Source organism: Amycolatopsis sp. NPDC024027 (assembly GCF_040638975.1).
Classification (GTDB): Bacteria; Actinomycetota; Actinomycetes; order Mycobacteriales; family Pseudonocardiaceae; genus Amycolatopsis.
This window is the reverse complement of the sequence record NZ_JBEZYY010000029.1, coordinates 55,785-111,608: the sequence shown is the minus strand read 5'-3', so window position 1 is coordinate 111,608 and position 55,824 is coordinate 55,785. Positions and strand designations below refer to the sequence as shown.

Here is a 55,824-nt window from a genome sequence, read left to right as displayed (position 1 = left end):
CCCGGAGACCCCCCGGCAGCTCGCGACGGCGCGCCCGGCGAGCCCCGGCCTGCGCAGCGGCCCCCGCCGCGGCGCCGCCCTGGGGGCGCCGGCCGGCCGGCGGCCCGCCACGACCCGCGCGCGCGTCGGCGGGCGGTGCACCTCGCCGCGGCGACCGCGCAGGACGCGCACGGGACGGAGGGGCGCCGGGACCGGGGTCGCCGGGCGAACGTGTCCGCGTTCGGCCAGAATGGACATCCGAACCTCCTCGAAACCCTGTGTCCGCCCGTTTCCCGGGCCGCAGCGGCCCGTGGATCAAGGTCGAACAGGCGTTCTATCGAACGCCCGTGCGAAGGTCTACCACCTGCCACCGACAAAATCGAGCGGACACGGCGTGTCGATCGAACAGATGTTTGAAATCGCCGTGCCCGGGGGCTAACGTCGGTGACCAGGGCATCTGCCGGGCAGATGCCGCCCGGCGAGGCTGCCCGCACCCCGCGGGCGGCGGCCGGCGCGCAGAAACGTGCAGCGAACGTCTGGGAGGCGACGCAGTGGCGAAGGAGAACAAGGCGGGCAGGACCAGTGGGTCCCCCGGTGGCTCGGGCAAGGTGCACACCATGCCCGAGGTGTACGACGTGGACGACGCCCTCACCGTCCGCCAGCAGCAGGTGCTCGACGTGATCCGCTCGTGGGTGAGCCGGTTCGGCTACCCGCCGAGCGTCCGCGAAATCGGCGAGGCGGTCGGGCTGACCTCGACGTCGTCGGTTTCGCACCAGCTGCGCGCCCTGCAGCGCAAGGGCTACCTGCGCCGGGACGCGAACCGCCCGCGCGCGGTCGGCGTCCTCTCGGCGACCGACGACAACCCCATGGGCATCGAGATGGACCAGCAGCCGGTCATGCCGAAGGCGGCGTACGTGCCGCTGGTCGGCCGGATCGCCGCCGGTGGCCCGGTGCTGGCCGAGCAGGCCATCGAGGACGTTTTCCCGCTGCCGCGGGAGATCGTCGGCGAGGGCGAGCTGTTCCTGCTGAAGGTCACCGGTGACTCGATGATCGACGCGGCCATCACCGACGGCGACTGGGTCGTCGTCCGCCAGCAGCCGGAGGCGGACAACGGCGAGATCGTCGCGGCGATGATCGACGGCGAAGCGACGGTGAAGACGTTCAAGCGCAAGAACGGCCACATCTGGTTGATGCCGCACAACGAGGCGTACGAGCCGATCCCCGGTGACGACGCCACGGTGCTCGGCAAGGTCGTCGCCGTGCTGCGCAGGCTTTAGAAGGGTGCTTCCGGGCTTTCGCACGGCCCGGAAGATTCACCGGATCGGATGATCTTCGGCCGTGGGGAGCCGAAGGTCAGCGGCGGGCCCGGCGGCGCAGCTTGCTGAAGCCGAACCAGCCGAGACCGACCACCGCGACCGTGATCCCGGCGGCAGGCAGGATGGGGAGCCCGGCCCCGTCCTCCGCCGAGCCGGCTGACGCGCCGGCGCCGGTCGAGGTCGTCCCCTCCGCCGGTGCGACGGACTGCGCGGCCGATGCCGCCGCGCCCCGCACCGTGCGGAGGGGCTGGCCCACGCCTTCGCTGCCGGAGATCAACGTTCCGTCCGGGTCGAACGCGATCGCCTCGCCCTGCTTCTCGCCCGGCAGCGGGATCCGCACCGGATTGCGCTGGAGCGCCGCGAGTACATCGCCGTCCGGAGCCGCGTACACGTACGCGTCCGTGTAGGTCCGCAACGCGATGACGCTGCCATCGGCCATCGAAGCGCCGCCCGTCACCAGGACCGAGCCGATCGAGCCCACCGGGCCGCCCTGGGTGTCCGTCGTGGCGATCTTGACCGTGCCGACCTTCTCCAGGTTGGTCGGGCCCGGGCTCGCCAGGGGTCCCGACGGCCGGTAGACGCGGGCCTCGCCGAGGACGTCCTTCGTGATCAGGTACGGCGTGCCCGCCTTGTCCATGATCAGCGCTTCGGTGTCGTGCTGGCCGTCCGGGTAGGTGAGCCGGTGCAGCGTGACCTTGCCCTGCGGGCTCATCTCCAGCAGGGCGACGGTCAGCCGGCCCTTCTGGTTGTCGCCGGTGTCGGACAGCCACAGCGTTCCGTCGGGGGTGCGGGCCAGGTCCTCGACGTCGAACGGGTCGGTCTTGTCCGTGAGGACCTTCTGGACCTTGCAGTCCCGGCCCAGCACGAACACTTGAATCTTGCTGCCGCCGTCGTTGATCGCCCACAACTGCTTGCCGTCGGAGACCAGGCCGGACAGCTCGCCGATCCGGGAATCCTTCATCGTGCACAGCGGCTCCGGAGCCGCCGGGGCCGCCGAAGCCGGGATGGGCCCGCTGAACAGGCCCAAGAACACCGCCGCAAACGCGACCACCCAGCGCACCCAGCCACCTCCGTAGTGTGCGACCCCTGTGGATCGCACACTACGGAGACGTCTCAGGCCCTGGTCGAGTTGGTCTCGAACTCGCGCAAAGCCGCCGCGAGGTCCGGGCGGACCCGCACCAGCAGGCGCGTGCCGTCCTCGGCGTGCTCCTCTTCGAGGACCTCGCCGTCCGCGTGCGCCCGCGCGACCAGCTCACCGCGCGAGTACGGCACCAGGACGTCGACCGTGACCTCCGGCCGCGGCAGGCGGTCGGCGATCACCTCGACGAGCTCCGGGATGCCCGTCCCGGTCCGGGCCGAGACCTGGACCGACCCGGCCAGTGCGTGCCGCAGCCGGGCCAGGCTGACGTCGTCGGACGCGTCGACCTTGTTGATCACCAGCAGCTCCGGCGGGAGCGGCTCCTTGCGCTTGCGCGTGATCTCGCCGAGCACCTCGCGCACCGCGCTGACCTGCTCTTCGGGCGCCGGGTCGGACCCGTCCACCACGTGCACGAGCAGGTCCGCGTCGGCGGCTTCCTCCAGCGTCGAGCGGAACGCGTCCACCAGCTGGTGCGGCAGGTGCCGCACGAACCCGACGGTGTCGGTCAGCGTGTAGCCGCGGCCGTCCGGCGTCTGCGCGCGCCGCGTGGTCGGGTCGAGGGTGGCGAACAGCGCGTCCTCCACCAGCACCCCGGCCCCGGTCAGCGCGTTGAGCAGGCTGGACTTGCCGGCGTTGGTGTAGCCGACGATCGCCACGCTGGGCACCTCGTTGGCCAGCCGCCGCCCGCGCTTGGTCTCGCGGATGGTGTCCATGGCCGCGATCTCCCGGCGCAGCTTCGCCACGCGCTTGTTGATCCGCCGCCGGTCCGTCTCGAGCTTGGTCTCACCGGGACCGCGCAGGCCCACGCCGCCGTTCGCGCCGCCGGCACGGCCACCGGCCTGCCGGGACAGCGACGCACCCCAGCCGCGCAGCCGCGGGATCAGGTACTGCAGCTGGGCCAGCTCGACCTGCGCCTTGCCCTCTTTCGACCGGGCGTGCTGGGCGAAGATGTCGAGGATCAGGGCGGTCCGGTCGATGACCTTGACCTTGACCTTTTCCTCGAGCTGCCGCAGCTGGCCCGGCGAGAGCTCGCCGTCGCAGATCACGGTGTCGGCGCCGGTGGAGCCGACGATGTCCCGCAGCTCCCGCACCTTGCCCGAGCCGATGTAGGTGGCCGGGTCCGGCTTGGTCCGCCGCTGGATGAGGCCTTCGAGGACCTCCGAGCCCGCCGTCTCGGCCAGGCGCGCCAGCTCGGCCAGCGACGCCTCGGACTGCAGGGCCGTGCCCTCGGTCCACACGCCGACCAGCACGACGCGCTCGAGCCGCAGTTGCCGGTACTCGACCTCGGTGACGTCGTCCAGCTCCGTGGACAGTCCCCTGACCCGGCGCAGCGACGCCCGGTCTTCGAGCTCCATTTCGCCTGTCGACGGATCGCCGTCGTACAGGTCGTCGTCGTGGTCTTCGGTGTGTGTCAGTTCTGTCATCGTGCCTCCATGTTCCCACGATTCGCCGCGGGAACCGAACTTTTACGTGCTGGGATAGGTGGCGAGGTAGACCGCGGTGCGCTCGGCGCCGGGACGGCGGGGGCGCGCCCGGAACTCCTCGAGCAGAGCGTTGAGCCGCGTTTGCAGCTCCGCCCGCTCCTCGGGGGCCACCTGGACGACCAGGCGCGACTGGTGCACGCCCTCGAATCCGGTCTCGGCGATCTCGGCCAGATAGGCCTCGAGAACCGCCTGTTCCACGCCCTTGTCACCGCATGAGTCGAGTGTCCACGAAAGCCCCGTCGAAAGATACGGAATTTCCCGGGCGCCCCGGGTCCCGCGGCGCGGCGGCTGCGCGGCGAGGAAGCCCGTCTCGACGAGTTTGCGCACGTGGTGCAGCGTCGTCGCCGGATCACGGCCCAGCCGCTGGGCCAGCTCCTTGTTCGTCAGCGCCTCCGAGAAGGTCAACCGGATGATGCGCAGCCGTATTCCGGAGGCCAGGGCGGCCGCCTCGGCTTCGGTCGCGGCACGTCGTTTCGCAGGGAGCACGGCGTACAGCCTAGAGCGAACAGTGATTGACACTTTCCAATCACTCGCGGCACACTCGTCGCCATGTCCAGGGGGTCACTGTTCTTCCACGCCGACTTCAGGCGGCTTTGGGCCGGCGACACGGCCAGCCAGTTCGGCACCGCCGTCGGGTACACCGCCATCCCGCTGCTCGCCGCGGTGACCCTGGCGGCGACGCCGTTCGAGATGGGCCTGCTGACCGCGGCCCAGACGCTCGCGTTCCTGCTGATCGGGCTGCCCGCGGGCGTGTGGGTGGACCGCATGCGCCGCCGCCGGGTCATGCTCACCGCCGACTTCGTCCGCTTCGCCCTCCTGCTGAGCGTGCCGCTCGCCTGGTGGGCCGGCGTGCTGACGCTCGCCCAGCTGATCGTCGTCGTGCTGTTCGTCGGCGTGGCGACGGTCTTCTTCGACATCGCCTACCAGTCGTACCTGCCTTCGCTCGTCGGGCGGGAGCACCTCCTGGAGGGCAACGCGAAGCTGCAGGCGGTCCAATCGGTCGCCCAGGTCGCCGGGCCGAGCGGCGCGGGCGTGCTGGTCCAGCTGATCAGCGCGGCCAGCACGGTGCTCGTCACCGCCTTCGGCTACCTGACGTCGGCGCTGTGCCTGCTGCGGATCCGCGCGGCCGAGCCGGCGCCGGAACCCACCGGGCACCTGCGCCTGAAGCAGCAGATCGCGGAAGGGCTGCGGTTCGTCTTCTCCGACAAGCCGTTGCGGTCGAGCGTGGCGTGCACGGCGACGGCGAACCTCTTCGGCGGCGCGTTCGTGGCGGTCCAGGTGCTGTTCTTCACGCGCACCGTCGGGCTGTCCCCCGCCCTGGTCGGGGTGATGCTCGCCGTCGGCGGCGCGGGCGGCGTCCTCGGCGCGGTCTTCTCCGGCGCGCTGACCCGCCGGATCGGGCACGCCCGCACGATCTGGCTGGTCCCGCTGCTGTCCTGGCCCGCACACCTGCTGCTCCCCTGGACCGGCGCGGACTGGCGGCTCGTGCTCGCCGCGTCCGGCGAGGTCGTCTACGGGTTCGGGGTGATCGTCTACAACGTCGCGCAGGTTTCCTATCGTCAGGCGATCTGCCCCGACCGGCTGCTGGGCCGGATGAACGCGAGCGTCCGGTTCCTCGTCTGGGGCACGCTGCCGCTCGGCGGCCTGCTGGGCGGTGCGCTCGGCGAAGGTCTCGGGCTGCGCGGGGCGATCTGGGTCGCGGCCGCCGGGGAGGCGGCCGCCGCGCTGTGGGTGGTCTGCTCACCGCTGCGGCACATGCGCGACCTGCCGACCGAGGCGAAAAGCGGTTCCGGCGCCGCCTAGAGTTGGTTCATGAGTACCCCATACGAGCGCCCGAGAGTCCCGGACAAGGTCGGTGTCGACGGTCTGGAGGCCAAGTGGGTACCCGTATGGGAATCCACGGGTGCCTACCGCTTCGACCGGACGAAGACCCGGGACGAGGTCTACTCGATCGACACTCCCCCGCCGACGGTCAGCGGGTCGCTGCACATCGGGCACGTGTTCTCCTTCACCCAGACCGACGTCCTCGCGCGGTTCAAGCGGATGCGCGGGCTCGAGGTCTTCTACCCGATGGGGTGGGACGACAACGGCCTGCCGACCGAACGCCGGGTGCAGAACCACTTCGGCGTCCGCTGCGAGCCGTCGCTGCCGTACGACCCGGAGTTCCGGCCGCCGGAGAAGCCGGGCAAGGACGTCGTGGCGATCTCGCGCCGGAACTTCGTCGAGCTGTGCGAATCCCTGACCGTGACCGACGAGCAGGTCTTCGAGCAGCTGTGGCGGCAGCTCGGGCTCTCGGTCGACTGGACGATGTCCTACCAGACGATCGGGCACGACTCGCGGCTGATTTCGCAGCGCGCGTTCCTGCGCAACCTCGAGCGCGGCGAGGCCTACCAGGCCGAAGCGCCGACGCTCTGGGACGTGTCGTTCCGGACCGCCGTCGCCCAGGCCGAACTGGAGGACCGCGAACGCCCCGGTTCCTTCCACGACCTCGCGTTCACCGGACCGGACGGTGCCGACGTCGTGATCGCGACGACCCGGCCGGAGCTGCTGCCCGCGTGCGTCGCCCTGGTGGCGCACCCCGATGACGAACGGTTCAAGCCGCTCTTCGGGAAGTCCGTGCGGACGCCGGTGTTCGGCGTCGAGGTGCTCGTCGTGGCGCATCACCTCGCGGATCCGGAGAAGGGCCGCGGGATCGCGATGGTGTGCACGTTCGGCGACACCACCGACGTCACGTGGTGGCGCGAGCTGCGGCTGGCCACGCGGGTGGTGCTGGGGCGTGACGGCCGCTTCCTGCCGGACGCGCCGCACGACGTGCCGGGGGACGCCTACGCGCCGCTGGTGGGCAAGACCGTCCACACGGGACGCGAGGTCATGGTCCGCCTGCTGCGCGAGGCCGGGGCCCTGCGCGGGGAACCGCGGCCGATCACGCACTCGGTGAAGTTCTACGAGAAGGGCGACAAGCCCCTGGAGATCGTCGCCAGCCGGCAGTGGTACCTGCGCAACGGCGGGAACGACGCCTCCTTTCGGGAGAAGATGCTCGCCCGCGGCGAAGAGCTGAACTGGGTGCCGAAGCACATGCGCGTCCGGTACTCGTCGTGGGTGGAGAACCTGGCCGGGGACTGGCTGATCAGCCGGCAGCGGTTCTTCGGCGTGCCGATCCCGCTGTGGTACCGGCTCGACGCGAACGGCGAGCCGGACTACGACGCGCGCCTGCTTCCGGACACCCTGCCGGTGGACCCGAGCAGCGACGTCCCGCCGGGGTTCACCGAGGAGCAGCGCGGCGTGCCGGGCGGGTTCGCCGCCGATCCCGACGTGATGGACACCTGGGCGACGTCGTCGCTGACGCCGCAGATCGTCGGCCGGTGGAGCATCGACGACGACCTGTTCTCCCGCGTGTTCCCGATGGACCTGCGGCCGCAGGCGCACGAGATCATCCGCACCTGGCTGTTCTCGACGGCGGTGCGCGCCGAACTGGAGCACGGCGTGCTGCCGTGGCGGGAGACGTCGATCGCGGGCTGGGTGCTCGACCCCGACCGCAAGAAGATGTCGAAGTCCAAGGGCAACGCGACCACCCCGGTGGACCTGCTGGAGCGGTTCGGCTCGGACGCGGTCCGCTACTGGGCGGCGAGCGCGCGCCCGGGCGTCGACACGTCGGTGGACGAAGGCCAGATGAAGGTCGGGCGGCGGCTGGCGACGAAGCTGCTCAACGCGAGCCGGTTCGTGCTGGGTCTCGGTGTGCCGATGCCCGGCGCGGTCGCCACCGAGCCGCTGGACCGGGCGCTGCTGGCCTCGCTGGCCGTCGTCACCGAGCAGGCGACGGCGGCGCTGGAGACGCTGGACTACGCGCGAGCGCTGCAGGTGACCGAGACGTTCTTCTGGACGTTCTGCGACGACTACGTCGAGCTGGTGAAGGGCCGCGCGTACGGGGACCGCGGTCCCGACGCGGCCCAGTCCGCGCGAGCGGCGCTCGTGACGGCGCTCTCGGCCCTGCTGCGGCTGTTCGCGCCGTTCCTGCCGTTCGCGACCGAGGAGGTCTGGTCGTGGTGGCAGGAGGGATCGGTGCACCGGGCCGTGTGGCCTCCGGCGGCGGCGTCCGACGGTGACCCGGAGCTGCTTCCGCTGGCCGGCGCGGTGATCGCGGCGGTCCGCCGGGCGAAGACGGACGCGAAGGTGTCGATGCGGTCCGCCGTCGAGACGCTCACCGTGACCGGACCGGCCGAGGTGCTGGAGCGGTTCACGGCCATCGAGCCGGACATCCGCACCGCGGGCGCGATCTCGTCGGTGGAGACGCGCGAAGGCGGCTTCGCGGTCGAGGCCAAGGTCTGACGGGGGTGGGCCGCCCCGGTCACGAACCGGCGGCGGCCCACCAGGCTTCGTCGAGCTCGCCGCGCGCCACGATCTCGGCGGGCCCGGACAGCGTCGACGCGCCGCGGGACACCGTCACCTCGACGCGGCCACCCGGGATGTCCACTGTGGACGCGCCGGTGTCGGTGCCCGCCAGGTGGAACGCGGCCGCCACCGCGGCGACCGTGCCCGTGCCGCACGCCCGCGTCTCGCCCACCCCGCGCTCGTGCACGCGCATCCGCAGCGCGCCTTCGCCGAGGCAGTTGATGAACTCGAGGTTCACGCCGTGGGGGAACACGTCGTGGTCGAAGTCGGGTTGTTCACGCAGGTCGAGCCCGGCCACGTCGTCGTCGAGCAGCGAGACCAGGTGCGGGTTGCCGACGTCGACCGCCACGCCGGAGAACGGGCGGCCGGCCACCACCGTGACCGACGTCCCGGTGATCGTCGCCGGTCCCATGTGGACGGTCACCGAGCGGTCCGGGTGCACCACCACCGGGCGGTCGCCCGCGCGGGTGCCGACGACGAACTCGCCCTCGGCGGCCAGGCCCGACTCGACCAGGTAGCGGGCGAACACGCGCACGCCGTTGCCGCACATCTCCGCGATCGACCCGTCGGCGTTGCGGTAGTCCATGAACCACTCGCCCGCGGACGGCTCGCCGAGCTCGGCGGCGCGCACGACGCGCAGCACGCCGTCGGCCCCGAGGCCGCGCCGGCGATCGCACAACGCGGCGACCCTGGCCTCGGTCAGCTCGAGGCGGCCCGCCGGGTCGGGGAGCAGCACGAAGTCGTTCTGTGTGCCGTGCCCCTTGAGGAACTCGATACCGCCCATAGGGGCAAGATTACCGGGCCAGGGTATCCAGGACGCGCGCGGCCAGCCCGGGATCGGCGCCGTCGAACCAGTGGATCCGCTGGTCGCGCCGGAACCAGGACCGTTGCTTGCGGACGAAGCGCCGGGTGGCCTGCGCCGTCGCGGCGGCGGCCGCCTCGAAGTCGCCGTCGCCGTCCAGTTCGGCGAGCACCTGCTGGTACCCGAGCGCCCGCGCCGCCGTCTTCCCCTCGCGCAGGCCCTGCTTCTCGAGCTCGCGCACTTCGTCGACCAGCCCGGCGGCGAACATCCGCTCCACGCGCTCGTTGACGCGCTCGTCGAGCTCCTCGGGCGCCCGGTCGACGCCGATGACGACCGTGCCGTAGCGGGCGGGCCCCGGCTTCGGCAGGTTCGCCGAGAAGGGTTCGCCGGTGATCTCGATGACCTCGAGGGCGCGCACGATCCGGCGCGTGTTGGTCGGCAGGATCTTGGCGGCGGCCACCGGATCGCGCTCACCCAGCCGGGTGTACAACGCGGGCGTGCCGAGCTGCTCGGCTTCCGCGTCGAGCCGGGCCCGGACGGCCGGGTCGGTACCCGGGAAGCGCAGGTCGTCGAGCACGGCCTGGACGTAGAGGCCGGACCCGCCGGCCAGCACCGGGACCCGGCCGCCGGCCAGCAGCCGCTCGATCTCCGCCCGCGCGTGCCGCTGGTAGGCCGCGACGGACGCCGTCTCGGTCACGTCCAGGACGTCGAGCAGGTGGTGGGGGACGCCCCGGCGCTCGGCCTCGGTGGCCTTGGCGGTGCCGATGTCCATGCCCCGGTAGAGCTGCATCGCGTCGGCGTTGACGACCTCGCCGCCGAGCGCGCGGGCCAGGTCCACGGCCAGCGCGGTCTTGCCGGTGGCCGTCGGCCCGACCACCGCGACCGGGACGGCGGGGCTGTTCACGGCGGCTGACGATACCTGCGGGCCGACACGGAGCGTCCACCGGAAGTAGGATCACGAGCTTCGAGTGGCCCATCCAGTACCACGGTGCGCGCTGAGCTGCTTGAATGCCGCGTGGGGCCGTAGCATCCGAGCACGGCCCGTGACGACCGCATTACCCGGCCCCGCTTCGCGGCGGGGCGCCCGCAACCGCGGGCGTACAGGCGATAAGGAGCCTGCGATGGCCCAGGAGAACACTTCCACCGGTACCCCGGCCCCGCACCCGGTGCCGCACGCGCTGCACGCCGGGCACGCCGCCCCGCCCGTGCCGCCCGCCGAACCCACCCCGTCGACCTGGGGCCGGATCGACGACGAGGGCACGGTCTACGTCGTCACCGCCGAGGGCGAGCGCGCCGTCGGCGTCTGGCAGGCAGGCACCCCCGACGAGGGCCTGGTGCACTACGCACGCCGCTTCGACGACCTGCGCACCGAGGTCGAGCTGCTGGAGACCCGGCTGATCTCCGGGGCCGGCGACCCGAAGCACGCGCTGTCGAGTGCCACCCAGATCCGGGACGGGCTGCCCGAGGCCGCCGTGGTCGGCGACCTGGCCGCGCTCGCCGCCCGGCTGGAGTACGTCATCGGGCACGCGGAGAAGGCGCTGGCCAGCGCGAAGGCGGAGCGCGAGGAGGCCCGCGCCGCGGCGATCGCCCGCAAGCAGGAGCTGGCCGAGGAGGCCGAGAAGATCGCGGCCGACTCCACCCAGTGGAAGGCGGCGGGCGACCGGCTGCGCACGATCCTGGACGAGTGGAAGACGGTCAAGGGCGTCGACCGCAAGACCGACGACGAGCTGTGGAAGCGGTTCTCGAAGGCCCGCGAAGCGTTCAACCGCCGCCGCGGGTCCCACTTCGCCGAGCTGGACAAGCAGCGCGCGTCGGCCAAGCAGCGCAAGGAAGAGCTGATCGCCGAAGCCGAGGCCATCAGCGAGTCCGAGGACTGGGGCGAGACGGCGGGTCGCTACAAGGACCTGATGACCGAGTGGAAGGCGGCCGGCCGGGCGCCGAAGGACAGCGACGAGGCCCTGTGGCAGCGCTTCCGCGCGGCCCAGGACAAGTTCTTCGCCCGCCGGTCCGCGGTGTTCTCCGAGCGCGACGCGGAGTTCACGCAGAACGCGACACGCAAGGAAGAGCTGCTGGTCGAGGCGGAGAAGATCGACGCGGCGGCCAACCTGGAGGCGGCGAAGAGTGCGCTGCGCCGCATCCAGGAGCAGTGGGACGAGATCGGCAAGGTCCCCCGCGAGCGCATCCGCGAGCTGGACGGCCGGTTGAAGGCGGTCCAGGACGCGGTCAAGTCGGCGGAGGATTCGCGCTGGCGGAAGACGGACCCGGAGGCCCAGGCCCGCGCGGCCCAGTTCCGCGAGCGCGTGGAGCAGTACGAGACCCAGGCGGCGAAGGCCCGGGCGGCCGGGGATGAGCGGCGGGCCAAGAAGGCGGATGAGCAGGCGGCTCAGTGGCGCGAGTGGCTGCAGGCCGCGGAGGCGGCTGTTGCGGACCGGTGAGGTTTGTGGGTGTTGAGGTTTGTGGCGCTGAGGTTTGTGGGCGCTGATCGCTGAGGTTCGCGGTCAGCTGAGGTCGGTTTTTCGCGGAGGCCCTTCTTGCCGGCTGTTGTGGCTGGCGAGGGGGCCTTTGCGGTTTGCCCACAGGGTCATCGTGATGTGGACAAGGTGGCCGCTCAGGCGCGTTTCCGGGCGGTTCTGACGGTGGCCACCGATACGCTGGAAGCGGGGGCAGCCCCCAGGGAGGGCGGGCCGTGCCGCCGGGCCGAGCCGAGCCGAGCGAGCCAAGCAGGGCGGAGCGGAGCCGGGCCGCGCGAGCCAAGCCGCACCGCGCCGCGCGAGCCAAGCCGGGCGGAGCCGAGCCGGGCCATGCCGGGCCGGGCCGGGCCGGGCCAAACAGGGCGGAGCGGAGCCGGGCCGCGCGAGCCAAGCCGAACCGCGCCAAGCAGGGCTGGGCCGGCCTGCGCCGAGCCGGGTCTCGCTAGGCAAGCCCGCAGAGCTGAACAGAGCCACGCCGGGCGAGCCAGGGCAAGCCAAGCCAGGCGGAGCCCATCCGCGCTGCGCAGGGCGAGCCAAGCCGACTGCGCCCAGCCTCGCCAGGCGGAACCGAACCGCGCCTCCCCTGGCCAGGCCGAACCACGCCAGGCCGAGCCTGGCCGCTGAGCCGTGCAGGGCCACCGTTGCGCAAGCCGGCCCACCCGAAGGGGTTCGGTCACCGCCCCGACCGGGGGTTACCGCGCGCTTTCCAGCCGACCCGGTGCTGCACTTCGATCATGACCAGGACATCCCACAACACCGGCCGGATCCTCTCCGCGCTGGTGATCAGCGTCGCCCTCGGCGGGCTCTGCCCCGCGCTCGCCGCCCCGGCCGGGGCCGCTCCGCTCTCCTCCGGGGTCGAAGCCGGCAAGGGGAAGGTGAAGGTCGAGGGGAAGCTCGGCAAGGACCACGTCAAGGTCAACGAGAAGGTCGACCTCAAGGGCAACCTGCAGGTGCTCGACGCGGCCCGCTCCGAACAGACCGTCGAAACCGTCATCGTGCAGCAGCTGCAGGCCGGTGCTTGGGTGAACATCGCCGACACCACCTGCCGGCCGAACGGCGGCTTCTTCTTCAACCTCAGCTTCAGCGTGAGCGCCACCGTCTCGCTGCGGCTCTACCACCCCGAGACGACCCTCTACGCCGCCGCGTACTCGGCGAGCACCCTCACCCTGCGCGTCGGCTGATCCCGGTCCCCGCCGGTTCTCAAGACCGTGAGAACGCCGTGCGCATCCACTGGACCGCGAGGCAGATCATCGCGATCCAGGCGATCACCATGCCGAGCCCCGGGCCGCCGCCCGCGGAGCCCGGGGCGTGGGATGACTGCTGGGACCAGATCGCCAGCAGCCCGTCCACCGAGGCGAACCAGCCGCCCGCCGCGCAGACCCAGGCCAGCCACCAGCGCCGCGTCACCAGGGCCAGTGCCGAGCCCAGGATGCCCACGCCCGTCGACGTCGCCGCGAACAGCTGGGGGATGCCGCCGCCCTCGCCGGCCAGGACCTGCCAGCCCGCGTGGTCGCCCACCCACGGCAGGATCAGGCAGATCAGCAGCACGAACGCGAACACCGCGATGGTGAACCCGCGGCGGCCCAGCTCCACCGTGCGGGACGCGCGCTTGCCCGCCTCGTCGATCTCGGCCGCCAGCTCGGCCAGTTCGCCGTTGCCACGGGACTCGGTCACAGCGCACACCCACTCACCGGTTCGGGCTGGGCGGCCGGGGCACCGAAGCCCGGCAGGCCCAGCGTGACGCCGCTCGTCTTCGGCCGGAGCCCGGCCTCCGCGTTGTCGCCGGCGCGCGTCCGCCGGTGGGACAGCAGGTCGCCGTCGGCCACCAGGTGGTGCGGTGCGCCGTAGGTGACGACCGTCTCGACGACGTCTCCGGGGCGGACAGCGCGGTCGACGTGGGCGCCGGCCGGGGTGAAGTGCACCAGCCGCCCGTCGCGGGCGCGGCCGCTCATCCGGTGCGTCTCGGCGTCCTTGCGGCCCTCGCCCGCGGCGACGAGCAGCTCGACGCGGCGGCCGACGATCTTCTTGTTCTCTTCCCAGGAGATCGCGTTCTGCAGCTCGACCAGGCGTTCGTAGCGCTCCTGCACGACCTCCTTCGGCAGCTGGCCGTCCATCGTCGCGGCCGGCGTGCCCGGGCGCTTCGAGTACTGGAAGGTGAACGCGCTGGAGAAGCGGGCCTGCGCGACGACGTCCAGGGTCGCCTGGAAGTCCTCCTCGGTCTCGCCCGGGAAGCCGACGATGATGTCGGTGGTGATCGCCGCGTCCGGCATGGCCGCGCGGACCTCGTCGAGGATGTTCAAGAAGCGCGCCGAGCGGTAGGACCGCTTCATCTCGCGCAGCACCCGGTCGGACCCGGACTGCAGCGGCATGTGCAGCTGGTGGCAGATGTTCGGGGTCGCGGCCATCGCGTCGATGACGTCGGAGGTGAAGGCGGCCGGGTGCGGCGAGGTGAACCGGACGCGCTCGAGGCCGTCGACGGTGCCGCACGCGCGCAGCAGCTTGCCGAACGCCAGCCTGTCACCGAATTCGACGCCGTAGGAGTTGACGTTCTGGCCGAGCAGGGTGACCTCGAGCACGCCCTCGGCGACGAGCGCCTCGACCTCGGCGAGGATCTCGCCGGGCCGCCGGTCGCGTTCCTTGCCGCGCAGGGCGGGCACGATGCAGAAGGTGCAGGTGTTGTTGCAGCCGACCGAAACGGACACCCAGCTCGCGTAGGACGATTCGCGGCGCGCGGGCAGCGTCGAGGGGAAGGTCTCGAGCGATTCGAGGATCTCGACCTCGGCCTCGGCGTTGTGCCGGGCCCGCTCGAGCAGCGTGGGCAGCGCCCCGATGTTGTGGGTGCCGAACACGACGTCGACCCACGGCGCCCGCTTGACGATCTCCCCGCGGTCCTTCTGCGCGAGGCACCCGCCGACGGCGATCTGCAGGTCGGGGTTCGCGATCTTGTCGGGGCGCAGGTGCCCGAGGGTGCCGTACAGCTTGTTGTCCGCGTTCTCCCGGACGGCACAGGTGTTGAACACGATCAGGTCCGGCTTGGCCCCGGCGGTGGCCGGAACGTAGCCGGCGTCCTCGAGCTGCCCGGCGAGCCGCTCGGAGTCGTGCACGTTCATCTGGCAGCCGAAGGTGCGGATCTGGTACGCCCTGGGTGCCTGGTTCTCGGTCATCGTGGTTCAGGGTAACCCTCGCCTGACCAGCGACAGCTCCCACCCGCCCGACCGTTGCCGGGCACCGCGCCCCGGGCCGACCGCGGGCCGGGGGCTTCACCGCCCGTCCGTCGCGGACGAGGACAGCACGATGGGCCAGCGACGTTTCGGCTTGGTCAGCCAGTGCCACCAAGCCTCGGCCGCCCCGCCGAGCCCGGCCACCTCGATGCGGCCGGCCGCCAGCTCGGGACTCGGCCCGCACGACCGGGCCAAGTCCCGGGCGTCGCGGTCCAGGCGACCGCGCAGGCGGTGGTGGCGGGTGGGGAGCCGTCCGGCGGCGATCATCCGGGCGAGGTGCACGAGCACCCGTGCCGCAGTGGGCCCCGCTCTGAGCTGGCGGTGGGCCGCATCCACGAGCGCGCTTGCGACGAACTCGGGCGGCAGCGTGCGGGCCAGCCGATCCGCCAGCGCCGAGAGCTCGGCTTGCGACGGGGAACCGCCGAGCAGCAGGGTCAGCTGCAGCTCAGCGGACAACCGGGTCGGCGTACCCGGGTGACGGCGGGACAGCACCTCCCCGACCGGCCCGCAGGGGGTCGTCTCCACGAGGTCGCACACCTGCTTCGTGAGGGGGTTGCGGAACCGCGGGGCCGACATCGCTTCGTCGATCACGCCTTCCAGCGCGGCCCGCACGACGTCCGCCCACTTGCGGCTCCGCCGGCCGTCACCCGGCAGGCATCCCGCGAGCAGCGTCAGGCGTTCCCCGTCGGCCAAGCGATCCGCGTAGGAGGCCAAGAACTCGTAGCCGGCATCCGGCTCGAGCTCTCGCAGAACACCGGTGGCGAAAGCCGGCACCGCCTCGACATCGATCGAACCGAGCAGCTCGCGCAGCGGCTCCACCCGGCGCAGGTGCGGTGCCGCCGCCTGTCCGAGCTCGGGCTCGGCGCTCACCAGTGCGCCCAAGTCGATCACCTGGGTGGTCCGGCGCAGCACCTGCGCGAGGATCCGGCCGCGAACGGCGCGGCCGAGACCGGTCCCGGTCAGGCTGAGCTGAGGATCGCGAGCGGCCTCGGCCGCGAGCCCGTTCAGCACTTCGTCGTCGCAGGTGCGGGGATCGCGCAGGCCCTTCAGCACGGCCACCGCGCCGGGCGCGTCCAGCTTCATCGGCGCTTGCCGGACGGCCCATTTGCGGCACAGCGCGACGCAGACAGCGGTCACCAGCGCCGGTGATTCGGTCTCGAGCCGGTGGAGCGTCGACGTGAGAGCCCGAGTGTCCTGGCCGGCGAGGATTTCGGTCGCCACCTCGTCGCCCAGTTTCTCCACGCACCCGCCGGTGCACGCCTGGCCGAGAGCCGGCCAATGCAGCGCCTCCCCGGCGACGATGGCGCGCGCCAAAGCGGTCACACCGCGCTCGACACGGGCCAGCTGGGTGATCCCCGGCGCTGACGCCAACGCCGTACGCAGCTTCGCCCTGTCGATGTCGCCGTCCACCAGCAGGCTGTGGAAGGCGATCACCGAATCGGCGAGCGCGCCGAAATCCATGCCGCGGCCGGCATCCGGCACGACCGACCGTCCGATCGAGGTCGCGGCCCGATCGACCCGCGCCGGCGACACGACGATCCGCGCGGCCTCGGCCGCGTCGGTGTCGCGGTGCGGCGAACCGAAGACGAGTGAGGCGGGCGGCGGCTGGCTGGCCGGGTCCATCCCGACGATCTCGAACCGAGCCGCGGTATCCAATGACTCGTAGCTGGAGAACGAGATGTCGTCGGCGAGCCACGGCACCCGTTCGGCCAGCGCCGCCACGATAGCGACCGCCACGTCCGGCGATTGCCTGATCGCCACCGGCCGCCCCCGGCGCGCCGTGAAAAGCGCGGCTGCCAGGAGTTCGGGCGTTTCCGCGAGGTCGAGGCTTCCCGGCTCGATCTCGGAAAGCGTGACTCTCGGCAGTACCGGGTCCGGTGCCTGAGCTCCGGTCCACCACCAAGGCGAGCGGAAGCGGGTGAGCAGCTCCCGGGCAGGCAGCATCGTCCGGGGCCCGGCGACGACGTGGGCGGCGAAGTTGCCGGGCCTGCCGAAGGCATCGGTACCGGTGTAGGCCTTGTGGAAGACGTACCTCGTGTCGTCACGGTCGGTCCAGCCGAAGGAGACCGGCGCTTCGCCTCGATCGCGGGCGCCGGTGGGGGCTCGATACCGGCAGAGTTCGAGTGCCTCGCTCCGGCGGCGGTTCGTCTTGTCGAGCAGCGCCGGGGTCGCCGCCACCACCTGGAACCCGAGCCTGTTCTCGGTGCCGTGCCGGGCCCAGGTGAACCACAGCTGCTCGAGCTGCGCGTCCGTCATGTGCCGACGATCGGAGAGAGGTGATCGAGGACGTTGACCAGGGGCTCGAGGCACCGGATGGGGTCGGGAGGCCCGTCGAGCGTCCCGTCCGGCCGTGGGGTCCGGCCGAGTGCGCTGACGGCGTTGTAGGACACCTTCGCCATTCGCCTGGTGGCGGAGAGGAGGTCGTGGGCACCGAGCTCGGTCAGCACCTCGCGGACCTGCCGGCCGATCTGGTCCATTTCGGCGTTCCACCCGGCCCAGCCGGCGGCGCGATGCCGGGCGAAGAGCAGGTCTTCGCGCCCGAGTGCGGTCGCCAGGACGTCCGATTTGGACAGTGTCACCGCGATGGGAACTCGCGCCCGTGCCTCTTCGGCGAGGTCGGACACGTACGCCGCGAGCAGGTTCGCCTGGTTCGGCTGCCGTACCGCGGCGTCCGGAAGGTGCTTCATCGCGGTGCGCACGCGCGGGAAGGACATCGGGTCCACGAGGAAGATCACGCCGTCCGCCCGCCGCACGAACGACGCCGCGTGGGCGCGGCTCGCCCGATCCATGAGCACCTCGCCCGAGACGTCGTGGAAGAGCAGCAGGCAGGGCTTCTGCCCCTCGTAGGTGACCTGGAAGACCAACGGGACAGCTTGGCCGTTGAGGGTCGGTTCGAGCACCGCGCTCTCTTCGAACACCGGCGCGAAGTAGTCGGTGTCGAAGCGTTTGGCGGTCGCCTCGTCCGGCAGGAACTCGACGCAGTTGTGGTCGACCAGGCCTTGCGGGGTGTAAGCCTCGTTCATCATGCTGGTCAGGTAGTGCGACTTGCCCGCACTGTGGGTGCCGACGACCGCGATCACGTAGATCTCGCGATCGTCGATCCCCTCCGGCAAGGGGTGGTTGCACCCGAGGCACAGCCGTGCGGGCAGGTCCTCCGGGGCCGCGACTTCGGCGGGGTGCGCGAGGACCCGCGGGTAGAAGTGCTTGCGCATCCAGTTCACCGTGCCCGCCGACGCGGCTCCCGGCGGCGGGGCCAGCACCGGGTACCGCGACCGGTCCGCCTCCAGCCACCCGCGAATCCGCGTTCCCGACGGCATCACGCCGTCTTTGGCTTCGGCGATGGTGTAGGGGTTGGTCCCGACGATCGGCAGCTCGCCCAGCATGGAGACCTTGCCGCAGTACGGGCATTTCCGGCGATCAGACGGACTGGCCACGGCTGTCCCCTTCGGTCCGCCTCGGCCGGGCCCCGGGTGACGACTCGGCCACCTCGACCGGCCGCGCTCGCAGCTTGACGGAAATCATCGCGCCGAGCCTGCCCGGCCGCGGCTGCTTTCCCGGCTCGTACTTCAGCACCACGTAGAGAAGAATGCCGACGACGAAAGATATGTTCGGGATCGCGGACGCGCCGAGTGCGAGCCCGTTCGCCTTCACGGCAACCGCGTAGATCGCCGCGAATTGCGTCGCCGCCAGGGTGCCGACAAATGCCATCACCCGGATCGCCAGATTTTCGCTACGCCGCACCGAATAGCTCAGATACCGGCCGATGACCACCCCGAAGGTGGCGGGGACCGCGGCTCCCGCCACCTTCGACAGCGTGCCGGCAAGATCGGTGTTCGACAGGGCGTTGACGGTGAACTCGGCGAACCCGAGGCCCGCCGCCTGCGCGCCGAGCACCACCATGGCCCCGCAGAACAACGCACTGGCCCGGATCGCGCGCTCCAGCGCGTTGTCCGTCCGAAATGTCACCAGCACACTCGAAGCGATGAAGACCAACATCGAGCCGAGCAGCATCACGTGCAGGAGGATATTCAGGAAAGTGGCCAAGAAGTCTCGCCTCCACTCGTTTTGTCGAGCTAGGGATCGCGACCCCTTGAACCACTGTTACCGCCTTCACTCGATCAGCCTATTTCGCATTCTTGGTGCCGGTGATTTTCGCCCTTGTTCGCGCGACATCGAGACGAACGAGTGACGAGCCCGGTCGAGGGAACCCCGCGCTCTCCCCCATGGAGCCGCAGAGGTGCCGCGGCGCCGGGCAGCGTCACGCTCGGGGTCGACCAGCGGCCGAGCCCGGCCGCGTTGCCGCCGGCGGCGATCGGACCGGCCAAAGCGACCCCTTACCTCCGGGCGCCAGGGCGACTTCTCGACGAAATGCGCGCCCTCCTTACTTCGGCTGAAAGAACTCGAGCAATCGACGGCTCGCGTCCGGGGACATCAGCAACTCCTGCATGCCCGCCGACATCCGGGCCGCCGCCTCCGTGCGCTCGAACATCTCCTTCTCGTACTCCGCCACCGCCGTGCCGAAATCGGCCGGGTGGGCGGCCAGGGCCAGGGCGAGGAGGGCGCCGTCCAGGAGGGCCATGTTTGCTCCCTCTCCCACCGGGGGCATCAAGTGCGCCGCGTCGCCGATCAGGGTGACCGTCGGGGATGATGGCCAGGTCAGACCGGGCGGGAGCGTCGCCAGCGATCGGGGCACGAACGTGTCGTCGGCTGCGGCGATCAGGGCCGTGATGCGGGGGTCCCAGCCGGCCAGGAGCTCGATCAGCCGGGCGCGGGCCGCGGGCGGGTTGTCGAACGGGATGCCGCTCGTGGCGAACCAGTCTTCGCCCGTGTTGTAAAAGCTGATGCCGATGCGGACGCAACCGTCGCCGTTGCGCTGGGCGGCCAGGGACTTGCCGTCGCCGAACACCCAGTAGTTGCCGCGCCCGACCATGGCCGCCAGGTCGGGGTGGGTGCGGTCGATGTCGGAGATCGCCAGCTCGACCGCGTTCTGGCCGAGGTGCTCCGGGCGGGCGTCGGTGAGCAGGCCCCGGACCCGGGAATTCGCGCCGTCGGCTCCGACCAGCAGGTCGTAACGCGCACTGGTGCCGTCGGTGAAATGCAGGACGCCCTCTTCGGCGTGGTCGAACGCGTGCCCCCAGCGGACCGTTCGCTCGGGAAGCGCGTCGAGCAGCAGGTTGCGCAGGTCGGTGCGGTCGATCTCGGGCCGCGCCATCGGGGCGTCTTCGGGCGTGTCCTCCTGGAGCAGCAGGGTGCCGTCCGGCTCCAGGAGCCGCATGTCCTGCCCCTCCCGGCGGGCGACCGCCAAGAACCGGTCGAGCAGACCGGCTTCGCGCAGCGCCCGCTGCCCGGAATGGATGTCGAGCATGCCGCCCTGGCGGCGGGCGCCGCGCGAAGCGTCACGTTCGTACACGACGGCCTCGATGCCGTGCACGTGCAGGACCCGGGCGAGCGCCAGGCCGCCCATGCCGGCCCCCACGATGGCGATGGTCATGATTCCCCCTCTGATACGCCGTACGTCTCGATACAGCGTATCGCAGGAGCCGATGTATTGTCACGCCCATGTTGGTGTGGGAACGACCGGAGCCGGCGAACCGGCCGGCGCCGGCCCCGCTGAGCCGGGACCTGATCGTCCGGACAGCGGTCGAACTGGCCGATGAAGCCGGCCTGGACGCGGTGTCGTTGCGCAAGATCGCCGCCGCGCTGGACGTCGGGCCGATGCGGCTGTACGGCTACATCGACACGAAGGACGAGCTGCTCGACCTGATGGTCGACGCCGTCCACGCCGAGATCCGGCCGGCCGGCGAGGGGTGGCGGGAAGTGCTGACGTCGGTGGCCGAGGCCACCCGGCAAGCGGTGTACCGGCACGAGTGGTTCGCCGACCTGATCGGCGGCCGGCCCCAGCTCGGCCCGAACGCGCTGGCCCGGGGCGAGGCGGTGCTGGCCGCGCTGGACGGTGTCGACGTGGACGTGGTCATGCCGGTGGCCGCCGCCGTCGACGCGTACGTGATCGGCGCGGTCCGCCGGGAAATCGCCGAACGGCGGGCCGAGCGCGCCAGCGGGATGGACCAGCGGCAGTGGCAGCACACCCACGGGCCCTACCTGGTGCGGATGTTCGCCACCGGCCGGTTCCCCGCGCTGGAGACGGTCGTCCGCGACGCCGCCCACCTCGACGCCGACGAGACCTTCCGCCTCGGCCTCGGCTTCCTCCTCGACGGCATCGGGGCGGGCATCGGGGCGAGCATCGGGGCAGACACCGCCGCCGAGTAGCTACTCCCCGGCCCCGGTCAGCATGGCGACCATGCCGTGCGGGGCGTCGTCGCCGAACATGATCGCGTAGACGTCGACGTCCTCCGCTTCCGCCGCGGCACGCGCGAACATCGCCCGCTCGAACCCGGCCAGCGCCGTCTCCACGTCACCGGGGTGGGCAGCCAGGGCCTGGCCGAGTTCGGCACCGTCCAGCATGGCCAGGTTGGCCCCTTCGCCGTTCGGCGGCATCAGGTGGGCCGCGTCGCCGAGCAGGGTCACCCCCGGCACGCGGTCCCAGCGGTGCCCGGCCGGCAGGGTGGCGAGGCGGCGCAGCACCGGCGGGGTGTCGCTTTCGGTGATCAACGCGGTCAGCTCGGGGGCCCAGCCGGCGAACTCCTCGGCGACCCGCGCCGTCACGGTGGCCGCGTCGGCCCCGGCCAGCCAGTCCTCGGGCTTGAACAGCTGCGCGTACGTGTGCAGCGTCCCGCCGCTTTCCCGGTGCGCGACGAACCCCTTGCCGGGTGCCAACGCGTAGAGCGCGCCCGCGCCGACCACCTTCGCGACGGCGGGGTGGCGGACGTCGCCGTCGAAGAGGAACGTCTCGACGACCGACACGCCGACGTACTCCGGGGTGGCCGCGGAGACGAGCGGACGGACTTTCGACCACGCGCCGTCCGCGCCCACCAGCAGGCTCGTGCCGAAGCTGGTGCCGTCGGCCAGGCGCACCTCGTGGCCGCCGTCGCCACGGGCCCGCACCCCGGTGACCTTGTGTCCCCAGTGGACGGTGCCGGGCGGCAGCGAGTCGAGCAGCAGCTGCCGCAGCTCGCCGCGCTGCACTTCGGGACGTTCGCCGGTGCCGTCGTCGGGCTGGTCGAGCAGCACGGTGCCGTGGCGGTCGGCCACGCGCGAAGACTCCCGGCCCGGCAGGACGAGCTTCCGGAACCCGTCGGTCAGGCCGGCCGCCTCGAGCGCCGGCTGGCCGTTCCACGGGTGGATGTCGAGCATGCCGCCCTGGCGGCGGGCGGCCGGGGAGGCGTCGGCCTCGTGCACCTCGACCGGGATGCCGTGCAGGTGCAGGACGCGAGCCAGGACGAGCCCGCCGAGGCCGGCTCCGATGATCGTGACAGTCATGGTTTTCCTCCGATTGGATCGTCATTCCAATCGCTACGCTAGCACGAGTTTGGATCGGCGCTCCAACCGTGCGATGATCGGCACATGGCGAACCGAGCCCAGCGGCGCACGGACGGGCTGTCCAAGGAAGTGATCGTGCAGGCGGCGGCCGCGATCCTGGACGAAGGCGGCGAGGCCGCACTGACGTTCCGCGCGCTCACCGCCCGCCTGTCGACCGGCTACGGCGCGATCTACCACCACGTCGCGAACAAGAGCGACCTCCTCGCGGCGGCGACCGACGCCGTCATCGCCCGCGTCATGGGCGACGCCGTGGCCGGCGACGACCCGCGGGAAGCGCTGCGCACGGTGTCGCTGGGCCTGTTCGACGCGATCGACGCCCACCCTTGGGTCGGCGCCCAGCTGTCCCGGGAGCCGTGGCGGCCCGCGCTCCTGGAGGTCTACGAGCGCATCGGCCGGCTGCTCGAGGCGCTCGAAGTGCCCGAGCAGGCGTTGTTCGACGCCGCGGGCGCGCTGGTCAACTACGTCCTCGGCGTCGCCGGGCAGAACGCCGCCAACGCCCGGCTGCTCGCCGCCGACGAGGGGGACCGCGAGGCCTTCCTGGGCGCGGTCGCCGCCCGGTGGGCGGCACTCGACCCGGAGGAGTACCCGTTCGTGCACCGGGCGGCGACCCAGCTCCGGGAGCACGACGACCGCGAGCAGTTCCTCGCGGGCGTCGACATCTTCCTGGCCGGGATCGCCTCCCTGCGCTAGCGGACCGCTGTGGGCGCCCAGGCCGCGAGTTCCGCCCGGACCGCCGCCAGCTGGGCCGCGGTCGGCGCCGCCGCCGGTTCCGCGATCAGCGCGTAGTGCAGGCCCGGGGTCGCCGGCAGGCGCAGGCGGTCGCCCACCCGGGCCACCGAGGCCAGGTCCGTGACCACCGTCGGGGTCAGCCCGGCCGGGACGTGCAGCTCGGTCGGGGCGCCCGCGTCCGTCCCCTGCCACACGAGGACGCCGTACCGGCCCGCGCCGGTCAGCGCCGCGGTCGCCGGCATCGTCGACGGGATCCGGTTCCACGTCAGCGTTTGGCTGCCGTCGCGCGAACGGTCCTCGTACGTGAACGCCAGCGTGTGTCCCGCGACCGCCGCCGGGTAGAGGCGGTCGAGCAGGCGCGCGTCCTGGCGGAGCTGGACCGTGCCGTCGTCCGCCGTGCGGGCCGAGGAGAAGTCCTCGCCGTTCCAGGCGTCGCCGTCCGTCTTGACCTTGTCCGGGTTGTCGTTCATCAGCTCGTGGTGGCGGCCGCTGTAGATGTCCCACTGCCACTGCGTCGCCGAGAGCACCGGGCCCGACTGCGCCGGCTGGCGCCACCAGTTCGCGCCCGACACCCGCGAGTCCAGGGCCTGGTACATCGCCTTGTCCACGGTCGGGGTCTTGTCGGAGGTGTAGCCGGTCATCGGGTGGCCGAACTCGGTGACGATCGCCGTCGTGCCCAGCGCGGTCGCGCGGTCCCGGACCGTCCCGAAGCTCGCGCTGTACTGGCCGTCGCCCGCCTTGCCCGGCATGAACACGCCGGACTGCGCCAGCTGGTCGTAGAAGTGGGTGTTGAACACGTACCGCGGCCCCATGACGCCGGTGTCCTGGAAGCCGCCGGGGTGGAGCTGGAAGGAGATGTTGGCGTTCCAGAACATGTTCGGCTCGACGAACGCGGGCTTGTCCTGCCAGCCGGCGGAATCCATCGCGTCGCGGAACCGCTTGAAGAACGGCCACAGCACGTTCTGTTCCCACGCCTTGCTGTCCTGGCCCTGGTCGTACCGGCCGGCGAAGGGCTCGTTGTACGGGTCCATGCCCGCCACGCCCGCGAACTGGGCGGCGTTGAGGTTCGTGCGCAGGTAGGACATCGTCTGGACGGCCTGGCCGACGAACTCGTCCTGGACGCCGCGGGCGTTGTGCCAGAAGTCCTTCGTGGCGTCCTGGACCGCGCCGTTCTGGGTGATGTTCTGGCCCCAGTGGGCGCAGATGCCGCAGCTTTCCGCGGGGTAGCCGCCGAGGTCGACGACCCACTTCGGCGCGCCGTCGCCGGTGTACCAGCTGCCGCGGTTGAACAGGTAGCGGGAGAACAGGTCCTGGTGGAAGTCGGGCAGGACGGTGAACCCCTCGTCCAGGAACGCCTTCAGCTGGTCGGTCAGCTTCGCCAGGTACTGCGTGTTCACCGGCCCGCGCACCGGCTGCGTCCCGGCCCACGCGATCGGGAAGCGCACGGCGTTCGCGCCGGCGAGGGCCCGCATCGACTGCGCGGAGCGGCGTGCGTCGGCCGCGGTGGCGAACGGCAGGAAACCGTTTTCCGCCAGCTTCGTCTCCCCCGAGACGTTGAAGCCGCGCAAGACCACTTCGCGGCCGTACTCGTCGACGAAAGCCGAGCCGCGCACGGTCAACCGGTGCTGCGGAACGTCTTCGGCGACGGCGGCGGCGACCACCCCGGAGGTCATCGCCACGGCGGTGAGCAAAGCCACGAGCAGGCGCATGATGGCGGCCCCAAACGTGAAGGAGTTTCGCAAAAAGCTAGCGAGCCCTTCTCCGGTCGTCAAGGGCCGAACGGAGCCCGCTCAGGCCGCTCGCCGCTGCCACTGCTGGTTCGTCACGCCGGTGCACGGGTACTGCTTGACGGCGGCGCCGTCGGCCGTCGACGCGGAGACGACGTCCAGGCACTTGCCGCTGTGCCGGGCCACCCACCGGACGTACCCGCCGTCGGCCGCCTGAGCCTGCCACTGCTGGTTCGTGCCGCCGTTGCACGTCCACTGCACCGCCGCGGCCCCGTCCGCCGTCGAGCCGTCCGAGACGTCGAGGCACTTCCCGCTGTGCCGGGCGATCAGGTTGACGTACCCGTTGCCGAGGTCCAGCTCGCTCCACTGCTGGTTCCCGCCACCGTTGCACGAGTACTGCTTCAGCTGCACGCCGTCGTCGCGCGCCGAACCCGGGATGTCCGCGCACTTGCCGCTGTGGCGCGCTACCAGCGACTCGTACGCACTGCCGGTGCCGGCACCCGCGACCACACCGGTCGCCGCGTCGACACTCACCTTCGGGTACCAGCTCATGGACATCGTGGTGGCGCTGGGGAAACTCAGCGGCAGCCACACGTACCGGGACTCGTTGACCGGGCGGTTCCAGGCACCCGCCCAGCGGTCGCCGAGGTAGAGGTAGGAGGTCGCCTGCGAGCCCTGCACGGGCAGCACGTACGCGGTCTGGCTGCCGAAACCGGTGGAGTCGCCGACGTTCGCCAACCCGCTCCACGTGCCCGTGACGCTGGTGGCCGTCGCGTACTTCTGCTGGTTCGGCTGCCAGCCCGTGGCCGCCGAGGTGAGCATGAAGTAGACGCCGTTGCGCTTGAACATCGCCGGCGCCTCGCGGTACGAGCCGGGCCACAGCGTCCGCACCAGCGCCGCGACGCCGGTGTAGTCGGCGGTGAGCCGGTACACGTTGAGGTCGGCGTTCTCGCGCGCCGCGGACGCCATGTACGCGGTTCCGTCGTCGTCCTTGAACAGCGTGATGTCCCGCGACATGTGGGCACCGAGCGGGCGGAAGCTGCCGCGGTAGGTGTAGCCGCCGTCGACCGTCGAGGAGGTGGCGACGGCGGCGCGCGCTTCGGCGTAGTCGTCCCCGTTTTCCTTGTGCATCCACATCACGTACTGCCCGGTCGAGCTGTTGTAGAGCACCTTCGGCCGTTCGATCTTCGCCCGGCCCAGCTCCGCCGCCGACGACTGCGTCAGCACGTCGCCCCGGAACTCCCAGGTCTTCAGGTCGGTCGAGCGGTAGGCCGAGACGGCCCGGAAGGTGTCGTCGGCGTTGCGGTTCTCGCCGAACCAGTAGTAGTACGCGCCCACCTTGAGCATCCCGCCGCCGTGGGCGTGCACCAGGGCGCCGGAAGTGTCGGTGAACTGGCTCCCGTTGGTCACCGTCACCGTCGCGGCGCCCGCACCGGGTGCGCCGAGCAACAGAGTGACAAGCACGAGCACGAGCGAGGACAAGACCGCGCCACGTCGTCGTAGCATCACGGCTCCTTCTCAAGCGTGTCAGTAGCCGACGCGGAAAGTCGCGTCCTGCTTGTCCACAGTGGACGACGTGCTGCCGAGGGGGTCGATCCGCAGCACGTAGGAGTAGTGCCGGAGGTAGCGGTCCGGATAGTTGTGCGACCGGAACGAAGACCAGCTCGCGTCGGCGAGCCCCGCCGTCTGGTGGAAGGTGGCGTCCGCCTTGAACGTCGCCGAGCCGTCGTCGGCCGCCAGGTGCAGCTCGTAGTTGCTGTGCCGCAGGTACCGGCCCGGGTAGTTGACGGACTCGAACGAGACGCCGGTCGCGTCCGCCAGCCCGGGCACCAGCTTCCAGAGCTGGTCGGAGTAGGGGTCGAACGGATAGGCGTCGATGCGTCCGACGGAGTCCGCGTGCCGGACGTAGCGGTCCGGGAAGTTGTAGGACTTGAGCCGCCGCCATGCCGGGGCGCCCCACTGCGCGACGAGGGCGGACCGCTCCGCGGCCGTGATCGGCGTGATCCCGGGGTGCTTGGAGTTCAGCGGCTGCGTGTAGGCGCGGTCGTTCAGCAACGTCCAGTTCCCGGCGGCCACGTCGGTGGTCTCCCAGCAGAAGAACCGGCCGTTGGGGCTCCACGTGTCACCCCAGAGGTACCAGCGGTTGCCCGACAGCGCGGGCACGATCTGCGGCGCCTCCACCCCCCGCCCGGGTGAGATCCCCGTCTTGTAGGTGGTGAAGCTGCCGGGAGCCAGGGCCCCGGAGCGCTGGCCGACCAGGGTGCTGTTGGTGTTGTTCTTGACGTACAGGTAGTTGACGCCGCCGATGGTGGCCATCGTCCCGTCGATCGTCGCGTGGCCGGGGTCGAAGAACACCTGTGGCGCACTGACCGTCGCGAAATCGGTGGTGTAGTTGACCATGATGACGTCGTGGCCGCCGTAGGCCGCCGAGTAGATGATCGCGTACTGGTTGCGCGAAGGGTCCCAGAACGCTTCCGGCGCCCAGCTGTGCGTCGCCATCGAATGCAGCTTGATCCGGCGGTAGCCGGTGAACCCGCGCAGGTCCGCCGAATCCCAGACGTGGACGTACTGGTTCTGCAGCGACCAGTCGGTGCCCTTGAGATCGGTCGCCAGCACGACGAACCGGCCGTCCTGCTTGCGCAGCACGAACGGGTCGCGCAGCCCGCCGGTGCCGGCCGTCGGCGTCACCACGGGCTTGTTCTGGTTGAGCGGCATCCAGTCGAGGCCGTCCGCGCTGACCGCCAGGTGCAGCCCGTAGTCGGCCCCCGTCATCGACGGCGACTCGGTGAAGTACGCCATGACGTACCCGCCGGAGGCGGCCTGGGCGCGGGCCGCGGCCCTGCTGCCGAGCACGCCGGCGACCGCGGCTGCCGCCGTGCCCGCCATCAGTCCACGTCGACTGATCATCGTCCACCCATCTCGTCGTCGAGTACCGGGCAACAAACAGGATTGTTAGCGCTAACAAGCGGTCGTAGTGTAGGTGACGCGCGCCACAGGGTGTCAAGGGGCCGATCGTCGGACGCGGGACACCACCAGGCAAAACAGCCAATTGACCCCGCGGGGATCGGCAGCTATGTTAGCGCTCACTCCGCGCTCGGCGACCGTTCCCAGGTCCCGGAATCAGCCGCATCACCCTTTTCCCGCGCCGTCGGCGCCCACCTCCTGGAGAACCGGTATGCCCGTTCGACTCTCGGCGACGACGTCGTCGCCGAAGTTCTTCCGGCGGTTCCGCCCGCTGACCGCGGTCCTCGCCACGCTGGCCGTGGCCGCGGCGTCCACCACCGTCTGGGCCACTTCCGGCCATGCGGCAACGCTGGACGACGGCCTGGTCGTGCGCTACGACCTCACCGGCGGCTCCGGCACGACCGTGCCCGACGCTTCCGGCCACGGCCGCAACGCCAGCGTCAGCGGCGACACGACGTGGCAGGGCGACGAAGGCCTGCGCCTGGGCGGCACCAACGGGCATGTCCGGCTGCCGGACAACCTCATGCGAGGTCTCACGGACATCACGGTTTCGGTTCAGGTCAACATCGCCGCCGACCAGGGCACGCCGTATTTCCTGTGGGGCCTCGGCAACACGACGGGCGGCACCGGGAACGGCTACCTGTTCACCACGGGCGACTCCTACCGCGCCTCGATCGCTTCCGGCAACTGGTCCACCGAACAGACCGCCGACGCGGGACGCAACCTCTCACGCGGCAGCTGGCGCACGATCACCTACGCCCTCGGCGGCGGGACCGCGGTCCTGTACGAAGACGGGATCGAGGTCGCCCGCAAGACCGGCATCACGATCACGCCCGGCTCGATCGGCGGCGGCACCACGACCGCCGACTACCTGGGCCGCTCGGTCTACGATGGCGACAAGTACCTCAAGGGCAGCGTCCGCGACTTCCGCGTCTACGACCGCGCGGTGACCGCCGACGAAGCCCGCGCCCTCGGCGAGCGCACCGCCGCCGGGCGCGCGACGGCCGACGCGGCCGCCCTCGACCTCGGCGACACCTCGGCCGTCACCGACAACCTCACCCTGCCCAAAACGGCCGCCGGCGGCTCGGCCATCACCTGGTCGTCGAGCAACCCGGCGGTCGTGTCGGCGACGGGTGTGGTGACACGGCCCGCCCCCGGCGCCGGCAACGCGAAGGTGACCCTGACGGCGGCCGTCTCCTACGCCGGCCAGACCGCGAACCGCTCCTTCACCGTCACGGTGCCGCAGGACATCACCGACCGGCAGAAGGTCGACAACGCGCTCGCGGACATCGTCCTCCCCGACCAGGACGCGATCCGCGGCAACATCACCCTGCCGGTCAAGGGCGCCCGCGACGTCACGCTGACCTGGTGCAGCCAGGACCCCCGCGTCGTCACCGCCACCGGCGAGGTGACCCGGCCCGCGGCCGGATCGCGGCCGGCGAAGGCGCGTCTCACGGTTCGCGCGACGAAGGGTCACGCGACGGCGGAACGCTCCTTCACCCTCACCGTCCTGCCGCTGCCGAAGAAGGAGGCGCTCGAGGGGTACATGTTCGCCTACTTCACCGGGGAGGCGACCCAGGACACCGAGCAGATCCACTTCGCGGCCAGCCGCGGGAACGACCCGCTGCACTGGGACGAGCTCAACGGCGGCCGGCCCGTCCTGCGCTCGAACTACGGCGAGACCGGCGTGCGCGACCCGTTCATCGTCCGCAGCCCGGAGGGCGACCGGTTCTACATCGTCGCCACCGACCTGCAGATCAACGACGGCCGCGGCTGGGACCAGGCGCAGCGCCACGGCAGCCAGTACCTGGAGATCTGGGAGTCGGCCGACCTGGTGACCTGGTCGAACCAGCGCCACGTCCGCGTCTCCGACGACACGGCCGGCATGACCTGGGCGCCCGAGGCGACCTACGACCCCACGATCGGCGCGTACGTCGTCTACTGGGCCACCAGCCCCTACGCCCCCACGGACGTCAACCACACCGGCGCGACCTACCCGCGGATGATGTACGCGACCACCCGCGACTTCCGGACGTTCAGCAAGCCCCAGGTGTGGAACGACCCCGGCGAAGGCGTCATCGACTCCACCGTCATCAAGGACGGCGACTACTACTACCGGCTCACCACCGACGGCAAGGTCATCGGGTCCTGCGAGCGCGACATCGTGCTCGAGCGGTCGAAGAACCTGCGCGCGGTGGACCTGCCGACGACCAAGCCGCGCAACTGGCAGCTCGTCGACGACTGCATCCGCACGAAGCTCGGCACCGACTGGGTGGAAGGCCCGACGGCGTTCAAGTCCAACGACGGCAGCAAGTTCTACGCCTTCATGGACGAGACACCCCGGCGCGGTTACGTCCCGTTCGTCACCGACTCCCTCGCCAAGCCGAACTGGACGATCCCGGCCGAGTACCAGCTCCCGAAGAGCCCGCGCCACGGCACGGTGCTCCCCGTGACGAAGGCCGAGCTCGCCCGGCTGCGGCAGGGACCGCCGCCGATGACGGCCGACAAGAAGGGGGTCGTCGCCGACTACGACCTCACGGCGGCGGGCCGGGGCGACACCGTCACCGACGTCTCCGGGAACGGCCGGGACGCCTCGATGCACGGCGGCGTCACGCGCTCGGCGGACGGACTCGCCTTCGCGGGCAAGGACGGCTACGTCGCCCTGCCGAACAACCTCATGAGCGGCCTGAGCGGGATCACGGTGTCGGCGCAGGTGTGGGTCGACCCCGCCCAGCAGACGCCGTACTTCCTCTGGAACCTCGGCAACAGCACCGACAACACCGGCGACGGCTACCTCTTCGCGACCGGGGACACCTACCGGGCCGCGATCGCGGCCGGCAACTGGTCGACCGAGCAGAACACCGACAGCAAGCGGGCACTGTCCCGAGGCGCTTGGCACACCCTGACGTACACGTTGTCGAACGGGACGGCACGGCTCTACGACAACGGCGTCGAAGTGGCGCACAGGGACGGTGTCACGGCGAAACCCGGCGACCTCGGCGCGGGTATCACGACGTCGAACTACCTCGGGCGGTCGGCTTACGGTGCCGACAAGTACTTCCAGGGCAAGATGCGCCGGTTCACCGTGTGGAACCGCGGCCTGACGGCCCAGGAGGTGCTCGGTGCGCCGGGCAACGAGACGGCCGTCGGCTCGGTCACCCTCGATTCCCTCAAGGTGCCCGCGATCATCGACAGCGCGAAGGGCACGATCGTCCTGCCGGTGAAGCCGGGCACGGACGTGCGCCGCCTCGCGCCGGTGCTGCAGGTGGCCGACGGCACGCAGGTGTTCCCCCACAACGGTTCGCGGCAGGACTTCACCGGCCCGGTGGGCTATTCGGTCGTCGGCGCCGGCTGGCAGAGGCGGACGTGGACGGTCAGCGCGGTGGTGATGAACAGCCCGGTCCTGCCCGGCTTCAACGCGGACCCGAACATCGTCCGCTTCGGCGACACCTACTACATCTACGCCACGACCGACGGCTTCCCCGGCTGGTCGGGCACGACGTTCGACGCGTGGTCGAGCAAGGACCTCGTCACCTGGACGCGGCACCCGAAGATCCTCGACCTCGGGCCGGACGTCTCCTGGGCGGACAGCCGCGCGTGGGCGCCGACCATCACGCGGAAGAACGGGAAGTACTACTTCTACTTCTGTGCGGACGCCAAGATCGGCGTCGCCGTGTCGGACTCCCCCACCGGCCCGTTCACCGATGCGCTGGGCAAGCCGCTGATCGCGGCGAACCCGGCCGGCGGCCAGGCGATCGACCCGGCGGTGTTCACCGACGACGACGGGCAGACCTACCTGTACTGGGGCAACGGCGACGCCTACGTCGTGCCGCTGAACGCCGACCTGGTGTCCTACGACCCGGCGAAGATCACCCGCTTGACCGGCCTCGACGGCTTCCGCGAGGGGCTGTTCATGACCAAGCGCGCCGGCACGTACCACCTGACGTGGTCCATCGACGACACGGGCAGCGAGAACTACCGCGTCGGTTACGCGACGGCGACGAGCCCGCTGGGTGCCGGGCTGGTGAACCGGGGCGTGATCCTGGAGAAGGACCCGTCGCTCGGCATCCTCGGCACCGGTCACCACAGCATCGTCCAGGGGCCGGGCACGGACGAGTGGTACATCGCCTACCACCGGTTCGCGATCCCGGGTGGGGACGGCACGCATCGGGAAGTGACCATCGACCGGCTGCGGTTCGGTGCGGACGGGACGATCGCCAAAGTGCTGCCGACGCTGGGGAGTGTCCGGCCGCTGAGGTGACCGCCCACCCTGCCGGGGGAAATCGTGTCGATCAAGCGAACCGGATTCGCTTTCCGGCCGTATCCCCCAGTAGGACGGTGGACGACGGAGGGACGGCGACGTGGCGCGCGAAGGGACACTGATCGGTGATCGGTACCGCCTGCTCGGCCCGGCCGGGCCGAGCACGGTGGTCTGGCACGCCCAGGACGAACGGCTGGACCGGATCGTCGCCGTCAAGCCGCTGTTCGACGAGCCGCCCGCGGCGCCCGCCATCCCCGCGCCGCGGGCGGCCATCTGTGACGTCGTCGACGAGGACAGCACCACCTACCTGGTGCTCGAGTACCCGGGGGCGCGGACGCTGACCGAGCTGCTCGACGAGCACGGCACGCTGGCCCCCGGTCTCGTCGCCCGGTTCGGCGCCCAGCTGGCCGCGGTGCTGGCGGCCGCGCACGACGAAGGCGTCCTGCACGCCGCCGTCGACCCGGACCACATCGTCATCTCCGCCGACGGACACGCCGGGATCGTGGCCGGGGCGACCGGCTCGCGCGCCTACCACGCCCCCGAGGTGCTCGACGGGGGCTTCCCCGACTTCCCGGCGGAGGTGTACTCCCTCGGCGCGACCCTCTACGCCGCGCTGCAGGGACGACCCGGCGCCGAGCACACGCCGGCGCACCACCCGGTCGCCGAGGCCGTGCTCCGGCTGTTGCACCCCAACCCGGCGGCCCGGCCCACGATGGCGGAGGCCGAAGAACTGTTCGACAGCTCCTTGCCCCGCCGTCCGGGCTCGCGGGACGACGGGGCGAGGCGGACGCTCGCGGGCGACTACCGCTGCGTGTAGACGAACCCCACCTTGTCGACCTCGTCGCCGGTGCGGCCGTGGAAGCCGGCGATCTGCCAGCCGTCCGGGGCCGTGCGGGTGACGCAGTCGCCGGTCGTCGAGCCGCCGGCGAGGACGCGGCCGAGGTTGGTGGTGAACCGGGCCGAGAAGATCCGGGTCGTGTTGCTGTACTTGCCCTGGCACAGGCTCGCCGTCGTGACGTACTCGCCGGTGCCGAGCGTGAGCGACGCCGCCGTCCCGCCCGTGCCGCCGTGGGTCAGGGTGGTGCCGTTCTCCAGGGTCACCCCGAGCTGGTCGACGCGGGAGCCGCTGCGCAGCGAGAGCGTGCGCACCCGGGCGCCCGCGGGCACCGCGGGGACGTCGGTGAAGTAGTCGCCGTGCGGCCCGCCGTACTGCTCCGACAGCCGCAGCGCCGGGTTGCGCGTCCAGTCGAACCGCACGGTGATCGGGTCGTGGTCGGACAGCATCTTGCCGTCGCCGTCGAGGAACTTCGCGTGCTCGTTGTTGTAGAAGGTCGCGTCGAGCGACACGAGCTTGCTGCTGCGGTAGAGCACCTTGTCGACGACCTCGCAGTCGTTGGTGACCACCGGTTCGCACAGCAGCGCCGGGCTGCCGGGCGCGGGGGCGACCCCGCCGCGCACGAGCTTCACCCACGCGTCGGTGAGGCCGTTGTCCGCCCCGAACTGGGCGATCGTGTCGGCCGCGCGGGTGTAGCGCGTGTTGGTGTCACCCATGACGACCACCGCGTTGCCCGCCGAGTGCGACCGGATGAACGCGGTCAGCTGCGCCAGGTTCGACGCGCGCGAAGCCTCGTCGCCGTCGTTCGTCCCGGCGTTGGTGTGCGCGTTGTAGAAGTCGACGTACACGCCCTCGGCCAGCCGCACCCGCATGAAGGTGAAGCCCTTCGGGGTCAGGCAGTCCCCGGAGTCGAGCTGGCAGGACGTCCAGCGGACGCGCTCGAAGTCATCGGTGTCGTAGGGCAGCGAAGACAGCGTGTTGAGCCCGCTGCCGATGCCCGCGCCGCCGCTGGTGGGCGTGCGGTACGGGTGGTTGTCCGCGGCGTAGAGCTTGGCGTGGTAGTTGAAGTCCTCCTCGACGTGCACGATGTCGTAGGGAGCGATCCGCTGCCCGATCGCCGTCGTCGCGGGGTCACGCGGCGTCGGTGCGCTCGAGATGCTCTCGGGCAGGCCGGCGACGTTGTAGCTCAGGACCGAGAAGCTGCCGCTGCCGTCGGCGGCGTGCGCGGCCGCCGGACTGACCACTGTGGACACCGCGGCGGCGAGCGCCAGCACGGCCAGGTGTTTCTTCACGAGAACTCCCGCAGGATTCGGACGGACAAACCGGTGGACGTGTACCGCGGAACCACCCGGTACCCCGGGCGGTCGGCTCGGATGGCGGAGAACCGGCCGCGCAGCCGCCCGGCGCACAGCACGTCGACCTCGTGCCACGGGCAGGAGCCGTCGATCCGGAGTTCCAGGACGCCGCGCTCCAGCGTGGCCTCGCCGCGCACGAGCACCGCCGGTCCGGCGGTGACGGACAGCGTGCCGCCGCTCTGGTGGTAGCCGCCGGCCCGGAGGCCGGACCCGCGCAGCGCACCACCGGCGAGTTCGACGTCGCCGGTGCCCAGCGCGCCCGGCGTCGCCGCGACCAGCGTGCCCGCTTCGACGCGGGTGCCACCGCGGTAGCTGTTGGCCCCGGCGAGCGTCAGCGTGCCGGTGCCCGCCTTGACGAGCCCACCGTCGCCGCCGATGTCGTTGCGCCAGCTGTCATCGGCGCTGAACCCGCCGCGCGTGGCGTCCATCGTGACGCGGACGCCGGCGTCGAACGCGCCGTAGCCGTCGGCCGCGGCGAAGAGGTTCAGCCGTCCCCAGAGCTCGGGCCCGTCGAGCAGCGGGTGCCCGGCCGGGAACGCCGTCGTGCGCAGGACTTCCCGCCGCTGCGCCGCGTCGAGGTACGGCAACCGCGTCTCGAGGAGCACCTCGGCGCCCTTCGGCACCCGCATCGCGGCGCGCGTGGGCCGGTCCGGCAGCCCGTAGGTCGCCCGCCGCGCGACCATCGCGGCGTTCGCGCGGCGGTCGCCGTATTCGTCGGCGCCGGTGTGCGCCCGGGCGAACAGCGTGTCCGCGGTCGTGCCGGTCTTCGCGGTGAAGTACTTCAGCGCCTGCTCGCGCGCCGCCGCCTTGAGCGCCGCGTTCTCCGGGTCGGCCAGCGTCGCCGCGGTGAGCGCGGTGGCCAGGGTCCGGCCGCCGATCACGTCGACCGGCGAGTGCATCCCGGCGACGATCCGCGTGTCGGCCAGGTCGTAGGCGCGCGCCACCAGCTCCTGGAACCGCTCCGGGACCGCGTAGGCCAGTGCGAGGCAGGCCAGGTGGAACGCGTTGGTGTGGCCGCTGGGGAAGCCGCCGTCGTCAGCCGGGTTCGTGCTGCGCTGCCGCAGCAGCTGCGGTGCGACGACCACGTCGGACCGGTAGACCGGGAACCCGAGCGCGTCGGTCCGGCCGGTGTCCTCGACCCGGCTGTCCGCGGTCAGCCGCCACGGCCGCGGGTACTGGTAGGCGGCCTTGCTCGGGTTGCCCGAGGCGAAGGTCCCGCGGACGGTGTCGACGAGCGTGGCGACCAGGCCGAGTTCCGAGTCGTGCGCACCGGCGCCGAGGGCCGAGCCCGCCGGGGCGTTCGCCGGGACGGCGTCGTCGATCTTGGCCGGCGGCGTGCCGTCGGGCGCGGCGGTGATGCTCGTGACGGCCTTGGCGCCGCTGCGGTAGAGGTCGGCAAGGGGGCCGAGGCCGCCGATGGCGGCGTAGGACTGGTGCTGGCGGTCGTAGACGAAGGCGCGCTTGGCTTCGGCGTCGGTCCGGTAGCGGGTGACGGCGACGCAGTGCCGGACGTTCGCGCGCAGCACCGCCGCGTCGAGCACGACGCCACTGTCCCAAGTGGATCCGGCACGCCAGATCCGCTGCATCCCGCTCAGGATCCGGACCGCGGCGTTGGTCTCCGGGGTGTGGTTCGCCGGGACGTTCGTGCGGTAGGTGTCGACGAAGGCCGTCGTCTCCTCCGCCCACGCGGGCACGCCCAGCACGGCGGGCATGGCGGCGACGGCGGGCACGAGCGCGGACCAACGCAAGAAGGTCCGCCGGTCCAAGGGCGCGAGGCTCAACTGGTTCTCCTGGGAAGGCCCGCGTGGCCGGAAAAGCGCGCGGGGAATCGATGCGGGAATGATCAGCGCCGGGCGGCCCCCCGGTCAAGGAGCGTCCGGAGTAATTCGCCGGGCAGTAACCTGATCTTTTTCGGGGGTATCACGAATTCGACGAATTCACTCGATCCGGACTTCGACGGCGGGGCTGTACACGAGCCGCCCGTGGGCGGTCACGCGGACGAGCACCCACCAGTGCGCCCCGCGCCGGGCCGGGTGCCCCGCGCGAACGGTGATCGCCGTGGTGATGCTCGCGCCGGCCTCGAGCCGGAACGGCTGCGCCCGCGGGCCGATCGCCAGCTCACCCGCCCAGGTGCCGAACGGGCTGATCACCGCGATCCCGCCCCGGATTTCGCTCTGGGCCAGGTTCGTCAACGACACCGGCAATTCGGCGCCGCCGCCCGGCCCGACGGTGATCGGTCCGGGCCCGAGTTCGACCTCGACCAGGTCGTCGCGCGACGGCGGCGTCCCGATCAGGATTTCCGCCGTGTCTTCGAGGATTTGCCCGTGGTCGCCGGTGATCCGGGCGGCGAGCAGGTAACGGCCGGGCGTGTCGGGACCCCGTACCTCGACCGTGGTTCTCGCGTGCTCCCCCGGCTCGAGGTCATAGCCCAGGTCCGGAACCGGCTCGGTCCGCCAGCCCGGGGGCAGCTCGAGTTCGACACGGCCGCGAGCCGGACGGCCGCTGCAGCTCACCGTGACGTCCAACCGGGCCGGCCCGTCGTCGAGCGTCAGCCGGGTCGGCGTCACGTGCACGCTCACCGGCAGGTTGCCGACCGGTGCCGGCCCTTCGTTGTGCAGCCAGTACCGGGTGTGCACCGGCTGCACGGGTTCGGTGGCGACGGCCCGGCCGGTTCCCATGCGGGTGGCGGGTTCCAGTCGGAGGGTCGCCACGTCCGCGGCACCGAGTTCGACGCGGGCGCGTCCCTCGTCGACGTCGACCGGTTCGCCGTTCTCCTCGAGGAGATCGGTGCGCCAGGCCGCACGAATCCCGCCGTGCAGCGCGATCGACGCCGTGGCCGGGGACCCGGTCGATTCGTACACGCGCAAGGTGATCGCGTCCGACGGACCGATCACCGAGCCCGAGGCGAGCGGGTTGCCCGCGGGTTTTGCCGCCGTCAGCACGACTTCGGCGGGTTCGACCGAGATCAGGCTCAGCGTGGGCGGCAGCGCGCCTTCGGTGGCGGAAACCTGACGGGTCTGAAGCGGGTGCGCGGTTTCTTGCGCGCCACGGGGAAAACCGGCGGCCCGCCAGTCCCCCTCCCCGGCGACGATCGAGAAATCGAACGTGTGGGTCCAGTGCTGCCAGGCGAAACTCGAGCCGTCCGGCGCGGTCCGGCGTTCGCCGTCGATCCACACCCCGCTGGGCCAGCCGCTGCACGAGCGCATCAGCGACAGGTGCAGCGTGCCTTCCGGGTCCACGACGAACCCGGGCGTGCCGTGGTTGACGACCGCGACGGAGTAGTCGTCGGCGGGCTCGGCGGTGCCGGCCAGCCCGCCGGGGACCCGCACGTCGAGGGTGGCCTCGGCGCGCAGCTCGGCGACGGCGGCCTTGACGTCGTCGATGATCACCACCGGCAGGTCCCGCGGGCCTCGGAGATCGGCGTCGGGGACCCAGGCTTCAAGCCGGGTCCGGGTCGCCGGGACGAACACCCGGCCGTGGCGTTCCAGGGCGGCCCGGTACCCGGGCTCGGCGGAGGCGAGGACTTCGGCGGCGAACGGGTTGTCCGCGCCCACGACGATCCGGACGTCGGGCAGGTTCGAGTCGGCGTCGAGGGCGCCGTAGCGCGGGCCGCCGGGGCGGGTGCAGGTCGCCGTGACGCCTTTCGCGGCCAGCGCCGCGACCAACGCCCGGACCTCGAGCCCGGGAGCGAGGGGCTCGACCACTTCGGCGACGCCGATGGCGTGCGTGGCCCGGGCGCCGTCGTCGCGGACGAGCGCGATGCGGGCGGTCGCCGAGAGCCCGGCCCAGGTGTGGGCCGGGGTGTCCAGCGTCCAGAGGTGCTCGGCCGCGTCGACGTCGGGAAAGCCGGCCGAGCGGCCGATCGCGCCGAACCCGACCTCGGCGACCGGGAGCGCGCCGGGGACGTCGAAGTCGAACCGGGCCCGCAGGAGCCGGTCCTGCCCCAGCGAGCCGTCGACCTCGGTGCGAACGTCCACTCGGGACACTCCGCGCCACAACGTCGTACGTTGGGTGATCCGCAGGTCGTCCAGCGTCGTGGTCGCGACGAGCCGTTCCCCCAGCGGGCTGGTCTCGACGACGACTTCCGCCGCGCCGGGGCCGTGACCAGGTCCCTTGGGCAGCAGGTGCCACGGCCCTTCGCCCCACACCGGGTGCTCGGCGTGCTCGTCCTGGACCACCAGCCCGGCGGCGAGCCCGCCGTCCCGCAGCAGTTCGCGGCCGGTCCGCCGGTCGTGGACGCGCTTGAGCGCACCCCCGCGCGCCGGATCGGCTTCGACGGCGAAGACGTCGTTCTCGATCGTGAGCGGACCCGGCCGGACCGTCCAGCCGGGCGGGACGGTGGCCGCGTCGACGACCCGGTAAACCCGGTAGCCGAGTGCGGGCACCGCGGAAGCGAGGAAGGTCAGCGTGATTTCTTCCAGGGAGCCGTCGGGGTGCCGCACGACCGCGTCGGTGACGGCGGGGACCGGGCGGCCGTCCGGATCGACCACCCGCGCCCCCGTGGTTTCCGGAGTCACGGTCACCGACGTCACCGCGTCCCGGGCCCAGGACAGCGTGTTGAGCACGAAGACGGCCACGCCGTCGCCGGTCGTGTCGGCGTGGCGGGCCACTTCGGCGATCGCGCCTTCGAGGACCTCGCCGCCGCGTTCGGCCGCTTCGCGCCAGCCGGTGAGCAGATCGAGGTAGACCTGGTCGGACTCGGTGCCGGTGATCGCGTCGTGGTGGGCGCCGTAGACCAGCTGCCGCCAGGCTTTGTCGAGGGCTTCGTGGGGGTAGGGCGCGCCGAGCAGGGCGGCGAGGGTGGCCGCCCGCTCGCCGTCGAGCACCGCCACCTCGGCCGCGCGCTGGGCCTGCTTGGTGTCGATGTAGGAGACGTCCTTGCCGGTGTAGACCGGGTTCATGTCCCGGGTCTGCACGCTGATCGGCGTGCCGCGCGCCGCCGCGTCCGCGCGGACCGCGGCGAAGAAGTCCCGGGGCAGGCCGACGACGAACCGCGGCCAGACGTACCGGGCGTTCCAGGTGCGGTGGATCTCGGTGCAGAACCGCGAGGGGATGTTGTGGTCGTGCCCGACCGGCAGCAGCACGTTGCGCGTGGCGGCCACCTGCCGCAGCGTGCTGAACTGCCGGTAGGCCTCCTCCATCGCCTCTTCGAGGGTGTCCTGGCGCTCGATGCCCCAGCCCGCGACGTAGTGGTCGGCCATGTAGGCGGTCAGCAGGCCCCGCCCGCTCGGCGAGATCCATTCGAACTCCGACGGGAACTGCATCCGGCCGATGTCGCCGGTGTGCCGCTTTGCCCCGACGTGGTGCCACGGCCCGCGCGCCCAGGCACTGGACTCCAGGCCGGCGTCGGCCATCAGCCCCGGGTAGGCCGGGTCGTGGCCGAACACGTCGAGCATCCACGCCGAGCGCGGGTCGCCGCCGAGGACGTCCCGCTGGTAGCCGACGCCGTAGACGGCGTTGCGGATCGTCGATTCCGGGTGGGTCAGGTTCGTGTTGGCCTCGTTGTAGTTGCCGCCCACCAGCTCGATCCGGCCGTCGCGGAGGAACCGCCGCAGGTCCTGGCGGTCGCTGGGGAAGGTGTCCCAGTGCGGTTTGAGGTAGTCGACCTCGGCCAGCACGAACCGGTAGTCCTCGTCGTCGCGCGCGGCTTCCAGGTGCGCGCGGACGAGGTCGAACGCCGAGCGCTGGAAGTTCATCCGCTTCTCCTGCGCCAGCGGCAGGTCGAGCCAGGTGTCGGTGAAGCCGGCCTGGGTGTTCCACCACACCGGGTCGTAGTGGAAGTGCGACACCATCCACATCGTCCAGCCGGTCTCCGCGACGACGAGGTCCGCCTCCGCCGTGACGCGCTGCCCGGCCGACTCCGCGACCACGGTGACCCGGTGCTCGGAGCCTTCCGGCGCCTGGAAGACGACGCCGACTTCCACGGTGACGCCGTCCGGGTGGACGTCGGCGGTGACCGGGTCCGGCGTGGACACCCGCTTGCCCTCGACCCGCACCCGCACCGGCGCCCGCGGCCCGGCGAGGGTCACCCGGACCACCTGCCGGGCCGCGGCCGCGGAGCCGACGAACAGATCGGTGCCCCGCACGGCGGTGATGCGCACGCTTCCCCTACTTCGCGTTGGCGAGCGCCGCCTTGGCGTCGCTGAAGAACTGCGTCACACCGGCCGCGATCGACATCTTGCCGAACGCGACCTGCTTGGCCGCCGAGTCGAGCGCGGTCTTGACGTCGCCGTAGCCCGGCGGCGCGGTGGGCGCGGTCGGCAGGCCGTCCTTGGCGACCTGCGCGGCCACGTACTCGCCGAACTCCATGTCCGCCTTTTCGGGAGCCGTGGCGGTCGGCGCGAGGAGGTTCTTCGCCTTGTCCGACGGCGGCAGCCCACGCTGCAGCTTCATCGTCTTGATCGCGTCGTCGTCGTTGAGGAAGAAGTTGATCAGCTTCGCCGCGCCGTCGGCGTTCTTGCTCTTCACCGGGATGCACAGCAGGACGCCGCCGGACAAGGCCTGGCCCGTCTTGCCGTTCTCGCGGGGCACGACGACGAGCTTCAGCTCGTGCTGGGTCAGCGGCTGCATCTGGGCGAGCCCCCAGCCGGTGGTCATCGCGATCTGCCCGGTGATGAACGGGTGGGTGCCGGTCGCCGCGTCGGTGTTGCTCAGCAACGTCGGCGGGCAGACCGCGCCGGCCTTGCGCAGGCCGTCCCAGAAGGTGAACCACTCGGTCAGGTCCTCGGGACCGAACCCGAGGGTCTGGTCGGCGGTGTAGAGGTCCTTGCCGCGCTGGCGCAGCCACGGCTGCAGCGCACCCGAGTCGTCCTTCGACGCGTCCAGCGCGCCGTACTTGTCCGGGCCCCACGCCTTCGAGATCTCGGTGGCGATGGTGCCGAAGTCCTGCCACGTCCAGTCGCTGGTCGGAGCGGTGATCTTGAGCTGGTCGAAGACCGTCTTGTCGTAGAGCACCGGGGCGTTGCCGGAGCCGGAAGCGACGCCGTAGGTCTTGCCCTTGACGGTGCCCGCCGTGCGCAACGGCGCGTAGAGGGTGTCCAGCCCGATCGTGGCGGGGACGTAGGTGCCCAGATCGGTGAGCACGTTCCGGCCGGCGTAGGTGCTGACGAGCGCGGTGTCCATCTGGAAGATGTCGGGCGGGTTGCCGCCGGCGAACTCGGTGTTGAGCTTGTCGAAGTACCCGTCGTAGCCGGAGTACTGGGTGGTGACGGCGATCCCGGTCTTGTCGGTGAAGAGCTTCACCGCCTTCTGGTAGGCGTCGTTGCGGGCGTTGCCGCCCCACCAGCGGAAGGTCAGGGCGTTGTTCCCGGCGCCCGAGCCGCTGCTCGGCGGCGCGAAACCGCAGCCGGCGAGCGCGGCCGAGGCCACCCCCGCCCCGGCGATCCCGAGAAATCCCCTCCTGGACAGGTGCTGTGCCATGGCGGTCTCACTTTCTGCTGTGGGGGTTCAGCCTTTGATGCCGGAGTTGGCGACGCCGTCGACCAGGCGCTTCTGGCAGATCAGGAACACCGCGACCGTCGGCACCAGGGTGACGACCGACATCGCGAGCATCCCGCCGTAGCTGGAGCCGCTCGCCCGGTCGATGAAGGAGTTGAGACCCAGCGGGACCGTGTACCGGGATTTGTCGGACAGGTAGACCAGCTGGCGGAGGAAGTCGTTGAACGTCCAGATGAACGTCAGGACGCCGGTGGTCAGCAGGGCCGGGCGCAGGAGCGGGAGGATCACCGAGAAGAAGACGCGGGCGTGCCCGGCGCCGTCGATGGCGGCTGCTTCGTCCAGTTCGCGGGGAATGCCCCGGATGAACTGCACCATGAGGAAGATGAAGAACGCGTCGCACGCGAGCAGCTGCGGGACCACCAGCGGCAGGAACGTGTTGATCCAGTTGAGTTTGTAGAAGATCGTGTACTGCGGGATCATCGTGGCCTGGAACGGCAGCATCAGCGTGCCGAGCATCAGCCCGAACCAGATCTTGCGGAACGCGAAGTCGAGCCGGGCGAACGCGTAGGCGGCGAGCGAGCAGGACGCGATGTTGCCGATCACCACGCAGAGCGCGATGGTCGCGGAGTTCGCGAGGTAGACGGTGAACGACGTGCCCGTCGCCGTCCAGCCGCCGAGGTAGTTCCCGAGGGTGAAGTGCCACGGGATGGGGTCGAGCGTGCTGAAGATCTGGTTCTCCGGCTTGAACGAAGCCCCGACCAGCCATACCAGCGGGTAGATCATCACGACGACCCCGGCGAGCAGCACCCCGTGCGCGCGCCAGTGGGTCTTCGCCGGTGCCTGCCTGATCTCGGCGGTCATTTCGGTCCTTTCTGCCCGGTCGGGGTTCAGTCCGCGTACGTGACCCAGCGCCGTGAAGACGCGAAGTAGAGCGCGGTGAAGAGGCCGATCACCACGAACAGGACCCACGCCATCGCCGACGCGTAGCCCATCTGCAGGCTCGAGAACCCCTTGCGGTAGAGGTAAAGCGTGTAGAGCATGGTCGAGTCGATCGGCCCGCCCAGCCCGCCGCTGACGACGTAGGCCGGGGTGAAGGTCTGGAACGCGTTGATCGTCTCCAGGACCAGGTTGAAGAAGATCACCGGGGAGAGCATCGGCACGGTGATCCGGAAGAACATCCGGATCCGGCCGGCACCGTCCAGCTCCGCGGCTTCGTACAGGTCCTTCGGGATCTGCTTGAGCCCGGCGAGGAAGATCAGCATCGGAGTGCCGAACTGCCAGCCCGACAGCAGGACCAGGGTCCACAGCGCGAACCGCGGGTCCCCGATCCAGTCCGCACCGCGGATGCCGAAGATCGCGAGGATCTGGTTCAGCAGGCCCTGCTGCGAAAAGATCTGGCGCCACATCACCGACACCGCGACGCTCGCGCCGAGCAGCGACGGCAGGTAGAAGACCGAGCGGTAGAACCCCAACGCGCGCAGGCCCCGGTTCAGCACCGCGGCGACGACGAGCGCGACCGCGAGCTTCAGCGGCACCGAAGCGACGACGTAGGTGAGCGTCACCTTGACCGAGTGCAGGAACTTCTCGTCCTGCCACATCGCCAGGTAGTTGTCGAAGCCCACCCACTGCGGCGAGCTCAGCAGGTCGAACTTCGTCAGCGACAGGTACAGCGAGTACGCCATCGGCAGCAGGACGAACCCGAAGATCCCGAGGAACCACGGCGACAGGAACAGGTACGCCGCCAGGTTGTCCTTGTGCCGCTTCCGGCGGCGCCGGACGGGCGCGGGTTTCGCCGCCGGTGGGCTCCCGGCTTCGACAGGGTGCGTTGCGGCTTCGGCTGACATCGGCTGCTCCCGGGACTCCAGCGTGGACCGGCAGCGCTCCTGAACCGGGCGGCTGCCGTGGCACTTCTTCCGACGCACGCGGTTCCAGTGGTTCCGTCCCAGGGAGCTGGAAGCGCTTTCTCGGCACTCTAGGCAGGGCGCTCCGCCGCTGTCAACGGCGGGCCGCTCACCCCTCCTCGAGCACCGCACGGATGCCCTTCTCCCTGGCCAGGTGCGCGGCCCCGAGCACGGTCGCGCGGGCACCCAGCTCGCTCACCACGACTTCGGCCGGCCAGCTCAGCCGCTCGACGGTGGCCACGACACCCGGCCGGAGCAGCTTGTTGCGCCCCACCCCGCCGCCCAGCACGACCAGGCCGGGATCGACGACCGCGCAGATCGACGCGGCCAGGTTCCCGACGGCTTCGGCGTGTTCCGCGACGATTCCGAGTGCGACCGGGTCACCCTTCTCCGCCAGCGCGAACAGCGCGGCGGCCGTCTTCGGCGCCGGGTCCGGGCGGCGTTCCCGGGCACGGCGCAGCAGTTCCCGCGAACCGAGCCGCGCTTCGAGCGCGTCCCGCACCGGCGGCCGGTCGTCCGCCCACGGGTAGGCCAGCCGGGCGACCTCCCCCGCCGCGCCGCTGGCCCCGCGCACGAGCCGCCGCCCGAGCACCACACCCGCTCCGATCGCCACGCCGACCTGCAGGAACACGAAGCTGTCGTGGTCCTCGCCCGCCCCTTCGGCCAGTTCGGCGATGGCCGCGCAGTTGACGTTGTTCTCGGTGTGCACGGCCGCGCCGCCGGGCAGCCCGAGCGCGGCCACGGCGCCGGAGATCCGCGCCATGGTCGCCGGATCGCCGCGGCCGGGCGGGGAGACCACTTCGGACACGGCGACCACCACGGCACGAAGCGGACCGCGCCCGCTTCCGCGGCGGAGCACCTCTTTCACCATGTCCGCCGCCGAGGCGGGCCTCGACGTCTGGTCCTCGTCGAGGAGCTCCCCGCCAAGGGTGGTCGCCCGCAGCGCGACCTGCGTCGATCCGCGGTCCACCGCCAGCACGTACCCGGCCCGCGGGCCCAGCCGGTAGACCGCTGCGGTCCGCCCGGTGGCGCCGGACGAGCTGCCGCTGCGCTCGGCGAGGCCCGCGGATTCAAGCTCCGCCATCACCAGGGAAACCGTCGGTTTCGACAGCCCGCACGCCACCGCGAGCTGTGGCCGGGTGGCCTGGCCGGCGGCCGCCAGCGCGGCGAAGACTTCGCCGGCCCGGTCACCGATGCCCGATTTCGCCATCTGCACCTGCTTTCGCCGAGGTGAAACTGTCGAACGCCCGCCGTCCGCGCTCCGTGCCGTTGACAACGTACGGGTTCGTTTGTTTACTACTTAACCAAGTGCGGGTCCCAGCCGCATCATCGTTTTTCCGGCCCACCAAGGGCAAGGCTCGGGAAAGCGCTTTCCCGACCACGTCGACCGGTCCGGCGCCCAGGACGGCAGGGAGGCTGCGAAGCGGATGGATCCGATCCTGCTGCCGAGCCAGCACGCGAGCTCGCACGACCTGCCCGACGATCCCGCCCACCTCGACGCCGTCCTGGCCGCCGCGGCGGCCGACGCGCTGGCCGCGCAGCAGCCGGACGGCAACTTCGAGGACCCCGCGGCCGACGACGACGTCGGGGACATGGGCCTCGGCGTGATCTCCTTGCTCTGCCTCGCCCGGCAGCGCGGGATGCCCGGCGATCCGGCGGTCACCGACGCGGTGCGCCGGGGCCTGGACTTCTTCCTCGCGCACCGGGTGTTCCGGCGCGACGACCCCGGCGAGCCGTTCCTGCGCGTCCGCCACAGCGGCCTGCCGTACGCCCGGTACATGCCCGGAGACGGCGAGCACCCCTTCGGTGACTGGCCGAGCACGGTGTGGGCGATGCTGCACGCGGTCAACGTCCTGGAGCTCGGCGAGGGCCTGCTCACCGGCGACCAGTACGCCGAGGCGACCGAGCTGGCGCTCGGGTACTGGCGGTGGCTGACCGAAGCGAGCATGTTCAACCCCCAGCAGACGGGCAACCAGGCCCTCGGCGCGATCGTCGCGGGCCTGATGCTCGGCCGCCACCTCGACGCGGTTTCCCGGGACCGCGAGGGCAAGCGCGTCACGACGGCGGCCATGCGGCTCTACACCGACGTGATCCGGCCGTCGCGCGTGACCGACCGCGGCTTCGCGCTGCCGGCGGAGCACGGCGCCGGCCACGACCAGAACTACCTGCCGATCTCGCTGTCCTTCCTGGCCCAGGCCCACCGGGTCACGGCCGACCGGCTGTTCCTCGACGACGGCGCGGAGATCGCCCGTCACCTCGACTGCCGCCTTTCGGCGCGCGGCTTCGACTACGGCGGTCCGCGCTACAGCGAGCAGCACTGCGGCGCCGAAGGCCTGCTCGGCCTCCGCTACTTCGGCGCGCACCTGGCCACCGACCTCGGCCGTTACCTGGGCGACCGGCGCGTCGCCTACTACCCGGCGGCGCGGACCGGCGCGCCGAGCGGGCACTTCGCGTTCACGACGGTGTGGCTGTACCAGGACGACAGCAAGTGGCACCGGACGCCGTCGTTCCCGGCCGTGACACCGTATTCGCTGCGCCACCGCGCCGCGTCCGTGTCACTGACGGGCAGCCACACGCCGTACCTGATCGACGCGGGCCGGGCCGTGGTGATCGAGCCGGTCTTGGCCGGCCAGCACGGCATCGGCCCGGTCCTGGAGCGCACGCTGCTCACCCGCCCGCTCGGCCCGTTGCGCATCCGCGACGCCCGCGACGGCGATGTCGTGGCCCAGCTGGTGACCAAGGCGGTGGTGACGCGGGAGCAGGTGCTGTTGAGCGTCCAGCAGCTCTTCGTGGCCGAGGAGCGGCGGGTGACGCTGTTCGCGGTGGTCCCGGCGGCCGGGTGCGAGTTCCTGGCCGGGCTGCCTTATGCAGAGGAAACCGAAGCGGGCCAACGCAAGATCGTCACGGTGACTTCGCCGGGCGGAGAGCCGTTCGACCTGAGCGAGCCCGGCGCGGTGCTGCACACCGGCGGCACGCTGCACGCGGGCAGCCTGGCCATCACGTCGGGGGCGTCGCTGCGGGTGGTCAATCCCCCGGCGGGCCGGACGAGCTTCAACAGCCCGGAAACGATCGGCCTGACCCAGGAGCAGCTGGCGTTCTCCCTGGCCGACGATCCCCGCGGCTACGGAAACCCGGACGCGGGCTGGCACCGGGTGACCGACACGAACCACGTCCTCGCGGGCCCGCTGCCGGATTCCCCGGCGGGATCAGCGGTCTTCGCGGTGCGGTACGGCCCGCACGGTGATGTCCCCTTCACTGTCGGGGTGCGGGAATCGGTGGACGGCCTGGTGATCGACGCGCCGGGCTTCTCGGTCGTCGTCGGCGATCCCGCGGGCGACGCGGACGGGGAACCGATCCTCCGGGTGACGGCGCGGCCATGACGGCACCGAGCCGCTCACCCGGCCGGTGCGGTCGTGCGTTCGCCGACGTGCCGGCGTAGTGCCGGTGCGATCTCCTCGCCCAGCCGGTGCAGCGAGCCGGCCACCGCCTCGGCCGGCAACCCGCCCCAGTCGGCCAGCGCCTGCACCCGGTCGAACCGCAGCACGTCGTGCAGCTCCGCGAGCTTGGCCGAGACGTGCTCGGTGGTCCCGATCATCAGGTGCCCTCCGGCCCGCATCCCCAGCTCGAACTGCTCGGACGTGACCGGGAAGCCACCGCCACCCGGGTGCTTGGGGCGCAGGAAGTCCCGGTAGTAGGGATAGGTCGACATCGCCTCCGGCGTGCTCGGCGCGCCGAAGTAGTGCAGCGCGACGCCCAGCCGCAGGTCGTCCGCGTGCCCGGCACGGTCGCCGGCCTCGCGGTAGACGTCCGCCAGCCGGCGCAGGTGCGCCGGTGTCCCGCCGATGTATCCCAGGATCATCGGCAGTCCCAGTCTTCCGGCGCGGGCCGCGCTGGCCGGGGTGCCCCCGACGCCCAGCCACACCGGCAAGGGCTCCTGCACGGCCCTCGGCAGGATCGCCGCGTCATCGAGCGGAGCACGGAACCGGCCCTCCCAGGTGACGGCCGGTCGTGCCCGGATCTTCAGCAGCAGCCCGAGTTTCTCCTCGAACGCGTCGTCGTAGTCGCGGAGGGGCACGCCGAAGAGCCGGAACGGTTCGGGATAGGCGCTGCGGCCCGCGGTGATCTCGGCGCGGCCCGCGCTCAGCACGTCGAGCGTGGCGAAGTCCTGGTAGACCCGGACCGGATCGAGGGCGCTCAGGGTGGTGACGGAACTGGTCAGCCGCACCCGGGTCGTCCTCGACGCGATCGCGGCCAGCACGACCGCCGGGGAGGACACCGCGAAGCCGGGGTTGTGGTGCTCGCCCAGCCCGAAGTGATCCAGCCCGAGCTCGTCGGCCAGCACGGCGAGCGACACGATCTGCTCGACGCGGCCCGGGTGCGTGCGGCGGGTCCCGTCGACGGTGACCGGCTGGACGTCGGCCAGCGACGCGATCCCGATGTCGACCGGCCGGCTCACACTCGGACCGCTTCCTCTTCGTCGACCGGGAGCCAGCCCTCGCCGAGGTGGACTTCGCCCACGTGGTGGTACGCGTCGGGGCCCCGGCGCGTGAACGTGTCGCGCAGGGGCACGGTGGCGCCGTTCACGGTGATGGTTCCCAGGAACCGCAACCGGTCGCCCACCCAGCCCGCGGAGCGCTGGACAGCGCGTCCGCCGTTGCTGTCGTACCAGTCGGCGACGAATTCACCGGCGGCCGGGTCGTAGCCCCACACGTAGCGGGCACTCAGCGGGGCCGGGTTCTCCGGGGTCGGCAGTTCGGCCGTGCCGAGCGTGATCCAGAAGCCGCGCTGTTCCCGGACGCCGTCGATCCGCATCCGGATCGGCTTGCGCGGGCCGAACGGGGTTTCGTGGAAGACGCCGGGCGCGTCCCAGCCGCCCACGAAGAAGTCCAGCTCGCGCAGGCGCTCGTGCGGGACCGGGGCGCCGGTTCCGGTCGGATCGGATGTCATGGGGTTCCTCCCTGGTAGCTTCAAATTTCAAAGTACACTACGGAAAAGATAGTAGGCAACGAAAGTCAGAGCGGGCTACGGTGGTCGGCGACATGGAGGCGAAACCCGAAGAGCCGGGGCCCGCGAACGAGCGCCCCGACTTCCACACGGCCATCGAGCTGATCGGCCGCCGGTGGACCGGCGTGATCTTGGACCAGCTGCGCTCGGGCGCGTTGCGGTTCACCGAGCTGCGCGAACGCATCCCCCGGATCACCGACGCGATGCTTTCCCAGCGGCTCAAGGAACTCGAGCTGGCCGGCGTCGTGGAGCGGGTGGTGACGGTCGCCCGGCCGGTCGAGGTCCGGTACGCGCTCACGGGCATCGGCTCGCGGCTGGGGCCGGTGCTGGACGCGGTCAAGGCGTGGAGCGCCGACTGGGCGGCGCACCAGGCGGGAGAACTCGGTTGAGCATCGGCGGCTGAGCTGACCGGAAGCCGCCGAGTCTGGCACGATCGGGCCATGGCCACGGTCCGGCGGAGGAGCGCACTGGCGGCGGCCGCCGCCCTGCTGCTGGCGCCCGCTGCTTGCAGCGGCGGCTTCGGGAACCTCCGGCTGCGGATCGCCGCGGGCAACCCCGGCGGTGTCTACGACAAGCTCGCCCAGACCCTCGCCAACGCCTGGCAGGCCGGCCTGGGCATCGAGCGGCCGCAGGTGTTGCAGACCGACGGCTCGCCCGACAACGTCAACAAGGTGCTGGCCGGCCAGGCCGACGTCGCCTTCGTCGCCGCCGACGTGGCCGAGGAGCAGCACAGGACCCACCGAGAACTGGCCGCGCTCGCCCGGATCCACGACGACTACCTGCACGTCGTGGTCCGCGCCGACTCCGACATCCGGTCGGTGGACCAGCTGCGCGGCCACCGCATCGCGATCGGCTCGCCGGCGTCCGGCGTCGAGTTCATCGCGTACAAGCTGCTCGCCGCGGCCAACCTGACCGGCTCGGTCAGCACGAGCCTCCACGGCCTCGACGACTCCATCGCCGCGCTGCTGCGCGGCGACGTCGACGCGTTCTTCTGGTCCGGCGGGCTGCCGACGCCGAGAATCGTGACGTACCAGAACCAGCTGCGGCTGGTCGACATCGGCGACCAGATGCCGAAAATGCGGACGCTCAGCGAGGTCTACGGCACCGCGACCATCCCCGCGAGCACCTACAACCAGTTCCTGCCGGTGACAACGCTGATCGTGCCGAACTTCCTGGTGGTGCGGCAGTCGATGAACGCCGACGTCGCCGAGGCGCTGGTCCGCGGCCTGTTCGACGCCCGGCACCAGCTCGCGCAGGCCAGCCCGGCGGCGCTGTCGATCGACGTGCACCCCGGCATCGAGACCCAGCCGCTTCCCCTCCACCCCGGCGCACTCCGCTACTTCCGGACGGAAAAGACCTACCTACCCGGCTAGCCGGCCGGGAACGTCATCGTGATCCGGAGACCGCCGCCTTCGGGCAGGTCCAATTCGAGTTCACCGTCGGCATGCGCGACGAGTTCGCTGACGATCGCCAGGCCCAGCCCCGAGCCGGGCACGTTCTGGTGGGCGGGGCTGCGCCAGAACCGGTCCCGCGCGCGGTCGAGCTCCTCGGGCCGCAGGCCCGGCCCGTGATCGCGCACCGACAGGCGCACCCGGTCGCCGTCGCGCTCGACGGCGACCCGGATCTCGGTGCCGGCCGCGGTGAACTTCAGCGCGTTGTCGAGCAGTGCGTCCAGGATCGTCTCGGCACCCCGCGGCGGCAGGCACACCCGCGTGCCGCTGCCGGCGGTTTCGACGACCAGCCGGACGTCCCGCGCCTGGCCGACCACCGTCCAGTCGGCGACCCGCTCGGCGACGACGTCATCGAGCACCACCGGATCCAGCTCCCCGCCGGACGCCTCGGCGCGGGCCATCGAAAGCAGCCCGTCCAGGATCTGGTGCAGCCGCCCCGCATCGACCCGCGCGGCGTCCAGGTCGGCGGACGCCGGCTCGTCGTCGACGTGCCCTTCGAGGTTGCCCAGCCGGATCTTCAGCGCCGTCAGCGGGTTGCGCAGCTGGTGGGAGGCGTCGGCGACGAACGCGCGCTGCGCGGCCAGCGCGCCGGACACGCTCTCGGCCATCCGGTCGAAGGACCGGCCGAGCTGCCGCAGCTCCGGCGGCCCGCCGCTCTCCCCCACCGGCTCGGCCTCCCGCCCGCTGACCACGGACGCCACCAGCGCGCCGGTGGCGTCGTCGAGCCGCTGCACCGGCCGCAGGATCCACCGGACCACCGGGATCGCCACGGCCAGCGCGAGCGTGAACGCGAGGATCCCGCCCGTGGCGAGCAGCAGCCACCACCACAGCACCTCGGCCCGCTCGGCCCCGGTGTCGGACACGGTCACCACCGCGCCGTGCACCTCGCCGTCGGCGAGCACCGGTTCGGCGAGCACCAGCGGCGTGGCGTCCCACGGCATCAGCACGCCGCCGGACTGGGAGCGGCGCCCGGCCAGCGCCTCGTGGGCCGGCCCGCTGATCTGCTCGGCGTGGCTGTCGAGCCGCGCGGCATTCGGCCCCAGCGAGCTGGCCACCTGCCTGCCGTCCTGGTCGAAGACCAGCACCTGGACGCTGTACACCTCGGTGTAGCGGCGCAGGGCGGAGTCGACCAGGTCCGGCTTGTTGTCCAGCAGCGGGCGCTGGGCCAGCGACGCGAACCGGGCCGTGTCGGTCAGCCGGTCGAGGAACAAGTCCTGCTGCACGCCGGCCGCGATGCTCCTGGCCAGCGGAATGCCCAGGCCGAACACCAGCAACGCCACCAGCGTCAGCACGATGCCCTGCAGCCGGACGCGCACGCCTCAGCTCCGGGCGACCTGGCCGCCGAGCCGGTACCCGACCCCGCGGACCGTCTCGATGAGCGCCGGGCGGCCCAGCTTCGTCCGCAGCGTCGCGACGTGGACGTCCAGCGAACGGCTCTCCGCGGGACCGCGGTGGCCCCACACCTCGGTGAGCACGTGCTCACGCGAGCAGACCGCGCCGCGCGCGCCCGCCACCAGCGCGAGCACCTGGAACTCCTTGCGGGACAGCGCGACCGCCTTGCCGTCGACCAGCACCTCGTGCCGGGAGACGTCGACGGTGACGTCCCCGACCCGGATCACCACCGGCTCGGCGGCGCCGTGCTCCCCGCGGCGGCGGCGCACGGCCTCGACCCGGGCGAGCAGCTCCTCGACGTCGTAGGGCTTGACCAGGTAGTCGTCGGCGCCCGCGCGCAGGCCCTGGATCCGGTCGTCGACCTCGCCGCGCGCCGAGACGACGATGATCGCGACGTCGCTGACCGCGCGGATCTGGCGGCACAGCGTCACGCCGTCGATGTCCGGCAGGCCGAGGTCGAGCAGGATGACGTCGACCTCGTGCACCCGATCGAGCACTCCGGCGCCGGTGGCCAGCCGGGCGATCGCCAGGCCGCGGCGGGTCAGCGCCGGGATGAGCGCACCCGCGACCCGGTCGTCGTCCTCCACCAGCAGCACCCGCACCCGTCCGCCTCCCATGGTGACCTGCTCCACCGGCCGGTAGGGCGAACTCTAGGACGTCCGGTCGGGTCCCGCACCGGCCACCCGGACGGTCACTCCCCGTGACCTCCGGTGGACACCCGCCAAAATGGACATCGATACTCACTTGAAACCCTAAGTATTGCTCAAGCGGCCTTGCCAGCCGGTGCAGCAACGGTAGGTTCTCGCCATCGCGTGGTGACCCATGCCCGATTTGCACGAACGACCCGGGAGGCCAGATGACCGCGGAGGTGGCGGCGCCGATGATCAAGGCGTCCGCCGTGAACAAGTACTTCGGCGACCTGCACGTGCTCAGGGAAATCACGCTCGAGGTACCTCGCGGCCAGGTCGTCGTGGTGCTCGGCCCGTCGGGCTCGGGCAAGTCGACCCTGTGCCGGGCGATCAACCGGCTCGAGCCGATCAACTCGGGCGAGATCGCCGTCGACGGTGTTCCGCTGCCCGCCGAGGGCAAGGCCCTGGCCGCGCTGCGGGCCGACGTCGGCATGGTGTTCCAGTCGTTCAACCTGTTCGCGCACAAGACCATCGTCGAGAACGTCATGCTCGCGCCGGTCAAGGTCCGCAAGACCTCGCAGGCCGACGCGCGCAAGACGGCGATGGAGCTGCTGGAGCGGGTCGGCATCGCCAACCAGGCCGACAAGTACCCGGCGCAGCTTTCGGGTGGCCAGCAGCAGCGCGTCGCCATCGCGCGGGCGCTGGCGATGCGGCCCAAGGTCATGCTGTTCGACGAGCCGACCTCGGCGCTGGACCCGGAGATGGTCCAGGAGGTCCTCGACGTCATGACGGGGTTGGCCAAGGACGGCATGACGATGCTCGTCGTCACCCACGAGATGGGCTTCGCCCGGCGGGCAGCCGATCGGGTGATTTTCATGGCCGACGGCGAGATCGTCGAGGACACGACGCCGGAATCGTTCTTCACCGCGCCCAAGAGCGAGCGCGCGAAGGACTTCCTCGGCAAGATCCTTACCCACTGAGCACGGTCCGCGGCGCCGTCGGCGCCCGGGTGATCGACACACAGGAGAGATTCACATGAGGATCCGCACCCTCGCGGTGGGACTGCTCGCCGGTGGGCTGGCGCTGACCACGCTGACCGCCTGCGGCAAGGAAGGCACGCCGACGTCGCCGGGTTCGGGCGACCAGAGCGGCACGAACGCCCCCGCCGCGCTGACCTACCCGGTCGCGACCGGCGTCGACCTGGCCGGCTCCCCGGTGTTCGCCAAGATGAAGTCGGCCGGCGCGCTGACCGTCGGCGCCAAGGACGACCAGCCGGGCCTCGGCATGAAGGACCCGACGACCGGCAAGTTCGGCGGCTTCGACATCGAGATCGCGAAGCTCGTCTCGGCCGGCCTCGGCTTCGACCCGGAGAAGATCACCTTCCGCACGGTCGACTCGGGCGCGCGTGAGCAGACGATCGCGAACGGCGACGTGAACTACTACGTCGGCACGTACTCGATCACCGACAAGCGCAAGGCGCTCGTCTCCTTCGCCGGCCCGTACTTCCTCGCCGGCCAGGACCTGCTGGTGCGCAAGGACGACAGCTCGATCACCGGCAAGGACACCCTCAAGGGCAAGAAGGTCTGCTCGGTCACCGGCTCGACCCCGATCCAGAAGATCCGCTCGGAGAACCTGACCGAGCCGGCCAACATCGTCGAGTTCCAGAAGTACTCGCAGTGCGTCGAGAAGCTGCAGTCGAAGGACGTCGACGCGGTCACCACCGACGACGCGATCCTCAAGGGCTACGCGGCCCAGGAGCCGGACACCCTGAAGGTCGTCGGCCAGACGTTCTCCACGGAGAAGTACGGCATCGGCCTGAACAAGGACGACAAGGTCCTGCGCGACAAGGTCAACGACATCCTGCAGAAGGCGCTGGACGACGGCACCTGGCAGAAGATCTACGACGCGACCCTCGGCAAGTCGGGCTCGGCCGCCAAGAAGCCGACCCTCGACAAGTACTGACGCACGCGTGACGGCCGGTGGATCGGGCTTCCCGGTCCACCGGCCTTCTCCATCCACCCCTTGACCACGGACGCGGGGAAGGCTCCATGGACGTCCTGCTCAACAACCTGGACCTGTTCGGTCCGTTCTTCCTCACCACGATCGAGCTGTTCCTGCTCTCGGCCGTGGGCAGCCTGATCTGGGGCACGATCCTGGCGATGCTGCGGGTGAGCCCGGTCCCCGTCTTCCGCGCCGTCGGCACGGCGTACGTGACGATCGCCCGGAACACGCCGCTCACCCTGGTGTTCGCGTTCTTCGTGTTCGCGTACCCGCTGCTCGACATCGTCAAGCTCGACTACTTCCCGGCCGCGGTGGTCGCCCTGACCGTGTACACCTCGGCGTTCATCTGCGAGGTCGTGCGCTCGGGCATCAACACCGTGCCGGTCGGCCAGGCCGAGGCGGGCCGCGCGCTGGGGCTGACGTTCGCCCAGATCCTCGGCCAGGTCGTGCTGCCGCAGGCGCTGCGGTCGGTCGTCCCGCCGCTGATCAGCACCCTGATCGCGCTGCTGAAGAACACCACCATCGCCGCCGGTTTCTCCGTCGCCGAGGCCGGCGCGATCCGCGCGTACCTGTCCGAACGCGGTGAGAGCCAGCTGGTCGGCCTCCTGTGGGTGGCCCTCGGCTTCATCATCCTGGTCGCCGTGCTGTCGTTCGTCCAACGCAGCCTGGAGAAGCGCTGGAGCGTGGCCCGATGACCAACGTCCTGTTCGACGTCCCGGGCCCGAAGGCCCGGCTGCGCTACCGCACCTACGCGGTGGTCGGCACGCTCGTGGTGCTCGCGTTCCTCGGCTACATCGGGTGGCGCTTCTACGACAGCGGCCAGTTCACCGCCCGCAAGTGGGAGTGGCTGCAGTACGCGCAGGTGCAGCGCGACCTGGGCAACGCGGTGCTGTCGACGCTCCAGGCGTTCGCCGCCGCGGCCGTGCTGGCGCTGATCTTCGGTGCGATCTTCGCGGCCGGCCGGCTGTCCGACCACGCGTGGATCCGCGGGATCGCCGGGTTCGTCGTGGAGTTCTTCCGCGCCATCCCCGCGCTGATCCTGATGTTCGTGTTCTACTTCGGCCTGCCGACCGTCGGCGTGCCGACGAGCCCGTTCCTCGGTGTGGTCCTCGGCCTGACGCTGTACAACGGCTCGGTGCTCGCGGAGGTCTTCCGCGCGGGCATCCAGTCGCTGCCGAAGGGCCAGAGCGAAGCCGCGTACGCGCTGGGTATGCGCAAGACCCAGGTGATGTTCCTGGTCCTGCTGCCGCAGGCGGTCCGGGCGATGCTGCCGACGATCATCAGCCAGCTCGTCGTGCTGCTGAAGGACACCGCGCTCGGCTTCATCATCACCTACCAGGAGCTGCTGTACTACGCCCGCTACATCGGTTCGCAGGGGACGTTCGGGCGGCCGATCGTGCCGTCGACGATCGTGGCGACCGCCATCTACGTGGTGATGTGCCTGCTGCTGACGGCGCTGGCGACGTACCTGGAGCGGCGCAACCGCCGCAACAAGAAGGTCGTGGCGGCCCCGCCCGCGGCGACCGAGAACCTCGTGGCCGCCTCGGCCTGAGTCACCCGTTCGAGGCCCCCGGGACACGTCCCGGGGGCCTTGTCGTGTCCCGGGGTGTCCCCTAGCGTCGGCGGCATGGGTGTCGCACTGGTGACCGGCAGTTCCCGGGGTCTCGGCCGGGTGATCGCGCGCCGGCTGGCCCGCGACGGGTTCGCCGTCGCGGTCAACGGCCGGCACGACAACGCCGACCTCAAGACCGCCGCGGAGGCCATCCTCGCCGAAGGCGGCCGCGCGGCGGCGTTCGCCGCGGACGTGACCGACCGCCGCCAGGCCGGCGACCTGGTCGACGCCGTCACGACGTTGCTGGGCCCGATCGCGGTGCTGGTGCTCAACGCGACCGGCCCGCAGC

Annotated in this window: 43 protein-coding genes and 1 pseudogene (1 of these 44 cut by a window edge); 17 read left to right on the top strand and 27 right to left on the bottom strand. The window is 71.4% G+C overall.

Annotation, left to right across the window (positions count from 1 at the left end; all coding sequences use genetic code 11):
* A pseudogene (locus tag AB0F52_RS44795) lies at positions 1-237 on the bottom strand (hypothetical protein); the annotation flags it as partial.
* A gap of 359 nt (positions 238-596) precedes the next feature.
* Between AB0F52_RS44795 and lexA the strand changes: the two are divergent.
* The gene (gene lexA / locus AB0F52_RS44790) at positions 597-1,256 is read left to right on the top strand and encodes a transcriptional repressor LexA (RefSeq protein WP_360184468.1); all 660 of its coding nucleotides are present in this window, start codon (positions 597-599) and stop codon (positions 1,254-1,256) included.
* Positions 1,257-1,332: 76 nt separating this feature from the next.
* Here the strand turns inward: lexA and AB0F52_RS44785 are convergent, their stop codons facing one another.
* Genes AB0F52_RS44785 through AB0F52_RS44775 form a run of 3 tightly spaced genes read right to left on the bottom strand, consistent with a single transcriptional unit; the run spans position 1,333 to position 4,403 of the window.
* Positions 1,333-2,355, bottom strand: a complete 1,023-nt coding sequence (locus tag AB0F52_RS44785; RefSeq protein ID WP_360184466.1) for an esterase-like activity of phytase family protein — start codon at positions 2,353-2,355, stop codon at positions 1,333-1,335.
* A 53-nt stretch (positions 2,356-2,408) separates the two neighbouring features.
* Entirely contained in the window at positions 2,409-3,857 is a 1,449-nt protein-coding gene (hflX, locus tag AB0F52_RS44780) for a GTPase HflX (RefSeq protein ID WP_360184463.1), read from the bottom strand.
* A gap of 42 nt (positions 3,858-3,899) precedes the next feature.
* Complete coding sequence (locus tag AB0F52_RS44775; protein ID WP_360184461.1) at positions 3,900-4,403, bottom strand: winged helix-turn-helix domain-containing protein; 504 nt, start codon at positions 4,401-4,403, stop codon at positions 3,900-3,902.
* 63 nt (positions 4,404-4,466) lie between these two features.
* On the opposite strand from AB0F52_RS44775, the gene AB0F52_RS44770 reads away from it, so the two are divergent.
* Positions 4,467-5,720, top strand: a complete 1,254-nt coding sequence (locus AB0F52_RS44770) for an MFS transporter (RefSeq protein ID WP_360184458.1) — start codon at positions 4,467-4,469, stop codon at positions 5,718-5,720.
* 9 nt (positions 5,721-5,729) lie between these two features.
* The gene (valS, locus tag AB0F52_RS44765) at positions 5,730-8,243 is read left to right on the top strand and encodes a valine--tRNA ligase (protein ID WP_360184455.1); all 2,514 of its coding nucleotides are present in this window, start codon (positions 5,730-5,732) and stop codon (positions 8,241-8,243) included.
* A gap of 19 nt (positions 8,244-8,262) precedes the next feature.
* Here valS and dapF read toward each other — a convergent pair whose 3' ends face one another.
* Positions 8,263-9,090, bottom strand: a complete 828-nt coding sequence (dapF, locus tag AB0F52_RS44760; RefSeq protein ID WP_360184453.1) for a diaminopimelate epimerase — start codon at positions 9,088-9,090, stop codon at positions 8,263-8,265.
* 10 nt (positions 9,091-9,100) lie between these two features.
* The gene (gene miaA / locus AB0F52_RS44755) at positions 9,101-10,012 is read right to left on the bottom strand and encodes a tRNA (adenosine(37)-N6)-dimethylallyltransferase MiaA (RefSeq protein WP_360184450.1); all 912 of its coding nucleotides are present in this window, start codon (positions 10,010-10,012) and stop codon (positions 9,101-9,103) included.
* Positions 10,013-10,229: 217 nt separating this feature from the next.
* Here miaA and AB0F52_RS44750 point away from each other — a divergent pair, with 217 nt between their 5' ends.
* Both AB0F52_RS44750 and AB0F52_RS44745 read left to right on the top strand, forming a co-directional pair.
* Positions 10,230-11,543 carry a DUF349 domain-containing protein gene (locus AB0F52_RS44750; protein ID WP_360184447.1) on the top strand — a complete coding sequence of 438 codons (1,314 nt, stop codon included), beginning with the start codon at positions 10,230-10,232 and terminating at the stop codon, positions 11,541-11,543.
* A 770-nt stretch (positions 11,544-12,313) separates the two neighbouring features.
* Positions 12,314-12,760 carry a hypothetical protein gene (locus tag AB0F52_RS44745; protein WP_360184445.1) on the top strand — a complete coding sequence of 149 codons (447 nt, stop codon included), beginning with the start codon at positions 12,314-12,316 and terminating at the stop codon, positions 12,758-12,760.
* Positions 12,761-12,779: 19 nt separating this feature from the next.
* Here the strand turns inward: AB0F52_RS44745 and AB0F52_RS44740 are convergent, their stop codons facing one another.
* The 6 genes from AB0F52_RS44740 to AB0F52_RS44715 all read right to left on the bottom strand — a co-directional run bounded on the left by AB0F52_RS44740 (position 12,780) and on the right by AB0F52_RS44715 (position 20,291).
* Entirely contained in the window at positions 12,780-13,253 is a 474-nt protein-coding gene (locus AB0F52_RS44740; RefSeq protein ID WP_103342810.1) for a hypothetical protein, read from the bottom strand.
* Positions 13,250-14,743 carry a tRNA (N6-isopentenyl adenosine(37)-C2)-methylthiotransferase MiaB gene (miaB, locus tag AB0F52_RS44735; RefSeq protein WP_360184442.1) on the bottom strand — a complete coding sequence of 498 codons (1,494 nt, stop codon included), beginning with the start codon at positions 14,741-14,743 and terminating at the stop codon, positions 13,250-13,252. Before miaB ends, AB0F52_RS44740 begins: the two co-directional genes overlap by 4 nt.
* Before the next feature lie 96 nt (positions 14,744-14,839).
* On the bottom strand, positions 14,840-17,056 hold the full coding sequence (locus tag AB0F52_RS44730; RefSeq protein ID WP_360184440.1) for a hypothetical protein: 2,217 nt from the start codon (positions 17,054-17,056) through the stop codon (positions 14,840-14,842).
* Complete coding sequence (locus tag AB0F52_RS44725; RefSeq protein ID WP_360184437.1) at positions 17,053-18,234, bottom strand: hypothetical protein; 1,182 nt, start codon at positions 18,232-18,234, stop codon at positions 17,053-17,055. Before AB0F52_RS44725 ends, AB0F52_RS44730 begins: the two co-directional genes overlap by 4 nt.
* On the bottom strand, positions 18,218-18,844 hold the full coding sequence (locus AB0F52_RS44720; RefSeq protein WP_360184434.1) for a hypothetical protein: 627 nt from the start codon (positions 18,842-18,844) through the stop codon (positions 18,218-18,220). Before AB0F52_RS44720 ends, AB0F52_RS44725 begins: the two co-directional genes overlap by 17 nt.
* A gap of 337 nt (positions 18,845-19,181) precedes the next feature.
* Positions 19,182-20,291, bottom strand: coding sequence for an NAD(P)/FAD-dependent oxidoreductase (locus AB0F52_RS44715; protein WP_360184431.1), 1,110 nt, complete (start codon positions 20,289-20,291; stop codon positions 19,182-19,184).
* A 68-nt stretch (positions 20,292-20,359) separates the two neighbouring features.
* Here AB0F52_RS44715 and AB0F52_RS44710 point away from each other — a divergent pair, with 68 nt between their 5' ends.
* On the top strand, positions 20,360-21,067 hold the full coding sequence (locus tag AB0F52_RS44710; RefSeq protein WP_360184429.1) for a TetR/AcrR family transcriptional regulator C-terminal domain-containing protein: 708 nt from the start codon (positions 20,360-20,362) through the stop codon (positions 21,065-21,067).
* Here the strand turns inward: AB0F52_RS44710 and AB0F52_RS44705 are convergent, their stop codons facing one another.
* Positions 21,068-22,177, bottom strand: coding sequence for an NAD(P)/FAD-dependent oxidoreductase (locus AB0F52_RS44705; protein ID WP_360184427.1), 1,110 nt, complete (start codon positions 22,175-22,177; stop codon positions 21,068-21,070).
* An 84-nt stretch (positions 22,178-22,261) separates the two neighbouring features.
* Here AB0F52_RS44705 and AB0F52_RS44700 point away from each other — a divergent pair, with 84 nt between their 5' ends.
* The gene (locus tag AB0F52_RS44700) at positions 22,262-22,927 is read left to right on the top strand and encodes a helix-turn-helix domain-containing protein (RefSeq protein WP_360184425.1); all 666 of its coding nucleotides are present in this window, start codon (positions 22,262-22,264) and stop codon (positions 22,925-22,927) included.
* On the opposite strand, the gene AB0F52_RS44695 is transcribed toward AB0F52_RS44700, so the two are convergent.
* From AB0F52_RS44695 to AB0F52_RS44685, 3 genes are all read right to left on the bottom strand, one after another.
* Entirely contained in the window at positions 22,924-24,675 is a 1,752-nt protein-coding gene (locus AB0F52_RS44695; RefSeq protein ID WP_360184422.1) for a cellulase family glycosylhydrolase, read from the bottom strand. The genes AB0F52_RS44700 and AB0F52_RS44695 overlap by 4 nt on opposite strands.
* A gap of 81 nt (positions 24,676-24,756) precedes the next feature.
* Positions 24,757-26,199: an RICIN domain-containing protein gene (locus AB0F52_RS44690; RefSeq protein WP_360184420.1), complete on the bottom strand. Its 1,443-nt coding sequence runs from the start codon at positions 26,197-26,199 to the stop codon at positions 24,757-24,759.
* A gap of 21 nt (positions 26,200-26,220) precedes the next feature.
* Positions 26,221-27,600, bottom strand: coding sequence for a glycoside hydrolase family 43 protein (locus AB0F52_RS44685; RefSeq protein WP_360184417.1), 1,380 nt, complete (start codon positions 27,598-27,600; stop codon positions 26,221-26,223).
* Between the two features lie 268 nt (positions 27,601-27,868).
* On the opposite strand from AB0F52_RS44685, the gene AB0F52_RS44680 reads away from it, so the two are divergent.
* Together AB0F52_RS44680 and AB0F52_RS44675 are read left to right on the top strand one after the other, a co-directional pair.
* Positions 27,869-31,918, top strand: coding sequence for a family 43 glycosylhydrolase (locus tag AB0F52_RS44680; protein ID WP_360184415.1), 4,050 nt, complete (start codon positions 27,869-27,871; stop codon positions 31,916-31,918).
* A 100-nt stretch (positions 31,919-32,018) separates the two neighbouring features.
* On the top strand, positions 32,019-32,735 hold the full coding sequence (locus AB0F52_RS44675) for a serine/threonine protein kinase (RefSeq protein ID WP_360184413.1): 717 nt from the start codon (positions 32,019-32,021) through the stop codon (positions 32,733-32,735).
* Here AB0F52_RS44675 and AB0F52_RS44670 read toward each other — a convergent pair.
* From AB0F52_RS44670 to AB0F52_RS44640, 7 genes are all read right to left on the bottom strand, one after another.
* Positions 32,720-34,045, bottom strand: coding sequence for a jacalin-like lectin (locus tag AB0F52_RS44670; RefSeq protein ID WP_360184411.1), 1,326 nt, complete (start codon positions 34,043-34,045; stop codon positions 32,720-32,722). The two genes, AB0F52_RS44675 and AB0F52_RS44670, sit on opposite strands and share 16 nt — an antisense overlap.
* Positions 34,042-35,889: a phosphatase PAP2 family protein gene (locus tag AB0F52_RS44665; RefSeq protein WP_360184408.1), complete on the bottom strand. Its 1,848-nt coding sequence runs from the start codon at positions 35,887-35,889 to the stop codon at positions 34,042-34,044. The genes AB0F52_RS44670 and AB0F52_RS44665 overlap by 4 nt, the downstream gene beginning before the upstream one ends.
* Positions 35,890-36,045: 156 nt before the next feature.
* Positions 36,046-40,209, bottom strand: a complete 4,164-nt coding sequence (locus tag AB0F52_RS44660; RefSeq protein ID WP_360184406.1) for a glycoside hydrolase family 38 C-terminal domain-containing protein — start codon at positions 40,207-40,209, stop codon at positions 36,046-36,048.
* 7 nt (positions 40,210-40,216) lie between these two features.
* Positions 40,217-41,527 (bottom strand): extracellular solute-binding protein, encoded by a 1,311-nt coding sequence (locus AB0F52_RS44655; RefSeq protein WP_360184404.1) that lies wholly within the window; start codon positions 41,525-41,527, stop codon positions 40,217-40,219.
* A gap of 27 nt (positions 41,528-41,554) precedes the next feature.
* The gene (locus tag AB0F52_RS44650; RefSeq protein WP_360184401.1) at positions 41,555-42,406 is read right to left on the bottom strand and encodes a carbohydrate ABC transporter permease; all 852 of its coding nucleotides are present in this window, start codon (positions 42,404-42,406) and stop codon (positions 41,555-41,557) included.
* Between the two features lie 26 nt (positions 42,407-42,432).
* Positions 42,433-43,389: a sugar ABC transporter permease gene (locus AB0F52_RS44645; protein WP_360184398.1), complete on the bottom strand. Its 957-nt coding sequence runs from the start codon at positions 43,387-43,389 to the stop codon at positions 42,433-42,435.
* A gap of 166 nt (positions 43,390-43,555) precedes the next feature.
* Complete coding sequence (locus AB0F52_RS44640) at positions 43,556-44,656, bottom strand: ROK family protein (RefSeq protein WP_360184395.1); 1,101 nt, start codon at positions 44,654-44,656, stop codon at positions 43,556-43,558.
* A gap of 217 nt (positions 44,657-44,873) precedes the next feature.
* Here AB0F52_RS44640 and AB0F52_RS44635 point away from each other — a divergent pair, with 217 nt between their 5' ends.
* Entirely contained in the window at positions 44,874-46,826 is a 1,953-nt protein-coding gene (locus AB0F52_RS44635; protein WP_360184392.1) for a hypothetical protein, read from the top strand.
* A gap of 14 nt (positions 46,827-46,840) precedes the next feature.
* On the opposite strand, the gene AB0F52_RS44630 is transcribed toward AB0F52_RS44635, so the two are convergent.
* Both AB0F52_RS44630 and AB0F52_RS44625 read right to left on the bottom strand, forming a co-directional pair.
* Complete coding sequence (locus tag AB0F52_RS44630; RefSeq protein WP_360184389.1) at positions 46,841-47,902, bottom strand: LLM class flavin-dependent oxidoreductase; 1,062 nt, start codon at positions 47,900-47,902, stop codon at positions 46,841-46,843.
* Complete coding sequence (locus AB0F52_RS44625) at positions 47,899-48,393, bottom strand: hypothetical protein (protein ID WP_360184386.1); 495 nt, start codon at positions 48,391-48,393, stop codon at positions 47,899-47,901. The genes AB0F52_RS44630 and AB0F52_RS44625 overlap by 4 nt, the downstream gene beginning before the upstream one ends.
* A 92-nt stretch (positions 48,394-48,485) precedes the next feature.
* On the opposite strand from AB0F52_RS44625, the gene AB0F52_RS44620 reads away from it, so the two are divergent.
* Both AB0F52_RS44620 and AB0F52_RS44615 read left to right on the top strand, forming a co-directional pair.
* A complete protein-coding gene (locus tag AB0F52_RS44620; RefSeq protein ID WP_360184384.1) occupies positions 48,486-48,839 on the top strand; it encodes a helix-turn-helix domain-containing protein in 354 nt (117 codons plus the stop codon).
* 51 nt (positions 48,840-48,890) lie between these two features.
* Positions 48,891-49,823: a TAXI family TRAP transporter solute-binding subunit gene (locus tag AB0F52_RS44615; RefSeq protein ID WP_360184381.1), complete on the top strand. Its 933-nt coding sequence runs from the start codon at positions 48,891-48,893 to the stop codon at positions 49,821-49,823.
* On the opposite strand, the gene AB0F52_RS44610 is transcribed toward AB0F52_RS44615, so the two are convergent.
* Together AB0F52_RS44610 and AB0F52_RS44605 are read right to left on the bottom strand one after the other, a co-directional pair.
* Entirely contained in the window at positions 49,820-51,217 is a 1,398-nt protein-coding gene (locus AB0F52_RS44610) for a HAMP domain-containing sensor histidine kinase (RefSeq protein WP_360184378.1), read from the bottom strand. The genes AB0F52_RS44615 and AB0F52_RS44610 overlap by 4 nt on opposite strands.
* A gap of 3 nt (positions 51,218-51,220) precedes the next feature.
* Positions 51,221-51,895 carry a response regulator transcription factor gene (locus AB0F52_RS44605; RefSeq protein ID WP_360184479.1) on the bottom strand — a complete coding sequence of 225 codons (675 nt, stop codon included), beginning with the start codon at positions 51,893-51,895 and terminating at the stop codon, positions 51,221-51,223.
* Positions 51,896-52,173: 278 nt separating this feature from the next.
* Here AB0F52_RS44605 and AB0F52_RS44600 point away from each other — a divergent pair, with 278 nt between their 5' ends.
* The 5 genes from AB0F52_RS44600 to AB0F52_RS44580 form a co-directional block, all read left to right on the top strand.
* On the top strand, positions 52,174-52,902 hold the full coding sequence (locus tag AB0F52_RS44600) for an amino acid ABC transporter ATP-binding protein (protein WP_360184476.1): 729 nt from the start codon (positions 52,174-52,176) through the stop codon (positions 52,900-52,902).
* Positions 52,903-52,957: 55 nt separating this feature from the next.
* Positions 52,958-53,884 carry a glutamate ABC transporter substrate-binding protein gene (locus tag AB0F52_RS44595; protein ID WP_360184376.1) on the top strand — a complete coding sequence of 309 codons (927 nt, stop codon included), beginning with the start codon at positions 52,958-52,960 and terminating at the stop codon, positions 53,882-53,884.
* An 86-nt stretch (positions 53,885-53,970) separates the two neighbouring features.
* The gene (locus AB0F52_RS44590; RefSeq protein ID WP_360184373.1) at positions 53,971-54,618 is read left to right on the top strand and encodes an amino acid ABC transporter permease; all 648 of its coding nucleotides are present in this window, start codon (positions 53,971-53,973) and stop codon (positions 54,616-54,618) included.
* Complete coding sequence (locus AB0F52_RS44585) at positions 54,615-55,475, top strand: amino acid ABC transporter permease (protein ID WP_360184370.1); 861 nt, start codon at positions 54,615-54,617, stop codon at positions 55,473-55,475. Before AB0F52_RS44590 ends, AB0F52_RS44585 begins: the two co-directional genes overlap by 4 nt.
* A gap of 75 nt (positions 55,476-55,550) precedes the next feature.
* On the top strand, positions 55,551-55,824 hold the beginning of the coding sequence (locus AB0F52_RS44580) for an SDR family oxidoreductase (RefSeq protein WP_360184368.1). Its footprint extends 464 nt past the window's final position; only the first 274 of its 738 coding nucleotides appear in the window; the start codon lies at positions 55,551-55,553; its stop codon lies beyond the right edge, outside the window.

Excerpts from the sequence above, each read along its gene's own strand:
- AB0F52_RS44585 (WP_360184370.1), top strand. The coding sequence starts at position 54,615 with ATGACCAACGTCCTGTTCGACGTCCCGGGCCCGAAGGCCCGGCTGCGC.
- AB0F52_RS44685 (WP_360184417.1), bottom strand. The coding sequence starts at position 27,600 with ATGATCAGTCGACGTGGACTGATGGCGGGCACGGCGGCAGCCGCGGTC.
- AB0F52_RS44705 (WP_360184427.1), bottom strand. The coding sequence starts at position 22,177 with ATGACTGTCACGATCATCGGAGCCGGCCTCGGCGGGCTCGTCCTGGCT.
- AB0F52_RS44645 (WP_360184398.1), bottom strand. The coding sequence starts at position 43,389 with ATGTCAGCCGAAGCCGCAACGCACCCTGTCGAAGCCGGGAGCCCACCG.
- lexA (WP_360184468.1), top strand. The coding sequence starts at position 597 with ATGCCCGAGGTGTACGACGTGGACGACGCCCTCACCGTCCGCCAGCAG.
- AB0F52_RS44745 (WP_360184445.1), top strand. The coding sequence starts at position 12,314 with ATGACCAGGACATCCCACAACACCGGCCGGATCCTCTCCGCGCTGGTG.
- AB0F52_RS44615 (WP_360184381.1), top strand. The coding sequence starts at position 48,891 with ATGGCCACGGTCCGGCGGAGGAGCGCACTGGCGGCGGCCGCCGCCCTG.
- AB0F52_RS44620 (WP_360184384.1), top strand. The coding sequence starts at position 48,486 with ATGGAGGCGAAACCCGAAGAGCCGGGGCCCGCGAACGAGCGCCCCGAC.
- miaB (WP_360184442.1), bottom strand. The coding sequence starts at position 14,743 with ATGACCGAGAACCAGGCACCCAGGGCGTACCAGATCCGCACCTTCGGC.
- AB0F52_RS44700 (WP_360184425.1), top strand. The coding sequence starts at position 22,262 with ATGGCGAACCGAGCCCAGCGGCGCACGGACGGGCTGTCCAAGGAAGTG.
- AB0F52_RS44695 (WP_360184422.1), bottom strand. The coding sequence starts at position 24,675 with ATGCGCCTGCTCGTGGCTTTGCTCACCGCCGTGGCGATGACCTCCGGG.
- AB0F52_RS44770 (WP_360184458.1), top strand. The coding sequence starts at position 4,467 with ATGTCCAGGGGGTCACTGTTCTTCCACGCCGACTTCAGGCGGCTTTGG.
- AB0F52_RS44655 (WP_360184404.1), bottom strand. The coding sequence starts at position 41,527 with ATGGCACAGCACCTGTCCAGGAGGGGATTTCTCGGGATCGCCGGGGCG.
- AB0F52_RS44590 (WP_360184373.1), top strand. The coding sequence starts at position 53,971 with ATGGACGTCCTGCTCAACAACCTGGACCTGTTCGGTCCGTTCTTCCTC.
- hflX (WP_360184463.1), bottom strand. The coding sequence starts at position 3,857 with ATGACAGAACTGACACACACCGAAGACCACGACGACGACCTGTACGAC.
- AB0F52_RS44750 (WP_360184447.1), top strand. The coding sequence starts at position 10,230 with ATGGCCCAGGAGAACACTTCCACCGGTACCCCGGCCCCGCACCCGGTG.
- AB0F52_RS44730 (WP_360184440.1), bottom strand. The coding sequence starts at position 17,056 with ATGACGGACGCGCAGCTCGAGCAGCTGTGGTTCACCTGGGCCCGGCAC.
- AB0F52_RS44680 (WP_360184415.1), top strand. The coding sequence starts at position 27,869 with ATGCCCGTTCGACTCTCGGCGACGACGTCGTCGCCGAAGTTCTTCCGG.
- AB0F52_RS44715 (WP_360184431.1), bottom strand. The coding sequence starts at position 20,291 with ATGACCATCGCCATCGTGGGGGCCGGCATGGGCGGCCTGGCGCTCGCC.
- AB0F52_RS44635 (WP_360184392.1), top strand. The coding sequence starts at position 44,874 with ATGGATCCGATCCTGCTGCCGAGCCAGCACGCGAGCTCGCACGACCTG.
- AB0F52_RS44710 (WP_360184429.1), top strand. The coding sequence starts at position 20,360 with ATGTTGGTGTGGGAACGACCGGAGCCGGCGAACCGGCCGGCGCCGGCC.
- AB0F52_RS44600 (WP_360184476.1), top strand. The coding sequence starts at position 52,174 with ATGATCAAGGCGTCCGCCGTGAACAAGTACTTCGGCGACCTGCACGTG.
- AB0F52_RS44690 (WP_360184420.1), bottom strand. The coding sequence starts at position 26,199 with ATGCTACGACGACGTGGCGCGGTCTTGTCCTCGCTCGTGCTCGTGCTT.
- AB0F52_RS44625 (WP_360184386.1), bottom strand. The coding sequence starts at position 48,393 with ATGACATCCGATCCGACCGGAACCGGCGCCCCGGTCCCGCACGAGCGC.
- AB0F52_RS44595 (WP_360184376.1), top strand. The coding sequence starts at position 52,958 with ATGAGGATCCGCACCCTCGCGGTGGGACTGCTCGCCGGTGGGCTGGCG.
- AB0F52_RS44650 (WP_360184401.1), bottom strand. The coding sequence starts at position 42,406 with ATGACCGCCGAGATCAGGCAGGCACCGGCGAAGACCCACTGGCGCGCG.
- valS (WP_360184455.1), top strand. The coding sequence starts at position 5,730 with ATGAGTACCCCATACGAGCGCCCGAGAGTCCCGGACAAGGTCGGTGTC.
- AB0F52_RS44640 (WP_360184395.1), bottom strand. The coding sequence starts at position 44,656 with ATGGCGAAATCGGGCATCGGTGACCGGGCCGGCGAAGTCTTCGCCGCG.
- dapF (WP_360184453.1), bottom strand. The coding sequence starts at position 9,090 with ATGGGCGGTATCGAGTTCCTCAAGGGGCACGGCACACAGAACGACTTC.